A 57671-nucleotide genomic window follows, 5' to 3' on the forward strand; every position below is an offset into this window, starting at 1 on the left:
CAGAGTCTGAATCGCTGTCTGAATCCGAATCGCTGTCAGAGTCTGAATCCGAGTCCGAATCGCTGTCTGAATCCGAATCGCTATCCGAGTCTGAGTCGCTATCCGAGTCTGAATCGCTGTCTGAATCCGAATCGCTGTCAGAGTCTAAATCCGAGTCTGAATCGCTGTCTGAATCCGAGTCGCTATCCGAGTCAGAGTCTGAATCGCTGTCTGAATCCGAATCGCTATCCGAGTCTGAATCGCTATCCGAGTCTGAATCGCTGTCTGAATCCGAATCGCTGTCAGAGTCTGAATCCGAGTCCGAATCGCTGTCTGAATCCGAATCGCTATCCGAGTCTGAATCCGAGTCCGAATCGCTGTCTGAATCCGAGTCGCTATCCGAGTCAGAGTCTGAATCCGAGTCTGAATCGCTGTCTGAATCCGAGTCGCTGTCAGAGTCCGAATCGCTATCGCTGTCTGAATCCGAGTCGCTGTCTGAATCCGAATCGCTATCTGAATCAGAGTCGCTGTCCGAGTCCGAATCGCTGTCTGAATCCGAATCGCTGTCCGAATCTGAATCGCTGTCTGAATCCGAGTCGCTGTCTGAATCCGAATCGCTGTCCGAGTCTGAATCGCTGTCTGAATCCGAATCGCTGTCTGAATCAGAGTCGCTGTCCGAGTCCGAATCGCTGTCTGAATCCGAATCGCTATCCGAGTCTGAATCCGAGTCGCTATCGCTGTCTGAGTCGCTATCCGAGTCCGAATCGCTGTCCGAATCTGAATCGCTGTCTGAATCAGAGTCGCTGTCTGAATCCGAATCGCTGTCCGAATCTGAATCGCTGTCTGAGTCCGAATCGCTGTCTGAATCAGAGTCTGAGTCGCTATCGCTGTCTGAGTCTGAATCGCTATCTGAGTCTGAATCGCTGTCTGAGTCCGAGTCACTATCCGAGTCCGAGTCGCTGTCCGAGTCCCCTCTACTATTCGAATCACCTTGTACCGCTGCAATTGCCCCGCCTAAACCTGCAGCAAGGCCTGCCCCAATAAGCCATGGTGAAATAGCAAGTCCAGCTACCGACTCCTCAATGGCGAGCTGCTCCAAAGGAATGTAATTAATCGTGTCTAAAATGGCGCCGGAGGCATCAGTAAACTGCGCCCAATACAATTCACCATCATTTTCAAAAATAATTTTATTAGATTCAGCCGGGAAATCGAAGTAATTTTCCAGCGTTATTTTTTCACCATTTTTGAGTGTAATAACTGCTGCATTACCTTGACGGGTAATTGTAGCTACTTCCTCAGTATTTAGATTTATCTTAACAATAGAACTTTGTGTAAGCTTCACAATATTCGTATTTATGCTTTGAATGAGCTTGCCGTTTTCAGGCGAGATTATGTCTATATCTACCATTTGAAGTCCTTAATTTAAATACAGCGTATTAATTTCTAAAAACCAACAAAAGTTACATAGCACCAAAATCAAGAATATAGAATTACATAAATAAGTCCTGCATTTATTCATATCTTTAATAAAAAAATTGATAGAAGATTAGGATAAAAAAATCAATATAAATAATTGATTTAAAATAATAAAAAAAAGAAAATCCCCTATATTTTATAGGTGATTATTCATATGAAAACAAACTAATCTATACACAACATATTGATAAATATAATATTAAATATATTTTGTTGTATTTTTGTTACAAGAATTATATTTATTACAATAAAAAACAATAAACAGCTTGAATTAGCATAAATTAAACACAATATTTATTATTTATATCTTATTATTAAATAAATTATATTTTATATATATATATTCATTGTACATTATATCAACTAAAAGATTAATATATAGCCATTATTTATGACTGACTATAGATTTTAAAAAAGAAAAATTAATTCAAATATTTTAAAATCTATTTAAAATAATTTAACAAATCACTAAATTTTTCTATCTTATATTTTGGCAGCGCGAGCTTTAATTCTTCTTCACTACCATAACCATAATTCACAGCAATCGATTCGATCCCATTCTGACGTGCCCCCAAAATATCGTACTCACGATCACCGACCATCATGCACTGATTGGCCTGCAACTGTTGTTGCTCAAGAATATACTGGATCAGTTCTGCTTTATCGGTTCTATCGCCATTGAGCTCACTGCCATAAATTTCAATAAAGTATTCAGCCAGTTCAAAGTGCTCCAAAATCTGTTGAGCATAAACAGTGGGTTTCGCTGTTGCCACAAATAAACAATAACCACGGCGTTTCAGCTCAACCAGCGTGTTTGCCACCCCATCAAACACATGGTTTTCATACAGACCCTTAACTGCAAAACGCTCGCGATAACCCATCAGGGCTTGTTCAGCCAGAATATCATTTACTTCAATATTTAAAATTTTGGCCAGAGAGGCTTTCAAGGGTGGACCGATAATCCAGTCAATATTGATTTCATCGCCAATCGGATGGCCGACTTTCTCCAGACCATAACGGGCAGAAGCGGTAATTCCAACTTTTGGATCAGTTAAAGTCCCATCCAGATCAATCAAAATATTCCGTATCATCACTTTCCCCATGAAAACCTATATAAATTCATATCGAGAGTTTAGCCAAATTTGCCTATACTAGGATAATTTTTCATGAATAAAAGGACATCATTTTGCGCCCTACGGTACTTTGCTTTTCAGGTTTAGACCCATCTGGTGGAGCAGGTCTTCAAGCAGATATTGAAGCCATCGGTCAAAGTGGTGCTCATGCTGCAATTGCCTGTACTGCACTTACCATTCAAAACTCGCAGCAGGTATTTGGCTTCGAAGCTACCTCAAGGGACTTACTTCTGGCTCAGGCCAATGCAGTCGTGAATGATCTGCCCATACGCTGTGTGAAATCCGGCATGCTGGGGACCACCGACAATATTGCCGCGCTGGCCGAGTTTTTAATAGCACATCCTGATTATCTCTATGTGCTCGATCCGGTTCTGGTCGCCAATAGTGGCGGCTCTCTGGGCAATCAGGAGACTCTGGTCCAAGCATTTGCCCAACTCATTCCACTGGCTACAGTTTTAACGCCAAATACGGTTGAGTTACGCGCCTTGACTGGTGAACAGAATTTAGAACGCGCAGCTAAAAAGCTGTTTGAAATGGGCGCACAGGCGGTTCTGGTCAAAGGCGGTCATGAAGATACCCCAGAATATATTCAAAATAGCCTGTACATTCAGGGCGAACTGGTAAATGAAACCCGCTGCCCGCGCCTGGCAGGCGAATATCATGGCTCAGGCTGCTCTCTGGCCAGTTTTATAGCCGGACGTCTGGCAATAGGCGACCAGCTGAAAACAGCGGTACAGCATGCTGAAACCTGGTTATTTGGCGTATTAAAAAATGCCGACATCCCGGTCCCGAATGGTCAGAGAATTCCAAAGCGTTTCTAAGATCAAAAATTAAAGCCTGAGTCATTCAGGCTTTTTTTAATTGCTACTATTGTTCTGGATAGGATTGTTTTATTAAATATAGGAGGATTTGACATGAATTGCACACTTGGTCTGTACTGCTCAACTCAAAACGCCTCATATGAACTTTTTATCCAGTGTCTTCAGGCTATAAACTTTTGATCAGCTTCCTCGTATTTAAGGCCATTGCTGCTATTTTCGCGGCTTATTTTAATCCATCAGCCACAAGCCGCTTTCCATATGAATAAGCTTCTTGCTAGCAAAGAACAACACCATAGAGGACTGAATTGTCGCCTGCCCTGCCTGAATCTCGATATGAAAAATGCCGCCTAGTCGTGACCACAAAACTCCAGCTGAGATATGGCCCGATCTTCGCGCTGTAAAAAGGTCAAGATTTTCTAGGCAGAGAGCAATTTTAATGAGGAGTTCTAGTTTTGACCTTATCTGTAAACTCGCGATTTTTATAATTATGATAGACCTAAAATTATAAAAGTTTTTCTGTTTTCTTGCTGAACCGTAAAGAACGAGATTAAAAGCTCCCTATAAAAAAGCTGTAGAGCAAAGATCCCGCCAGATCTAGATCTACAGCCAAATGTTAAATGCTAAATGCTAAAGCCAGCCTTTATGCTTTCTTTACATATTCCGATTTCAGTTTGATTGCGCCCATGCCCTCAATTTTACAATCAAGATCATGCCCATCACCGGCATCAGGCAAAAGACGGATGTTCTTCACCTTAGTCCCTACTTTAACAATCGAAGAAGAACCCTTAAGTTTTAGATCCTTAATAACTGTAACCGTATCACCATCATTCAGGACATTTCCATATGCGTCTTTAATGCTAACCTCTTCTTCGCTCACTTCGCCCTCTTTCCATTCATATGCACATTCAGGACAAATCAGCAGGTCGCCATCTTCATAAGTATATTCAGATTGACATTTCGGACAGTTTGGTAGAGCCATAGTGACCTCAACGAAATAAAAAATATAGAAAAATCAAAAATAAAGAAACAGTATAGCATCTTTGACCCATAAACCCATGGCTCGGCAACAGAAGCCTTTCTGTCTCGACGAGAAACTCAAATATCTGAAATATGCGGGTTTACCAGCCAAGATAAAAGTTGTAACGATTCCTGCCAGCAGAGATGACTTACCGCCGGAGGCACCAGATCCGGATAGCCGACCTGAATAATATGCAGACCAGTGCCAACAGAGACTTTTTCAAAGATAACCGTTACCTCAATTTCTCCTTCCGATTCCGGTGTAGAAAACTGATCGCTATAACGCAGTAGCTGATTGGGAATAACCTCATGATACATGCCATAAAAATAATGCTGAGTACCGGTCGAAAAATTGGTAAAAGTAATTCGATAACGCCCGCCCGGCCTGATCTCAGCATACTCGACTGCGGCAATAAACCCATGCGGCGCCAGCCACTTCGCCATTGCACCGGGATCGACAAAAGCGCGATATACCCGTTCGGGCGGCGCACTAAATACACGATACATTTTGACGGTATAACTCATTTCGGCTCAGCCTTTTTATTTATATTTATTATAAGGAAAGGATCTTCCTGATCCTGACCATGCCATCGCTCATCTCAATCAGCTTTATATTTTATCCAAGCCATCCGGGTATATATATTATTGCTCTGTATCCAGAATCTGCCAAACGTTCCTCCAGATTGACGCTGAGGCACATTTTTCAACTCCTCTCAGGTAAGAAACAAAAATAAAGCCAATAAAAAACCCGGCAATACCGGGTTTTTTATTGGATCATTCTACAAAAGATTAACTGTTGAGCGGCGAGTTATTCTCATCCTCATCCAGATCGTCATCATACACATAGGCCATACAGCCCCAGCCATCATATTCGCCCTGAAACTCGGAAGCAATTTTACTAAACCATTGTTCCAGATCGCTAATATCCTCATAGGCCGGTTCCATATAAATATAAATGGTAATGACCCATTCCAAGGTGTCACTTTCTTCATCTTGAAACAGGCTGATTTTCTGTTCTTCTTTTAATAAATGCAGCGCACAGCGATCGGCCTGATCTTCATCACTAAAGACGATTGAAAATTCAATTTCATGCGCTTCATCCAGATCATCGCCATCCTGGTGCATTTGCCACAACACATTGCCATTTTCATCATCGGGGAATTTTTTGTAATCGCGTGACATAAACCTGTCCTTATTCTGATGGTGTTTTATTGTGCTGCTAGATTAACTGATTTTCAAACCATTATCGAGTTTCCTACAAAAAAACATGCGCTCTTAAACAAAAACAAACATATGATTTTTATACATAAAGCTTTGTATGAAGTCAGCCACATTCAATCCTGAGAAACCCGATAGCCCCAACCCTATATTTAGAAAATACGCAGCTATTGAAATCCAGCAAAAAAGGCAAAGACTGATATTCAAAGCAAATGTATTTAAATCGGCTAGAATGGAACTTGGGCATGAATATCAACCTTAATTCCACTCAAAGGCTGCTCGAACATCAGCTGACTGGCATGCAGTGCCATCCGCTTTAAAGGACTGCGCTGTGGTTTCGGATGATAAAGTTTATCTCCGGTAATCGGATGGCCAATATGTAGCATATGCACTCTGAGCTGATGTGAGCGACCTGTAATCGGTGTCAGTAAAATCCGGCTAATATCTTGTTCCGCAGAATATTCAAGCGAATGATATAAGGTCTGGGCTGCCTTCCCCAGCTCATAGTGCACCATCTGACGTGGGCGGTTTTCCCAGTCTGTAATTAAGGGCACATCTACACAACCTTCGCCTTTGAGCTGGCCTTGCACCAAGGCCACGTACCGTTTGGAAACCGTTCTTGCCTGAAACATTTTACTGACCGCAACCTCGGCCGCACGATGTTTGGCGAACATTAAAATACCTGACGTTGCCATATCCAGACGGTGAGTAATTTTTGCCTGTGGATACTGTTCGAGTATGCGTAAATAGGCACTATCCTGATGCTCGGGCAAACGCCCCGGAACTGACAATAATCCGGCCGGCTTTTCAATCACCACCAGATCTTCATCTTCATAAAGAATCTGTAGCGCGTCCTGTGGCGGAGCATAGACAAAGTCGTCGTTAATCGGCATGTGCAAGTGAAGAATCAGGTGAAAACCGGCAAAATAACAAGCCGTCTTCCGCCTGTCAATCCAGCCCCCTAAAGTACCGGCTACTCTGCCAGATAGTATTCAACTGTTGATACCACCCGGACTTTCTTCAGATAGGGCGTATTGCTGTCCCGGTCTTCAATACTAAACAACCCCTGATTGGCCAACTTGATTTTCCCCAGCCTGCTTTCTGAATAAACTGATTCATCAGCCTCCAATCAACTCCTTTGATATTTTTACACTTATTTTTTATAGTTTCGACTTCAATCTGCAACGCATAGCCTTTATAAGCTGATTTACATAAAAGCTTCCTCTCTGTTGGGGTTCTAAAGTAATCAAGAGCCTCAAAATAAGCTCATTAAAAACTACATCAATAAATCTACACCCTATAAAGCGCTACTCATACAGCGGGATTTAGATGAGCTTGTATAGAAGCGTCTGAGGCTAAAATAGCAGATTGATGCAGAAGAAATGAAGGCTTATATGTATATGCTGCAAGTCTGGAAGGATAATCAACAGCTGATTTATTTTAGTTCTTCTCTGGTTATTCTTTGAGAATTCTTTAGGGTGTTGGGAAAACTCTGAATGGTTTACTTCAACTATCACTCTTTGTAAGAAATGATCTTATAGCCTATAAACTTTTGATCTATAGCGTCCTAAGCCGAATCGAGACCTTTTGGGTACGTACTGCACTCGCGTTTTGCGCCGCTCACAGCATGCTACTCTTTTCGATCCCATCACACCCTTGAGAGATATAATAGATAAAACCCGACGGGATTAATTTCCTATGTTTTTTTAATTTTCTGGATTTTTGAAAATTTATTTCTTTAGACATCTATGAATCGAAAAATATTTCCCCTCTCCCTTATTTGATGCTATTTTCTTCTGGAAAAACCAGTTTTCACGGTATTTTTATACGTGAGTTTTTACAGCAGTCATTTTAAAAGCATGGCCTATTATTGTACTTGGATTAAATTCTACTGATGGACTGTAAAGATAACTCAGCTCTAGTCAGCCCCTGATTTAATAAGGCTAACTTTGAATTAGAATGTTTCAGATAGATCAAAAGCCATCACCACTCAATCAAGCTAATTACATTCAAATAGAATTAATGCCAGTCTGGCAGGAAAACGCTTACGGAAAATGATATTCAGGTTATATAACAATATCAGGCCAAATCCACCTGTCACTCATCTAGCCCATTGTTAAAGGCCTATAAAAGTTTTTGATTAATCAGGTTGATCACCACAATCTGAACAGGTTTAATGCACAAACAGATGACGGGTATGATGATTGATATAGGCATTCAAGCCATCGCCATATTGAGCCAGCTGCTTCATATTTTCGACATGCTGATAGCCTGCGCTACTATAGCTATAGGTATAAATTTTTGAGCTTTTCTTAAATTGAACCCGAATAAACTCTCTACCAATCTCATAATTGGCCACACCTGAATCATGATTCAGATCGAGATAATGTTGCAATTGAGCCGTTCCTAACACTATAAGTCTTATCATTTATATGGGGGTTTTTCGATCAATTTTCAAATTCTATTCCTCGCCTTAATCATAGCTTTGGTGTAGTCAGACATTCTGAGAGTCGAGGTGAAATTAAATATATAAAAATCAATATAATTCAGCATCTAGATAAGAATTAAGTAGTTTAAGCATGAGCAGATATTGAAAAACCCCACCTTAGGAGTGGAGTTTTATCAGAATTAATTTTTTAAGTTTTAGACCGGTCTTATACAGCACAGCATTTGCTACAACCTTCTACTTTTTCAGTCGGCCAATTCACTCTTGCACGCTGATAAGCCAGTGCATAATTGGCGAAATACCCCAGCACAACTTGATCGTCAAATGCGGGTAAATCCTCACAGCCGATCGTTGCATTGTGTATTAGGTGTGTACCTTGGGCTATCGGTTTTTCATCTACAATAAATTTTATCATTTTTAGTTCCCCCATGTTTTTTTAGAATTTTCAACCTTCAAAAAACCATAAAAAAAGTATGTGTTTATAAAATTAAACCGATAATGCGCAAAAATCAATCATTTTTATAAAAGATGATAGTTTTTTGAAATTGAATAAAAAAGACGGTTAATTATGAGAAAAATAGTTTAAAAAATAGATTTTGCCTGATTGAGAAATTTGTCTTGGCTTTTTAAGTGGTATGAGAGGTTTTTATAAAATTCAATGTCAAATTAATGAAAATTAGATCCGTATCACAGAACAATCTATATCTTCCTATTTCTTCTGTTATAGCCAATGCACGGCCCATATCACCTTCACAACCAGAACAACGCCCAATACTGGCACTCAAAATGACAAGACAGACAATAAGCCGATTTATTCCTCCTTGCTAGATAGCACAGGATTGCCAACTCCTTGTGGTTACAGTCGACAGGCCACGCGCATTGACTGTACTCATTTATACGGTCCCTGCCGTATCACTCCCTACAATAATCGCCTTGGCCCAACTGGCAAACTGTGACATTGCTTCATTACTGACAACCATACTGGTGAGTGTGCCCGCGAGCCTTTCTGCCGGGGTCGCTATGGTGTCTAAGAAATTATCGCCCCATGGCATATAGTAAGTTGCGATTTCACAGAAGATAGCAATACGCCAAGCGATACCGACGAATAGTTTTGCCAAATATTCAAAACTTCTCATTGGTTCAAACCATCCTATGAGAGCAGCAATACTCATCAGCAACAAGGAAACAAATACGCGCAAATCACAGGCTGCATCTAAGCTAGGCTAAGCCAAGGCATAAACCTAATACTGTTTCTATATATATGCCCATCTAGTGCTTGATGCTTTTTATAAAGTTCTAGATTTAAAGTAACAAAAAAGCCCTATGGAATAATAGGGCTTTTTTTAAAACAGGGAGTAACTGTTTTATTTATGCTGCTTAGGCATTCTTATTGTTGAATTGATTGCCAAGGCATTTGGTACACGGGGGTAAACGATCAGTACCAATTTCTAAGTAGGTGCGGTGGCCGCATTTGACACAAAAATAGAAGCCTGTTCCGGGTTTTTGACCAGCTGTAACCATCTTTGTTCTCCATAGTTTTAGAAATGGTAGATCTAGTATAACCCTCTTATGATGAATGTCTATTGTCCATTTCGACGAGTGATGTGGGCGTTTGGGCGAAGTAGTATTTCTAAAATGTATTCGCAAAATTAGACTATAATTTAGGCACTTCAATACTATTTACTGTAAATAAATTCAAAATATCATCTCTATCCATGAAAATAATTTGGCTTCTACGATTTGCATCTAGTTTATTACCTAACCAATTTCTTGCTGCTTTTGTGATTTCACCACCTGCAATGATATAAGCATGATCTACCAATACTCTTTTATTCGTTTCAGGATCGAAAATTTCATGACCCAACATCATTGTTGTTTGATTATAAATTTCAGCAATATTATGGTTGCTAGCTTTCGAAATGCCTGAAGAATCTAATTTGCCTTTCTTTACCTGAATTCCAAAATAAATTATGTGTTGTGTAGGTAGTGTAAATTTCATCCAGATATCTTTTCCATACTCCAATGCTTTATCTTTATGTCCAGCTACAGTAATTCGTTGAAAACCTAGAATTCGGAATAATGGTAATAAAATATTTTCAATAAGCTGATCCTCAGAACATTTGTCTAAATAACTTATTAACTCTGCTCTTTTTTTAATTTCTGTTTCTGAAAATATTCGATGTGGATTCTCCACAGGCTTTATCGTCTGATTATTACTTAAGCTTTTAATATATAAATTATTATCAGCTCCGTAAAAAGCTTCATACCCCTCCCGACTTAAAGGCTTATTTAATTCAAATAAAGCATTAGTCCGTTGAGGATCATCGTCAATAGCTTCAGATTTATGCATTAAAACTGTTAATACATGTACAAAGTTTGGTGGCAACATATTTGGAGTACAAGGCTCTTCCAATAACTCTGCTAATCTATCAGCCGTCCAAACCCAACGTGTTGAACCGTCGTGGCGAAATGGTAAATCACATTCCTCAAAAAACTCAGTGATATACATACTACTTCTATATTTGAAGAATTTATTGTCACCAATAATGCACTCTGCAATCGCTCTTAAGTTTCTGCTTTTAAATTTCATATTCTTATTTTTCGTAAAGGCTATTTGTGTTTAATTTAATATATGCATTGAGACCGTTTCCTTCTTTAGCTAGCTGTTTCATACGTTCTACTTTGTCAACACCTGCACTTCGATAACTATAGGTATAAATTTTAGCAGTACCATTAAATTTGACCCTAATATAGGTTTCTCCAATTTCGTAATGCGTTACGTTAGAATCATTATCGATATCTTTATAGATTTCCAAATTTATACTCCAAGAAATAAAAAACGCCCAAATTCACATTAGAGCGTTTTCCAAACAATATCAATAACTTTAATCTCCCCTAACCCCTCTTTAAAAAGGAGGGCTGGGGAGGATTTAACAAAAATTAAGCCACATTCCCTTCCAAGAAATCCTGTGCAAAGCGCTGCAATACCCCACCGGCTTCATAGACAGACACCTCTTCCTCAGTATCCAGACGACAGGTCACCGGGACTTCAATAATCTGATTCTTGCCATCCTCAGTTGCACGTTCAATCACCAAAGTCAGATCAGAACGCGGCGCAATATTCCCCATCACGCTATACAGCTCCGTCCCGTCCAGCTTCAAGGTTTTACGATCCGTGCCCGGTTTAAACTCCAGCGGCAATACTCCCATACCGACCAGATTGGTACGGTGAATACGCTCAAACCCTTCTGCTACAATCACTTCCACCCCGGCAAGACGTACCCCTTTGGCCGCCCAGTCACGGCTTGAGCCCTGACCATAGTCCTTGCCGGCAATAATGATCAGCGGCTGTTTGCGGTTCATATAGGTTTCAATCGCTTCCCACATCCGCATTACCTCACCTTCCGGCTCCACCCGTGCTTTTGAACCCTGTTTGATGCTGCCGTCAGAACGCACTACCATTTCATTAAACAGTTTCGGATTGGCAAAGGTCGCACGCTGCGCTGTCAAATGGTCACCGCGGTGCGTTGCATAAGAGTTGAAGTCTTCTTCAGGCACCCCCATTTTGTGCAGGTATTCACCCGCTGCCGAATCCAGCATGATGGCATTCGATGGTGACAGATGATCCGTGGTGATGTTATCACCCAGAATTGCCAGTGGGCGCATATTCGCGAGTGTACGTGGTGCAGCCAGTGCGCCTTCCCAGTAAGGCGGGCGGCGGATATAGGTACTTTGCGGACGCCAGTCATACAGCGGACTTGCTGCCTGCTCACGCTCCCCCAGATCAAACATCGGGATATACACCTGCTTGAACTGTTCCGGTTTAACCGATTCTTTGACCAAGGCATCAATTTCCTCATCCGACGGCCAGATGTCTTTTAAGTAAATCGGGTTACCGTCTTTGTCATGCCCTAATGCATCTGTTTCGATGTCAAAACGGATGGTTCCGGCAATGGCATAGGCCACTACCAAAGGCGGTGAAGCCAAAAATGCCTGCTTGGCATAAGGATGGATACGTCCGTCGAAGTTGCGGTTACCTGAAAGCACCGCTGTGGCATACAGGTCACGGTCAATAATTTCCTGCTGGATGTTCGGATCAAGCGCACCCGACATGCCGTTACAGGTGGTGCAGGCATAAGCGACAATACCGAAACCCAGTTTTTCCAGATCACCCAGTACTCCTGCTTCTTCCAGATATAAAGCCGCTGCTTTAGACCCCGGGGCAAACGATGATTTCACCCACGGTTTACGCACCAGGCCCAATTCATTGGCTTTACGTGCCAGCAACCCTGCTGCCACGGTATTGCGCGGATTAGAGGTATTGGTACATGAGGTAATCGCAGCGATAATCACCGCGCCATCTGGCATCAGGCCTTCTGCTTCCTGGGCACGTGCAGCCTGCAGATTCCCGGCAATGCCTTTTTCTTTCAGGTCCGCCGTTGAAACACGTGCATGCGGATTGGAAGGCCCTGCGATGTTACGGGTCACGGTAGAAAGGTCGAAACGCAGCACACGCGGATATTCCGCCTGTGTCATGTCTGAGGCCCAAAGACCAATTTGTTTGGCATAAGTTTCAACCAGCCTGACCTGCTCGGCTTCACGGCCCGTCAGCGTTAAATAATCAATGGTATTCTGGTCGATGTAGAACATTGCTGCGGTTGCACCATATTCAGGCGTCATGTTGGAAATCGTCGCACGATCCCCCACCGACATGCTGTCTGCACCTTCACCAAAGAATTCCAGATAGGCGCCCACCACACGCTCTTTACGCAGGAATTCGGTTAATGCCAAGACGATATCGGTTGCGGTAATGCCCGGCTTGCGCTGACCCACCAATTCCACACCAATAATATCCGGCAGACGCATCCACGAAGCACGGCCGAGCATTACGTTTTCAGCTTCTAAACCGCCCACCCCGATTGAAATCACGCCCAGAGCATCGGTATGCGGTGTATGCGAGTCGGTACCGACGCAAGTATCCGGGAATGCCACGCCATCACGATTTTGAATGACTGGAGACATTTTCTCCAGATTGATCTGGTGCATGATGCCATTGCCCGCCGGAATCACATCGACATTTTCAAACGCGGTTTTGGTCCACTCAATAAAATGGAAACGGTCTTCATTACGACGGTCTTCAATCGCCCGGTTTTTTTCAAAAGCATCCGGGTCAAAACCGCCATATTCCACCGCTAGAGAGTGATCAACGATCAATTGCGTTGGTACCACCGGATTGACTTTGGATGGATCGCCGCCCTGCTCGGCAATGGCATCACGCAAACCTGCAAGGTCAACCAGTGCGGTTTGACCGAGAATGTCATGACAGACCACGCGGGCTGGATACCAGGGGAAATCATGATCCTGTTTACGGTAAATCAGTTCTTTTAATGACTGTTCAAGAATCGCGGAATCACAGCGGCGCACCAGCTGCTCGGCCAGTACTTTGGAGGTATAGGGAAGTTTGGCATAGGCGCCTGGCTGAATATCTTCCACGGCCTGACGCACGTCATAATATTCCAGCGGGGTGCCTTGCAGCGGTTTACGATATTTTTTGTTCATAGCTTACCTGCCTCTTGCATCATTTTTTCCTACATCATTGTTGTTACGAATGAGCATTGCTTAAGTGGCATAGTACACTGCCGAAAAGCCACTTCCCAAATCACCTATATTTCATATACTTAGTTGCAAAAATCCGCATTTCAGCAACATTTTGTTATATATTTTTTAGAATACCCGCTCTAAATGTTCTTTTTTTAAGCAGTTTTAGCTTTTCCTTCCTATTCTTTAGTATGAGATCGATTTGCTGAAATAAAAATTAATTGAATTCTATATATTTAAACAAACCTTTTAAGTATTTATAAAAACTATGTTTTTTATATTTACCGCAGTATTTCTAGCCTTCAAAAAGTGAAAATGGCGAACTGGCGGCTTCGGATAATATAGATATTCTGTGGCAAGATAAAACCACGCTCATACTTCCAGTGAAAAAATTCTGGTGTTGAAAAAATTCAATACGCTTGTGCAGATACCACCAATACATCAACCAAGGCTAATTCAAATGGTTGTATCGGATAGAAGATTATACCGAACTGAATAATCCTAACTTCAGGGGATTAGCCACTCACACATCTCGAGCCGGCGTTCGTGATGTCTTGGGCCTAATCCTCAAAGAATGGTCCAATAAACTATTGCAGCCTGTTCACAATGTCGGACCAGAAACTGAAAAAAATGATTTCGATCAGCTTAAATTTCTTCCTGTCACGACAAGTACCTACGATGGTTTAACTATCGATCAATTACCCCATACTTTCTGTTTTGAAGCTTTTAGATCATGAAGCTCGGGGCATGATGGAAATTATGCGAATCTACGGTGACACATTTGACTATAACCGCAAACTGCCCTCACATCCTATGAGCTTGCCTATGACCGCAGATCCCAGGCCCAACCGTGTTCATTAATGAGCAGTTTTACAAGTTTTATTCAGCCTAGAGCAATATGGGCTTTTTGTTTGCCTATCTACCCTGTATGTTGCAAAATATCAGGATTAATGATTTGTGAAAATATACCCAGAGGCTAAACATGGCAACATCTACTGCTTTTATACTCTTCACTCTAAATGGTGTAGATGCGCAAAAATTCCTTCAGGGTCAAGTGACTTTAAATACTGAAGCATTAGCTGAAAACCAGACGCGTTATACTGCCATCTGTAGCTTAAAAGGGCGTATTCAGTTTGGGTTGTGGCTAAAGAAAATCAATTCAGAAAGCTTTGAAATTGTCACCACCCAAGACCAAGCCGAAGAATTTGCCAAACATATTAAAAAATTCGGGGCTTTTTCAAAAATGAAACTGGAAGAAGTCGGCACAGTTTATCCGACTTTACATGGTGAGCATACTGAATTTTCCCCAGCCGAGGCTGATATTGCCCTGTGGAAACAGCAAGCTATTCGAGCCGGACAAGCTTGGATTGAAGCAGATATTGCCGGAGAGTTTCAGCCGCAGGAATTACGTCTGCATCAGCGTGAAGGGGTCAATTACGACAAAGGGTGCTATTTAGGACAGGAAGTGGTGGCACGCCTGTGGTTTAAAGCCAAACCAAAAGCCTGGTTGCATCTCATTCAAGGTACAGGCCCTGCGCCTGCACAAGCTGAACAGTTAAATCGAGGTGTCCAGGTGGTCAACAGTACCGCATGTGAAAATAGCTATATTGCACTGGTGGTTGCCCGCCCTGAAGCTTTGACTGAACTGGATGTCACGGTTTTGGATTTACCTGAAAGCTTAAGTGGTGATGTGGCACGTCCGCAGTAAGCACTTTTATTTTAAAACTCATCCAAAAAGCCAAGCTCCTAGGCTTGGCTTTTTAGCTTCCGATTTTCGTTTAATCTTGCTTTTTGACTGCATATTCTGGGAGTATCTGCATACTTTAAAGATAAAATCGATGCATAATTGATGCTAAAAATACAGATTAATGCCTAATTTTAAATTATTTACCAGTCAAACAACTGTTTTTTATTTCGTGACAAATTCCTTATTTACAAAGTCCAAAATCCTTTTATGATGGAAGGACAATGATTAGAACCACACCATGGAATCAGGTGTAAAAAACATTAAGGTTATAGGAACCATGAAGAAAAAGTTAGTACTCGCTGCAATTCTTGCAGTTTCTGCACAATTCACGCTGGCCAATACTGCTGCTGTTCCAGTTGATCCACAATTTACTAAAATTGAAGAAATGGTTAAAGCCAATAATTTTAAGGGCGCCTATGAGGCCTTAAACAAGCTGGCGAGTCAGGGAAATGCTCAGGCCATATACAACTTAGGCTATTTAACACAATCTGGCCAAGGAACTGTCAAAGACGAGAAAAAGGCCGTTCAGCTCTATGAACAGGCTGCCAGCAAAGGCTATCCGGTTGCGAACTATGTCCTTGGAAAAAACTATGCTGCTGGCACCTTAGGCTTAAAACAGGATCTGACCAAAGCCAAACAGCATTTAGAAAAAGCATCAGCTGCAAATTTTGATGATGCGACCATTGATCTGGCTGTGCTGCTGTTTGCAGAAGGTAAACCCGCCTCTGACAAAAGTGCCCTGCAAAAATTACAGCCTCTGCTGAATAAAGGTAATTTGCAGGCAATTCATGCCAAGGCACTATATGACATCAGTCTGGGTTTTAAAAATAAAGATGAAAAGCCGGTTCAGCAAGGGCTGAGCAGTATTCAGGAGCTGGCTAAAAAAGGCTATATCCCTGCCCTGATGGCAGTGGCTAACATGTTTGCCAATGGCAGCATCGTGCCGCAAAACCTGCCTGAAGCGAAAAAAATCTTTGCGGCACTGGCAAAGGAAAATATTCCACAAGCCAAAGAGTCCTTGGCCACAGTGGATAAAATGATTGCGGAGCAGAAAAAAGCACCGGCGAAAAAAAGCTAATCCCTTTTTCTTCAGTTCTGAAAAAAGCTCCAACAGGAGCTTTTTTGATGCGGACGTTTTCTTGAATATCAGCTTTTAGCTCCACCATAAGGTAATCAGTCCACTGGCGACAATAAAACCTGCAATAGTACTCATCAATAAGGGAGTTAAAGTCCGTTCCTTTAACCCATAAGCCTGCCCCAACATGCCATACAAGGTGGGCATCGGTAGGGCTGCAATCAGGGTCCCAGCATAGATCATTTCCTGACTTAAGCTGGTCAGCTGGCTGAGCCCCAGATACATCAATAAAGGCATCAGGATATTGCTGGAAAACACCAGATAACAACTTTCTACATTTACATATTTCAGACTGGTACCCACAATTCCGCCGCCAATCACAAAGAGTGCCAGCGGTGAAGCGGTTTGTCCTATCATGGCAAAAACCTGATCAAGATAAACCGGCACCCGGATCTCGAATACGGCACAGCTGATGCCCAGTATGACTCCGACAAATAGGGGATTTTTAAAAAGCGGCAAGATGGTACTTTTCAAAATACCACCCAGATTGGATTGTTGCTGGCTACCCATTGCCGCCAGTACCAGTACCATAGGAAGCAGCAGCATACTTTCAATAATAACGACCAGAGAAGTATAGGTCAGGGCCTGTGATCCGACCAGCAAGGTCAGCATAGCCGTCCCGATCAGCCCGGTATTGGACATGGCTGCACCCAGAGACAAAATCGCGCTATGTGAAAAACTATTCTGGAAATGACGACGCATTATCCAGAAACCGGTCACATACAGCACTAAAGTAACCGTGCTATAGACCATAAAGTATTCAAAATACCAGATTTCATGCAGGTCTTTAGAAGACAGAACTTGAAAGAACAGCAAGGGCAAAGCCACTTTAATAACAAAAGCGCCGACTGTATCAACCTGTTCTTTTTTTAAGATTTGACATTTCACACTGAGGTAGCCCAACCCCACCAAGAGAAAGATGGGTACAATGACCGAAAAGATCATATGAAAAAACCTGTTGCAAATGAAGCATGATTATAGGCCCTGGTACGGGGAAACAGGCTTTAAAAAGGCTTAAATAAACCATTTAGCCCATGAGGTGCAGAACGTAAATATTGGGGTGAAATTTTAATTTCCTGTTTCAATTGGGCAGCTGCATGCCAAGGCCAGTGTGGATCATATAAAATGGCCCGGGCAATCGCGATGGCATCGGCCTGATCCTTCTGTAAAATCTCCTCAGCCTGTTCAGCATCAGTAATCAGCCCCACAGTAATCACTGGAATCTGGACTTGGGGCTTAATTGCTGCTGCAAAAGGTACCTGATAACTTGGTTTTATATCGATTTTTTGCGCTATATGCAGGCCTGCGCTGGATACATGAATATAGGCAGCTCCCAGAGCTTCCAAAGCTTTAGATAGTTCAATAGAGGCATTAATATCCCAGCTTGGCTCTTCTTCAATCCAGTCTGTTGCTGAAATACGTACACCCACCGGATAGCCTTCTGGAACGACTGCTTTCATCGCCTGGAACACTTCCAGAGTCAAACGCATACGATTTTCCAATGAACCACCATATTGATCTGTACGCTGATTCGACAGCGGAGACAGAAATTGATGCAATAAATAACCATGTGCAGCATGTAACTCAACCAGATCAAATCCAGCGTCTACGGCACGTTTGGCACTGTGTGCAAAGTCAGAAATGACCTGCTGGATTTCCAGCTCACTCAGTGCTTTAGGAGGATGCTCATCTGCCTGAAAAGGAATACTACTGGCAGATACGGTTTGCCAGCCATGCGGTTCATCGGGCTTGAACTGCCCTCGGCCTGACCAAGGCTTGTCAGTAGAGGCTTTACGGCCGGCATGCGCCAGCTGAATACCAAATGGCATAGGCGAGATTGATTTGACTTTGGTCAGCAACGTCTTGATCTGCTCTGCCTGCCGATCATTCCATAATCCCAGATCGGCATAGCTGATCCGACCCTCGGGTTGCACGGCCGTCGCTTCTACAATACATAGCCCCGCACCGGAAAGTGCATAACTCGCCCACTGCTGTTCATGCCAATAAGTAATTTCACCCTGATCCGTTGCAGAATATTGACACATGGGTGCAATGACAATTTTATTGCTGAGTCCTAATGCACCGAACTGGAGAGGCTGAAATAATAATGTCATGGGTTCTTCCTTTTTATTCATTTTCAATCAGGGTCAGGCAAAACTGATAAACAGGCCATTGAGACCTGGTTATTTATAACGTGAATGCTGCTTTTTTAAAAGATGATACGGCGACTGAGTCCCAGGACCGGCATATCATCCTTATTTTTTGTAGCACCTGGATTCACCAGCTCGTGCAGGTTCGAAGCTGATATCAGCCCCGGCGTTGCATGAATTTTAAATTCCAGTCTTTTTTATCCTTTGTGATTAAAAAGTATAAATACCTATTCAAACATCACACTATTTTAAAATGCACTAAGTCGGCAATGATCGGTCATTTTTCTCACTCCCCAACGTGATTCACTTGCAATCCCTTTCAAATCACCCAATATTAATACCATTCTCCTGTTGCTGATGTGTTATGCCTGAATTACCAGAAGTTGAAACCACCAAAACCAGTTTATTACCCTTAGTTGAGCAAAAAGTGCTACGTGTCGAAGTACGACAGCCAAGCCTACGCTGGCCGATTCCAAATGATCTGGCCAAATTGCAAGGTCAGCGTCTGATCGGACTAAACCGTCGTTCCAAATATATTCTGGCTGAGTTTGAAAACGACAGTATGCTCTGGCATCTGGGCATGTCAGGCAGTTTTCGCCTCTGTAAACCACATGAAGAATTACGTAAACATGACCATTTAATTATCCAGTTTGAAGATTTTGAATTACGTTATCACGACCCTCGCCGTTTTGGCTGTATTTTGTGGCTAGATGAGTATTCACAAACGAAGTTGATTGATACGTTAGGTCCTGAACCTTTAAGTGAAGCATTTGATGCTGCATATTTAGCGCAAAAATTAAAAAATAAAAACACTGCGATTAAAGTTGCCATCATGGATAACCATGTCGTGGTGGGCGTTGGCAATATCTACGCAACCGAGAGCCTGTTTAATCTTGGCATTCATCCGGCCCAGCCCGCCAAAGACCTAAGCCCAAGTCAAGTTGAAAAACTGGTCCTTGAAATCAAGCGCATTCTGAAGCAGGCGATTGAGCTCGGTGGCTCGACACTCAAAGACTATACCAATGCCATGGGTGAAAACGGTTATTTCCAGCAGACCTTGCTGGCCTATGGCCGTGCCGGTGAGATGTGTGTCAACTGTGAAACCCCCCTTGAAAATCTCAAACTGGGACAGCGTGCATCGGTATTCTGTCCACAATGCCAGCCGTTAAAAACAGTTAAGCTAGCTGCGAAGCCAGTGATGCAGGGGAATAAAACATGAAGTCCGCTATCGTCCGTCATATTCTGGTTAAAGATAAAGACACTGCCGAGCAACTGAAAAAGAAAATTAAAGGCGGTGTAGACTTTGCCAAAATTGCCAAACAACATTCCACTTGCCCATCCGGAAAAAAAGGCGGTGAACTCGGTGATGTAAAAAAAGGCCAACTGGTTGGGCCAATAGATAAGGCCGTGTTTAGTTTGCCAGAACGCGAATTACATGGCCCAATCAAAAGTCAGTTCGGCTGGCACTTGCTGGAAATTAAATTCCGGATGGATTTTTAAGCCCGGCTTCTTCCTCCTACTGGTGGCAGAGAAAGAGCTTTTGAGTGATAAAAATGAGCATTTGCATAAAAAACGGCGCCCCACGCGCCGTTTTTATATAGGCCCCAAGCGCTTAAGCTTCAGGACGCTTTTTCAACTCATCCCGAATTTCACGCAGTAATGCAATATCTTCCGGGGTTGCTGCAGGTGCTGGCTCCGCCTCTTGCTTACGGCGCATTTTGTTCATCACTTTAACCAGCCAGAACACCACCCAAGCCAATAAAATGAAATTAATCAGAATCGTCAAGAAGTTACCATAGGCAAAAATATTTAAACCAGCTTCTTTTGCGGCTGCCAGATTAGTAATGTTATTTGGATTATCGCCCAGTACCAGGAACCAGTTTGAATAATCAACATCTCCACCTAGAATCCAGCTGATAAAAGGCATAATTAAATCAGCAACCGCAGAATCAATAATTTTACTGAAAGCGCCGCCAATGATTACACCAACCGCCAGGTCCATCACATTGCCTTTAACAGCAAATTCCTTAAATTCCTGAAGAATACTCATAACTTATTTCAACCTACTCTTATCAAGTTTTGTCCTGAATTATACATGAGGCAGGACTTTTGATTTTTATTTAATTTACTGGGTTTTGGTAAATTACGCTTGGATGCTATCCAAAAATAAAAAACCGTAATCTCCAGGAAGATTACGGTTCATTTAATCTGATAAATCGTCTAAAGATTATTTATCACGATTACGTTTACGTTCGTTTTCAGTCAGGTAACGCTTACGAATGCGGATTGACTTCGGTGTTACTTCAACCAGTTCGTCATCTTCAATGAATTCAAGCGCTTGCTCAAGTGTGAATTCGATAGCTGGCGTCAGCGTCAAGGCTTCGTCAGTACCCGATGCACGTACGTTCGTTAACTGTTTTGCTTTGGTCGGGTTAACTGTCATATCGTCAGAACGAGAGTTAATACCAATGATCATACCTTCATAAACTTCTAATTGCGGTTTAGCAAATAGACGGCCACGATCTTGTAGGGTGAATAATGCATAGCCCAAGCAAGTGCCTTGAACCATAGAAATCAGCACACCATTTTGACGTTTCGCAACAGTACCTGCTTTCGCCGGACCATAATGCGAGAAGCTTGAAGTCATGATACCTGTACCAGAAGTCATGGTCATGAATTCAGAACGGAAACCAATCAAGCCACGTGAAGGGATCGTTGCTTCAATACGGATACGGCCTTTACCGTCAACTTCCATATTGGTTAACTCGCCTTTACGGTGACCCATTTGTTCCATTACAGCACCTTGGTGCTGATCTTCGACGTCGAAAGTCACGTTTTCGTACGGTTCTTGCATTTCACCGTCGATTTCTTTCATGATCACTTGCGGACGAGATACACCCATCTCGAAGCCTTCACGACGCATGTTTTCGATCAACACAGAAAGATGCAGCTCACCACGACCAGACACTTTAAAACGGTCCGGACTGTCAGTATCTTCAACACGTAATGCGACGTTATGAATCAATTCGCGGTCTAGACGTTCACGGATATTACGTGAAGTAACGAATTTACCTTCTTTACCAGCAAATGGTGAGTTATTGACCTGGAAGGTCATCGACACTGTAGGTTCGTCTACAGAAAGCGGAGGAAGTGCTTCAACAGCTTTCGGATCACAAATCGTGTCAGAAATATTTAATGCATCGATACCTGTGACACAAACGATATCACCCGCAGATGCTGACTCCACATCCACACGATCTAAACCATGATAACCCATGATTTTCAGGATACGGCCGTTACGCGTCTTACCTTCTTTATCAATAACAGTAACTGGCGTATTTAATTTGATCGAACCGCGCTGGATACGACCAACACCGATGACACCTACGAAACTGTTATAGTCCAGTGAAGAGACTTGCATCTGGAACGGACCATCAACGTCAACCGCTGGTGGTTCAACGATGTCTACAATCGTTTGGAACAACGGAGTCATGTCTTCAGCCAATTCATCCGGAGCAGGACCAGCAACACCACGAAGACCTGAAGCATAAACAACCGGGAAGTCTAACTGTTCGTCAGAAGCACCAAGGTTATCGAACAAATCGAATACCTGGTCGATAACCCAGTCTGGACGCGCGCTTGGCTTGTCAACCTTGTTGATGATCACGATTGGCTTTAGACCGCTCGCAAAGGCTTTTGCTGTCACAAAGCGTGTTTGCGGCATTGGACCTTCCTGAGAGTCAACCAGCAGCAATACACAGTCAACCATCGACATTACACGCTCAACTTCACCACCGAAGTCGGCGTGTCCCGGGGTGTCCACAATGTTAATACGGTATTCAGTATCAGTACGTTTGTCTAACCATTTGATTGCAGTATTTTTTGCAAGAATGGTAATACCACGTTCACTTTCGATAGCACCCGAATCCATGACACGCTCAATCTCACCCGCGCGATCACCGAGAGCACCTGATTGTTGCAAAAGTTTGTCTACAAGAGTGGTTTTACCATGATCGACGTGCGCAATAATGGCGATGTTACGGAGAGTTTTAATATCTGACATGTAAATTCAATGCGTATGTAATTTGAGGGCAGATTATACAGAAAAATACTAATTTTTTATAGTGGCTGTTTATTTACAGGACTAATTTTTTTCTCCTTATGTCCCCATTTAGTTTGTAAAGGCGTGTAACTCGATTAGAATAGCGCCACTCAGCCTTAATTTTCTTTGACACATGTCTGATTTTAATCAATCTCCCCCTTCAAAAGATCAACTTGACCTGGTGTATGGTCTGGAAGATCGTCCTAAACCTTTTATTGCTTTTTTAGCCGCTTTCCAGCATCTCCTGGCAATTATTGTCCCGATTGTGACCCCCGGCCTACTCATCTGCCTGGCACTGGGTGTGTCGAAAGAAGATACCAACATGATTTTATCCATGTCATTGGTCATTTCGGGAATCGCTACATTTCTACAATCTAAAAAAGTTGGCCCATTTGGTGCCGGCCTGCTAATTGTGCAAGGAACCAGTTTTAATTTCATTGGTCCTATTATTGGGATTGGTTCTGCCATGGTGGCGGCGGGCACACCGGTCGAATCAGTAATGGCGGCTATTTTCGGTGTGGTCATTGCAGGTGCCTTCATTGAGATGGGCGTTTCACAAATTCTGCCCTGGATTAAAAAACTGATTACCCCTTTAGTCACTGGAATTGTGGTGCTGCTGATTGGTTTGACCTTAATCAAAGAAGGTCTGATCAGTATGGGGGGCGGTTATCAGGCCATGAACGATAAAACTTTTGCCAATGCCGACAACCTCATCATGTCATGCACCGTGCTGGCCCTGATTATTATCTTGAACCGGGCACGTATTACTTGGGTAAAAAGCTCTGCCATTCTCATTGCACTGGTGGTCGGCTATATTCTGGCAGGCTTCATGGGTCACCTGGATTTTTCCGGTCTCAAAGATGCACCTCTGGTTCAAATTCCGACCCCAATGCACTTTGGTCTGGACTTCTCCTGGAGCTTGTTTATTCCCATGGCGTTTATCTACCTGGTAACCTCGCTGGAGGCGATTGGTGATATTACGGCAACTTCTAAGCTGTCAAACCAACCTGTCGATGGTCCAGAATGGATGAAACGTATTAAAGGCGGTGTTCTGGTCAATGGTGCCAACTCACTGCTTGCTGGTATCTTTAACACTTTCCCGAGTTCAGTCTTTGCGCAAAATAATGGCGTCATTCAACTGACTGGTGTGGCTAGCCGTTACGTTGGTATCTGGATTGCAGCCCTTCTGGTGATTCTGGGTTTATTGCCTGCTGTCGCTGGTGTTATTCAGGCTGTTCCACAAGCCGTATTAGGGGGCGCCGTGATGGTGATGTTCGGTGCCGTGGCTGCATCAGGGATCAATATTCTGTCTGGCGTCCATTTAGACCGTCGTGCCCTGCTGATCATTGCGATTTCTCTAGCACTTGGTCTGGGTGTTGCACAAGTACCGCAAATCCTGGAACATTTACCTGAACTATTCCGTAATATTTTTAGTTCTGGCGTAGCGACCGGCGGTATTGCTGCACTTATTTTAAATATTGTACTTCCAGAAACAAAGAAGTAATTGCATGTCCAGAAAACACTGTTTAAGCCCCACTTGGACAGTGTTTTTTCTATTGGAGAAAGATCTATGGATCCTAAAAGCGAAGTTTTATTAAGACAATACGATTATTTGTCAGGTCGGATTTTATTACTGAATGCACCGACCGATGAGCTTCTTGCTGAGTTTGGTGAGTCGATCCAGCCCTCAATCTGGACATGGAACTTTAATGATTACCAGTATTTTCAGGCACGGCAGGCAGAGGTCCATTTTGGCACTGAAATTCCTGCAGGAGAATTTGATCAAGCTGTTATCTTTGTCCCCAAATCCAAAGAATTACTCAATTATTTGCTTCATAACCTAGCCGTACAGCTTAAACAGGGAAGCAGTATCTTTCTGGTGGGTGAAAAAAAAGGCGGCGTAGAGCGGGCAGCAAAGCAATTACAAGCCTATGGTAAAGCCATTAAACTCGATAGCGCGCGTCATTGCCAACTATGGCAATTAACCTTAGACTGCGCGGTCGAAGCGAAAACTTTGGCAGACTGGGCTCAGACCTATACAGTTCCGACTCCTAAAGGAGAGTTAACGGTGTGCGCCCTTCCAGGCGTGTTTAGCCAAAATCGCCTGGATGTAGGAACTGCGGTACTTCTCCCTTACCTGAATCAGGTTAGCTCAGGCAAGATTGCTGATTTTGGCTGTGGGGCCGGTGTGATGAGCGCCTATCTGGCTAAACTGAATCCAGAAAATCGGATTTTTGCACTGGATGTAGATGCTTTTGCATTAGCCTCTACACAACTGACCTTCGAGAAAAATCAGCTAAGCCCGCAGCAGCTTGAAATCAAAGCCATTTCGGGTATTGAAGATGCACCGCTATTTTTACATGCCATTGTCAGTAATCCTCCTTTTCACCAAGGGATCCAGACACACTATGATGCCAGCGAGAACCTGTGCAAAACTGCACGTCGCCACCTCAAGTCCGGTGGTGAATTATGGATTGTGGCGAACCGCTTCTTAAATTACCCAACTTTAATTGAGCAAAGTTTTGGTCAGTGTACGGTTAAAGCGGATCAAAGCGGCTTTAAAGTGCTGTTTGCCAGCACTCAAAAAAACTTTAAGGAATCATGATGAGCGAAACTCAACACAGTCCACAGCTGCAGCGTAAGCTGAGTGCTCGTCATTTGAACATGATTGCCATCGGCGGTTCCATTGGTACCGGTTTGTTCCTGGCCTCAGGAGCAACTATTGCAAATGCCGGCCCTGGGGGTGCGCTCATGGCCTATGCCTTAATCGGCATCATGATTTACTTTCTGATGACCAGCTTAGGCGAACTTGCCACACACAACCCGACATCTGGTGCATTTTTCACCTACGGCACCAAATATGTAGAAGGCGGTTTTGGTTTTGCACTGGGCTGGAACTACTGGTACAACTGGGCAATTACTGTTGCTTTTGAACTGGTTGCAGTTCAGTTCATTATGAAATTCTGGTTTCCGGATATTCCCGGCTTCTATTGGAGCGCCATTTTCCTGGCCGTGGTCTTTGGAATTAATGCCTTGACCGTTAAAGGTTTTGGTGAATCTGAATTCCTCTTCTCGCTGGTTAAGGTTCTTGCCATTATCGTGTTCATCATCATTGGCATCTTCATGATTTTCAAAATTATGATGACGCCTGAGGTAAGCGTCTTTGGAAATTGGAGCAAGGGAGAAGCCCCCTTTGTAGGGGGATTATCGGCCCTTATTGGTGTAGCGATGATTGCCGGATTCTCTTTTCAGGGGACTGAAATGGTGGGAGTGGCAGCGGGAGAATCCAAAGATCCGAAAAAGACCATTCCAATTGCCATCAAACAAATTTTCTGGCGTATCTTGCTATTTTATATCGTCTGTATTTTCATTATCGGCACCTTGATTGCCTATGATGATCCACGTCTTTTACAGGCTGCCGCTACAGATAATATTGCGCTTTCACCCTTTACCCTTCTGTATGAGCAGGCCGGTTTTGCTTTTGCAGCCAGTGTGATGAATGCCGTGATTCTAACTGCAATTTTATCGGCAGGTAACTCTGGCATGTATTCCTCTACCCGCATGTTATTTGATATGGCACGTAAAGGCAGTGCACCAAAAATATTTGGCCTACTCGATGCTCGTGGTGTACCCATGAACGCGCTCTATGCCACCACAGCGATTGCTGCCCTATGTTTCTTGACGACTTTTATCGGTGAAGAACAAGTATTTAACTGGCTGTTAAATATGTCAGGCATGTGTGGTTTTATTGTCTGGCTAGGAATTGCAGTTTCGCATTACCGCTTCCGCAAAGGCTATATTGCACAAGGCTATAAACTGGATGAGCTGGCTTATCGTGCCAAGTTCTTCCCTTTCGCACCTTGGTTTGCATTTACGCTTTGTGCCATTGTGGTTCTCGGTCAGAACTATCAGGCGGTTCTGGAAGGGGAATGGCTGGCCGTATTGTCAACTTATATCGGCATCCTGTTATTCCTGGTCATCTGGCTGGGCTATAAATGGAAATACAATACCAAGCTGATTTCCTATCAGGAGATGGATGTGCAGCCCATGAAAGTTGATCGGAATGAATAATTTCTTGTGATCTAAAAAAGCAGCTTAAATAGCTGCTTTTTTTTATATTTTTAGATTAATTATGCCGCATGACAAAATGACGGTCATCAATCACAATGACCTGCTGACAAATCCCCTCTACCCGGCGCTGCTGTTCAAACACCTCTTTGGACATTGGCTCAAAACTATCAAAGAAGCTGATTTCATTTGCATTGATGTCATAAATTAAAGAATGATTTCCCACACCCTCTAAAGTGTCATAAAACACAATAACAAAAGTGCCCTGTTCTACATAAGCTTGAATATCCGCATAAGCAAGAGGAAACTCGTGCACAGGAAGTTTGAGTTTTTCGGCTTTCTGATAAAAGTCGACTTCTATCGGCTGTTTATCGAGATCGGGTTCTGTATAGAAATTCACATCCAATCCGAGTGTACTTAAAGCCACTGCTAATGCAATACTCGAAGCTCCCATCTCATTATCATGGCAAATCAATTGCACCAAGTCTGGAATATGTAAATCAATACCATAATGATGAAAGATCATCCAGATTGCAAAAATTCCGCTATTGGCCTCCAGCTTTTGCAAATCCTCAGGAATTTCCACACTCATGTCTTTACTCAATTCAATTTCAGAAAGACAAGTGTAGGCAAAAAATCAATATAAAAAAAGGCGGCTCATATGAGCCGCCTTTTAACATTCAATAATAAATTATTGAGCTGTTTGCTGTTCGCCTTCCACTAGTACAGTACGGCTACCAGTGATTGTCGCGAATACGCGACGGTTCATAGCACGACCTTCTTTAGTGTTGTTGTCAGCAATCGGTTGATCCCAAGCGAAACCTTGAGTAGACAAACGGGCTGCATCAACATTGTATTCATTTACAAGTGCAGACTTCACAGAGTTAGCACGAGCTAGAGATAAACGTTCGTTCAATGCACGTGGACCAGTGTTGTCAGTGTGACCTTCGATACGTGCAGTTGCGTTTGGATATTCAACCAGTTTCTCAGCAACTTTAGCGATTTCTGGCTTGTACTGGTCTTTGATGTTTGACTTGTTAGTATCAAAGAATACGCGAAGTTCCATGTTCAGGTCTTCAGTCAACTCTTGTGGAGCTGGAGCTACTGGAGCTACTGGCTCAACTGGAGCAACTTCTACAACTGGAGCAGCTGGTTTCAGACGGCCACCTAGAACTACGTTAAGACCAGCAAGCGCTGTATAGTTCCAGAATTTTTCGTCAAAGTGGTAAGTACCACGAGCTTCAGTACGTAGTGCCAATGCATCGTTGATGTGCCAGAACGCACCGATACCCGCGTTACCTAGAGTACCTTCTTCTTTAAAACCACGACCTTCACGACCTAATTGATCTTCAGTAGCACCATCGAATTCATATTTGTAGTGACCAGCACCTAAAAGCATGTATGGCTTAACTTTGCTGTCGTAGTTACCAGTGAATACATCAGAAGTTGCATAGAAGTTACCTGCAATGTTCTGACCTTTGTATTCCGCACCAGGTAGATCTGTCATATCGCCTTTTACTTGGCTATATTCAGCTTCAAAACCTAACCATGGAGTTAATTCAACACCAAGTGCAGCACCCACAAATAAATCATCTTCCATTTGACCAGAAGTTGTCAGTTCACCATCATCACCACCGTTGTTGTGCTGGGTGTCTTGGAATGTGTAACCTAACATTAGTGGAGTAACAGTTACGCCTGCGTTTGCAGCAGCAAAAGGAGCTGCTACAAGCATTGCTAAAGCAATACGACTCATTTTCATGGATTTATCCTCCAGAGATAACAATTGTTGTTCAAGCTCAGGCCCTGATATTAGGCCACCCTGAGATAGGCTTTTTTACCCCAGTTTTATTTTTAAGCTATTCACATGGCATCATACAAACACTTTATTATTTTTCCAAGTGCTTGATTAATTTAATCAAGTAAATTATTGACAAAATTACTTACAATTTCCGTTGTAATTCGGTAATTTTTTACTCAATTTCACAGCGCAAATCACCTATTTTAAGTACCAATTTATTTTTTGACGGCTTATTTGAACTCTTTAAAAATATTCAATACAGCCTAAAAACGCATAATTAATAACATATTTCTTATAAAAAAATATATAATTCAGGTAACTCTATGTATATAAAAATAACAAGAGCATTTACGCTTGTAGAACTGATTATCTGTATTGCGCTGATCGCAATTATGGTGACAATCGCACTACCTTACGCTCATGGCTACTTTTCCAGACAAGAAGCCAAAGCTATTCCGGCTAAATTATTTTCCATAAATCGCTTTGCACGTAGCCAGGCAGCTGTACTGCACCAAAATGTAGTGATCTGTCCTAGTCAGGATGCCTTAACTTGTCATCCAACGCAATGGAATAAAAGCTTGATTGTATTTATAGATAGAAATAGGAACCGTCAAGTAGATCCAGGCGAACATATTTTACATATTGATCAATTAAACCTTAAATACGGTAACTTAAGCTGGCGGGGTACTCTACGTACACCTAGTATTACTTATCAATCCAATACAGGCTTACCGATTGGATCAAATGGCAGCTTTTATTACTGTTCTACTTATCAAGCCGCTCAGCAACGCATTGTATTGAGCAAAATGGGGCATCTACGGATTGAACATCTGTCTAGCTGCTAAGGAAACCCTACAGTCTATATTTCGTGATGATTAAAGCTTTAATCCTGTTTTTTTTATCCTATACTGCTTGAGTTGGAAAAAAATTGATTAAAACACATACGGAGATATAACAATGACTGACATCGTAATTGTCAATGGTGCACGTACCGCAATGGGCGGTTTTCAAGGCAGCCTAGCCAGTGTTACTGCACCTGAACTCGGGGCGGTAACCATTAAGGAAGCCATTGCACGTGCCGGCTTGCAGCCAGGCGATATTGAAGAAGTCATCATGGGTTGTGTACTCCCGGCTGGATTAAAACAGGGACCTGCTCGTCAGGCTATGCGTCAAGCGGGTCTTCCTGATTCAACAGGTGCCGTCACCATTAACAAGCTGTGCGGTTCAGGCATGAAGGCTGTTATGCAGGCAGCCGATATGATTAAAGCCGGCTCTGCTGACATTGTGGTTGCGGGTGGTATGGAATCCATGACCAATGCACCGTATGTCTTGGCCAAAGCTCGTGGCGGCTTCCGTATGGGGCATGGCGAAATTAAAGACCATATGTTCCTGGACGGTCTGGAAGATGCTGAAACAGGTCGCCTGATGGGTTCTTTTGCTCAGGATATGGCCAATACAAAGGGCTATACACGTGAACAGATGGATGACTTTGCAATCCGTTCCTTGAAGCGCGCGCAGAACGCTGTCAATGCAGGCTACTTTAGTGATGAAATCGTACCCGTAACAGTGTCTACCCGTAAAGGCGATGTGGTGGTTGATAAAGATGAACAGCCATTTAATGCCAATATCGATAAAATTCCAACGCTCCGCCCTGCTTTTGCCAAAGACGGTACGATTACTGCAGCCAATGCCAGCTCGATTTCAGATGGTGCATCAGCTCTAGTAATTACCTCGGCTGACAATGCAGCAGCAAAAGGTTTAAAGCCTTTAGCCAAAATTGTTGCCTATGCATCGAATTCTCAACATCCATCTGAGTTTACCATTGCGCCAGTCGGGGCAATTCAAAAAGTACTGGATAAAACTGGCTGGACTACTGAAGATGTAGATCTTTGGGAAATTAATGAAGCTTTTGCCATGGTCACTATGTGCCCAATGGATGAGTTCAAGCTGGATCCAGAAAAAGTCAACATCAACGGTGGCGCGTGTGCACTTGGTCATCCGGTTGGTTCTACAGGCTCCCGTATTATCTTGACTTTGATTCATGCGCTAAAACGTACAGGTGGCAAGAAAGGCATTGCTGCACTCTGTATCGGTGGCGGTGAAGCAACTGCGGTGGCGATTGAATTACTTTAACCTCTACCCTTACCCCATCCATCCCTCTCCCATGGAGAGGGAGTTAAAAATCCTCCTAATCTGGAGGATTTTTTCGCTTACATTTTTAGTAGTTTTCCTTATGCAAGATGAGTCAAAGCTGCTTAGACTAAAAGAGCACAATACAAAAGGAGTCCTGTCATGCGACTCCATCACTATCCCAATTTTCAAGCTAACACCGAAGCAGCCTTTCGCTTCTACCGTTCCGTGTTTGGCGGTGAGTTTTCAACGCTGATCGTTATGGAGATATTTCTGCTGAAGAAGGGATGAACCTTTCTGATGGCGATAAAAATCTGATTCTGCATATTGCTGTACCTATGAATGAGGATACAGAATTGATGGCATCCGATGCGAATGATAAATTTTGCGCGCAAACCAATACCGTGTTCACGCCAGGGAATAGTCACTACATTTCTATTCATCTGGAGGCAGATGCCTTATCGGCATAGGGTGAAATGAAATGCCGCTGGAAAAAACCTTTCTGGGGTGCGCTCTATGGCGCCTTTAGCGATCAGTTTGGAATTCACTGGATGATCAATTGTCAACTGGAAATAGACCCAACACCTTGAGCAGAATAAAAAAAGCCTCCGTATGGAGGCTTTTTAAGTCAGTGCCGATTAAGCACCTGTTTGATAGCGCGCTTCTGATACCGCAGTGGAGGCCTGATATGGGTTAGTAAAATCACCTAAGCCAGCAGCCGCTTCCTGAATATCCTTACCTTCTTTAATCACGAAAGTATCAAAACCAGAACGCTTCATGTAGTTCAAAACGTCTTTGAACACATCACCAGTCGCACGCAGCTCGCCCTGGAAACCTTGACGGCGCAGCAATGCAGCAAATGAATAACCACGGCCATCATTGAAACCTGCAAACTCAATAAAAATAGCATCAAGTTGGTCAAGCGGAAATTCATGGGTTTCAGGCGAAGCATCAACCGTTAGGTACAATGCTTTTTTACCAGAAACATTGGCAATCTGGTCTAACTGTTCGACAGTCAGCACCACATCACCCTGTGGCAATGCACCATCTTCACCAATGAGTCGATATGTGTTGTCGGCAATCGTGCCATCTTTAGAGAGCACAGGTAGTGCGGTATTAAGCATATGCACGCTCCTTGAATGGTTTGATGCCGATACGGCGATACGTATCAATAAACTCCTCGCCTTCTTGACGTAAATCCAGATAGGTATTCAGAATTTCTTCTACAATATCCGGTACGACGTCGGCAGCGAATGATGGCCCCAAGATGTCACCGATCGAAGCATCGTGGTCTGCATTTCCACCAAGCGTAATCTGGTAGAACTCAACACCTTTTTTGTCGACCCCTAAAATACCGATATTACCCACATGGTGATGACCACAGGCATTCATACAGCCTGAGATATTCAGATCGAGTTTACCCAAGTTATAAATGGTATCTAAATCATCAAAACGGCGTGAAATCGCTTCAGAAATCGGAATCGATTTGGCATTCGCCAATGAACAGAAATCGCCACCTGGACAGCAGATGATGTCAGTCAAGAAACCGATATGCGCACGCGCCAAATTATGCTGATCCAGAGTCTGCCATAACTCGAACAGGTCTTTTTGCGGTACATCTACCAATGCAATATTTTGCTCATGCGTGGTACGCAGTTCACCGAAGGTATACTTGTCTGCAAGATCTGCAATCAGCTGCATTTCTTCAGTCGAAACATCACCCGGCGCAATGCCCGCACGTTTCAGGGAAATCGTGACTATACGATAGCCGGTGACTTTGTGTGCATTGGTATTGATGTTGAACCATTGCTTGAACTTTGGATGTTGTGCAAACAGCTCAGTGAAGTCTTCATCTGCATAGTCTTGATAGTCAAATGGCGTGAAATTCTCATCCATTTTCGCCAAGGTGTCTGCATCAATTTTCAGGGTTTTCACTGTATGTGTAAATTCAGCTTCAACTTTCTCGGCAAATACTTGCGGTGTTAATGCTTTCACCAAAATCTTGATACGCGCTTTGTATTTATTGTCACGGCGGCCATGCAGATTATACACGCGCAGGACAGCTTCAAGATAGGCTATTAAATCTTCACGTGGCAAGAACTCACGAATAAAGCTGCCAATCACTGGCGTACGGCCCAAGCCACCACCGACTTTAATTTTATAGCCGATTTCACCTGCTGCATTTTTTACGATATAGACTCCAATATCATGGAATGCAGTGGCTGCGCGGTCAATTTCTTCAAGTGCAGATACGGCAATCTTGAATTTACGTGGCAAAAAGGCGAATTCCGGATGGAAAGTTGACCACTGGCGGATCAGTTCACAGGTCGGACGCGGATCAGCAATTTCACCCGCCACCACACCGGCATACTGGTCCGTTGTAGTATTTCGGATACAGTTGCCTGAGGTCTGAATCGCGTGCATCTGTACCGTCGCGAGTTCCGCCAGCATGTCTGGTACATTTTCCAGCGCTGGCCAGTTAAACTGGATATTCTGACGGGTGGTGATATGCGCATAGCCACGGTCATATTCTTGAGCCAGATCAGCCACTTTACGCAGCTGCTTAGAATTCATCAGGCCGTACGGTACCGCGATACGCAGCATCGGTGCATAACGTTGGACATAAAGACCATTTTGGAGGCGGAGCGGACGGTATTCTTCTTCCGTCAATTTGCCCGCTAAATAACGTTCCGTCTGGTCACGGAACTGTGCAACACGTTCATTAATCAGTTGCTGATCGAAATCAGTATATAAATACATGGCGTACAGCTAGTAGTTTCTATTATATCGCTGGCAAGGATAGCGAGATTAAAACTATCAATAAAATGCTTTTTATACATATTTCATAGCGATTTTATTGATAAGCCTACCGTAGATTCAATGATATAAAGCTTTAGCGTCACTTCTGCTGTTTTTTTAGCTAAATGATTTATTTATGAGATCTTTAGCATTTATTTTCATAAAGAAGTTAACTTGGGTTTAAATTACCAGTTCTGCTTTTCTCCCAGAGTCTGACCGATAAAATCATAACGCATGGCTGAGCGCGAAAATTTGATTGGACAAGCCAGCTGGGCTTGGCTTTGTTCAGAATCATTCATTTTCAGAGGTACCTGTACGACCCATCCCCGTTGCTGCGCCAGTTCGGAGTGCAAGGCTTCCTCCAGTTTTAATACCGGCTCGACACACACATCCGCCTGAGCAAACAGCATTTGCCAGTGGGCTAAAGGCTGGGAGCGGATTTTGTCTTGAATGGCCTGCTTGACCTGAGCATGATCTTCAGGAGCAAAAGAGGTTCCTTTTTCCAAAATGATCGGCAGCTCCAGCAACTGTGCCAGCCCTTGCATGAACTGCGGTTCCAGACTGCCAATCGACAGATAACGTCCATCCTGCGTCTGATAATAGTCATACAATGTGCCGCCATTTAAATAGCCCGATTCGGCCTGCTGATGCTGGTTAGCTGCCAGACTGGCTGAAGCTGCCATATTATTTAAGGTCGCAGCGCAATCGGTCATGGAAATATCAATATATTGCCCCTGGCCACTGCTCTGCCGTTCAATCACGGCGGCCAGAATTGCAACTAGCGCATGCATGGACCCACCCGCAACATCGGCAATCTGGATACCCATTGCCGGTGGTCCACTTTCCATCCGGCCACTATGCCCGGCAATTCCTGATAGAGCCAGATAGTTAATATCATGTCCCGCCCGGTTTTTATAAGAGCCAGTCTGGCCATAACCGGTAATCGAACAATAGATCAGACGAGGATTGAGAGCACTGAGACTTGGATAATCCAGGCCAAGCCGCTGCATCACGCCTGGACGAAATTGTTCAACCACAATGTCATAATCTGCAATTCTCATCCGGACCTGCTCAAGATGCTCCGGATTCTTCAAATCCAGTGCCACAGAATGCTTGTTTCGGTTCAGATAACTATGGGTAGTCGCCTGCCCATGTGCAAAAGGCGGCATCAAACGGACCAGATCAGGCCGGGTCGGTGATTCAATATGCACAACCTCTGCACCTAGATCTGCAAGATATAAAGTGGCAAACGGGCCCGGTAGTAATGTAGAAAAATCGAGGACTTTCAATCCTTTTAGCGCATAGGACATTGGAGTTTTTACTCTACTTATATTGCTTTTTGCCTTATCATAAAACATAAAAACCAGAAAACAATGTCATGTTCAGCCATTTACCTTGATAGTTTCGGCAATTTACCATGTAAGAAAATGGTAATTGCTTTCTTGTAAATTGCCATTGATTTATTATTTTTTGTCATTTAGGTCAAATATTAGTGAACATTAAAGAGACTGAAGGATTAAACATGAGTCGTGATACGATCAGCATCCATTTCGTCAATGCAGCTTTATCTGGTGTTAAACGCCTCGGCATGGATGTCGATACTTTATTGTCTCACGTTGGGATTGAAGCAGAATTGCTGCATCAGCCCAAGGCCCGTATTTCGCCTGAACAATATACCCGTTTTATTAAAATGCTCTGGATGGTGACTCAAGATGAACACGTCGGCTTTGACAAACAGCCACGTCGTTTGGGTACTTTTGCGATCATGTGCCAGCTGATTATCCATGCCAAAACGCTGGGTGATGCACTGGAGCTTTCTTCTCAGTTCTATAAGCTCTTCGGTGATGACTGGTCCGTGACGCTGGAACGTGACAAACACGAAGCCCGTCTGGTTCCTTTAATTCCCAATTCGATGGATCCGGATCACTTCATTACCGAAAGTATGCTGATGATCTGGCATGGCTTGGCTTCCTGGTTAATTGAGCGTCGTCTGCCACTGGAGCGCGTCCACTTCAGCTATCCACGTCCGGCCCACGCCGATGAGTATGACGCCCTGTTTTTTGCCCCAGTGATGCAGTTCGATATGCCGCGTACTGAAATTACTTTTGCAGCCGACTATCTGGATTTGCCAATTCGCCAGAATGAAGAAACGCTGGAAGAATTCCTGAAAGCCGCTCCAGCACAACTGCTGGTGAAGTTCAAAAACACCAATTCACTGACTTCACGTATCCGTGATGTATTGAAGAGCCAGATTGGCGAAGAAATGCCCACCCTGAACGATGTAGCCTCCATGCTATATCTGTCTCCGCAGACCTTGCGCCGTCGTCTGGCAGCTGAAGGCAAGAGTTATCAGGGGGTAAAAGATGCGCTGCGTCGTGATGCTGCAATTCATCTCTTACTCAACCCGGATCTGACTCTTGAAGATGTCGCGCAGCAGGTCGGCTTTAGTGAAACCAGCACCTTCCACCGTGCTTTCAAGAAATGGACGGGTGTTACGCCAGGTCTGTATCGCCAGTTACATGGTTACCATTAACATCGGTTTAATAAACCTTTATTGTAAAAGCTAATCACCTGCTGGGTGATTAGCTAGCCAAGCCCAAGCTCCAGACTTGGGCTTTTTTTTAGATCTATTTTTTCTGTCCATCCCTATTGACCAAACTGCTCAAATGATCTGGTTCGTTCTCGTCATTGCACTTCAAAATTTAATCATTACACTCGAAATATTAGAATAATTTTAGTAAAGCAAAAAGGATATTGTATGAGCGAGGCCTATATTATTGATGCCATTCGCACGCCACGCGGAAAGGGAAAAAAAGACGGCGCATTGCATGAAGTCAAACCGATTAGCCTATTAACCACATTGTTAAATGAACTCCAGCAACGTCATCATCTGGATACTGCGCAGGTCGATGATATTGTTTTGGGCTGCGTGACACCGGTTGGGGATCAGGGTGCGGATATTGCCAAAACTGCTGCGATTGCGGCGGGCTGGGACAATGACGTGGCCGGTGTACAGATCAACCGTTTTTGTGCCTCGGGGCTGGAGGCTGTTAATCTGGCCGCACAGAAAGTCCGTTCTGGCTGGGAAGATCTGGTCGTTGCAGGTGGCGTTGAGTCTATGTCTCGTGTAGCGATGGGTTCAGATGGTGGGCCTTGGGCCTTGGACCCGGAAACCAATATAGCCTGTGATTTTATTCCGCAGGGGATCGGCGCTGATCTGATTGCCAGTATGGATGGCTATAGCCGTGCGGATGTGGATCAGTTTGCTGAGCAATCCCAGAAAAAGGCAGCAGCTGCACAGGCGCAGGGTTATTTCAATAAATCTATTATTCCTGTCAAAGATAAAGCCGGTGTCGTGATTCTGGAGCAAGACGAGTTTATTAAACCCAATACCACAGCAGAGGCGTTGAGCAAACTCAACCCTAGTTTTGCCATGATGGGACAGATGGGCTTTGATGCCATCGCCCTACAAAAATATCCGGAAGTAGGCAGTATCCAGCATGTGCATCATGCCGGCAACTCTTCCGGAATTGTAGATGGTGCCGCTGTGGTGCTAGTGGCTTCTGAACAGGCCGTTCAACAGCACAATCTCAAACCCCGTGCCAAAGTACTGGCAACTGCACTGGTGGGGGCTGATCCGACCATTATGCTAACTGGCCCTGCTCCGGCTGCGCGCAAAGCCTTGGCCAAAGCCAGACTGACAGTGGATGACATTGATCTGTTTGAAGTCAATGAAGCTTTTGCTGCCGTTGTGCTGCGTTTTATCCATGAAATGAAGGTTGATCCTGCCAAAGTCAATGTGAATGGTGGTGCGATTGCTATGGGACATCCCCTAGGGGCGACTGGTGCAATGATTTTGGGCACCTTGTTGGATGAACTGGAACGTCAGGGCAAAAAACATGGTCTGGCCACCTTATGTGTTGGAGGCGGCATGGGCATCGCCACCATTATTGAACTGGTTTAATTTAAATACCCGAAGGCATTTAAGGCCCGTTAACGTCATAGGCACGCTACCGATCATCATATGAGTCCTGTGTCTGCGGGCTAGTCAGCTAAATGACACAATTAAACAGGTGGTGTGTATGACCAGGGCTTCACCTACTTTTGCCAAATGAGAAGTGCATTTTGTATTAGTAGCCTGAACTTTAGGGTTAGACCCAGAATTCAGATGAATTTGGATCGCCTCCACAATCATGGAAGTTTCTAAACTTGAGTAAGGACAATAATTCTAAATTCATCAATTATTATTTGGATAAAAATGTATGAGCGCAATTCAATATCAAAAAACTGCAGATAATATTGTCATTTTAACCCTTGATTCTCCGAATCAGTCTGCCAATACCATGAATGCCGACTTTCGTCAGGCCCTAGATGAAACCGTTGCCCAGCTCCAGACAGATGAGCATATTAGCGGGATTATTTTTCGATCCGCCAAAAAAACTTTTTTTGCTGGCGGTGACCTGGATGAACTCATTCAGGCCACTCCTGAACAGGCCACTGATTTTTTCCATATGATTGAAGGAATGAAAGCCAAACTGCGTTATATCGAAACGCGCGGCATTCCTGTGGTCGCTGCCTTGAATGGCACGGCCTTAGGTGGGGGCTGGGAGCTGGCGCTGTGCTGCCATCGACGGATTGCACTCAATGATCCCAAGAGCAAGTTTGGCTTGCCTGAGGTGACACTGGGATTACTGCCGGGTGGCGGCGGGATTGTACGCATGGTTCGTCTGCTGGGTCTGCAAAGTGCACTTCCCTTGCTAATGGAAGGTAAACAGTTGAGTGTCGAGAAGGCAAAAACTTTGGGCCTGATCCATGAGACGGCGGACTCGGCAGAGGAATTGCTGGAAAAATCTGTGGCCTGGATTAAGGCTCACCCGCAATCTCAACAACCCTTTGATGTAAAAGGATACAGGATTCCGGGTGGCACGCCGACCTCTCCGGCTGTGGCACAAATGCTGGCTATTGCACCAGCCATGCTACGCGACAAAACCAAGGGCTGTTATCCGGCACCTGAGGCCATTCTCTCTGCTGCTGTTGAAGGTGCACAGGTCGATGTCGATACGGCGCTTAGAATTGAGTCACGTTATTTTACCTTTCTTGCCACCGGTCAGGTGGCCAAGAATATGATTGGCACTTTCTGGCATGGCATGAATGCCATCAAGTCTGGTGCCAGTCGTCCAAAAGGCTGGGCACCCTGGCAGGCAAACAAGGTGGGTATTCTGGGGGCAGGCATGATGGGCGCCGGAATTAGCTATGCCACCGCCAGCAAAGGTATTCAAGTGGTACTCAAAGATGTATCGCTTGAAGCCGCTGAACAAGGCAAAGCCTACAGTCAGAAACTACTAGATAAAAAAGTATCCCAAGGCCGATTAACTGCGGACAAACGTGAGCAGATTTTAGCTTTGATTCAGGCCACGGCAAGTTCTGAAGATTTGGCGGGTTGTGATCTCATCATTGAAGCTGTTTTTGAAAATCAGGAACTCAAAACTCGTGTGATTCAGGAAGCTGAAGCCTTTTTAGCTGAAAATGGCGTGATGGCATCTAATACCTCGACCTTGCCAATTAGTGACCTGGCTCAGGCATCGCAAAATCAGGCGAATTTTATCGGTCTGCATTTTTTTAGTCCGGTGGATAAAATGCAGCTAGTAGAAATTATTAAAGGACACAACACCTCGCCTGAAACTTTGGCCAAAGCTTTTGACTTTGTGCAGCAGATTGGTAAATTACCGATTGTGGTGAATGATAGCCGTGGCTTCTTTACCAGCCGTGTCTTTGGCACCTTCGTTCAGGAAGGTTTACGTCTGCTGGCAGAAGGGGTTCATCCCGCGCGTATTGAAATGGCGGCACTTAAAGCTGGTATGCCTGTCGGACCGCTAGCAATTCAGGATGAAGTTTCTCTGACGCTTTCAGAGCATGTAGCCACAGAAACCTATAAGGCAATGGCGGCTCAAGGTAAGGAGCGACCAAGCTCGGCAGCGGATGAAGTGATTCATCGGATGATTCATGAATTTAACCGTAAAGGTAAAGCAGCCGGTGCCGGTTTCTATGACTATCCTGAAGGCGGTAAAAAGCAGCTTTGGTCGGGCCTCAGTCACTGGCAAAAAGATACTCAGATCACCGAACAGGAAATGATTGACCGTTTTCTGTTTGTACAAGCGCTGGATACCGTGCGCTGTCTGGAAGAAGGTGTGCTTGAATCGGTGGTGGATGCCAATATCGGTTCGATCTTTGGTATTGGCTTTGCAGCCTGGACAGGAGGCGCTGTACAGTTCCTGAACCAATATGGACTAGATAAGGCCATTGCTCGTGCTGAAGTGCTGGAGCAGCAATATGGTGAACGCTTTAAAGTGCCACAGTTATTAAAGCAACATGCCAGTCAGGCAAAAGCATTTGCATAGGCAGCCAGTAAAAGGGAAGTTTTGAACTTCTCTTTTTTTGACAGGTTAAAATCATACAAGTCAGCTGAAATCATCTCTTTCACAGAGATTTTGATTCGTTTTTATTCAATTTATGTTATAAAGTTACACAAGTTAAACATCCACTACAGGGACTTGCACATGACTGATCACAGTTCACCTGAAAAATCACCTTGGGGCTGGAAAGCATTAATTATTTTCTGCATCTTGAGTGGATTCTTCATGCTCTTTTTCTGGCTTGCAGTCAGTAATGAACCAGATTACATGCCAAGCCAGCAAAACAAGCAGAATACTCAGCAACATGCTTTTAAGAATGCACCGGTGATGTCGCAAGAAGCTCTGGCCAAAGCTCAGGCAGACCGTGAAGCGCGCCAGGCAGCTGGAGCCAACGTCCTACAGGACCCATCAGTGCAAGAAAATGTTCAGCAGGAACATGACGCAGGGCATGGGCAGTAAAATCAAGATATTCAAAAAAAAGCAAGGTTCTTCCTTGCTTTTTTATTTGAGTTTTAATCACTTAGTTTTAAATACATATCGATATGCGGAATTCCACAATCCAGATATTCTTCCCCTTGTACGACAAAACCTAAGCCTTGATAAAATCCCAGCGCATGTACTTGGGAAGAAAGCTTGACATATTCACGCTGTTCAGCTTTGGCCTGAGCAATTATGGCTTGCATGATCTGTTGCCCGATGCCTAATCCACGTGCGGACTGCATGACGGCCACCCGACCAATACTATGATTTGCCAGTAAACGTGCCGTTGCAACGGGCTGTTCCTGTAAATAAGCAATAAAATGCACCGCTAGTGGATCTTCTGCATCCCATTCATCTTCCGGGGCAATGTGCTGCTCCTGAATAAACACAGCTTCACGAATTGCCTTGGCATCGGGGGCTAAATCGTCCCAGATACCAGAGGCAATACGAAGCTTATGATTGTCTAGCATTTCGAGCCAATCCCTTGCTGATCCCACTGATTATTTAACAACAATTCCAGTGAATGTTTCTGAATACCGTACATCTCTTTTAAGGCCTGTATTTGAGCCAGCACAGCCTGATCCGGTTGCGTATAATCTTTGCGTTTGGTAGCCAGAATCATTTTATTTTTACTGGTATGTTCCAGCGCCACAAATTCAAAGACTTTGGTCTCATAACCATAGGCTTTTAGCAAAAGCGCACGAATGGTATCCGTCAACATTTCCGCCTGCTGTCCGGCATGAATCCCGAATTGCAGCATTGGGCTCAAGACCTGCGGCGCCTGCAGCTGGGGCCTTAATTCTTTATGACAGCAAGGTGCACACATAATGATCTGGGCATTCAGGCGAATGCCACTATGAATAGCAAAATCCGTCGCCACATCACAAGCATGCAGGGCAATCATGACATCCAGATGTTCTGGTGCATACGTTCTCACATCGCCCTGAAAGAAATCCAGCTGATTAAAACCAGACTGCTGCGCAACACTTTGGCAGAACTCGACCATTTTCGGATTAAGTTCTACTCCAGTCACGTACGGGGTCTGGCCATATTTTTGCATATAGGCATATAACGCACAGGTTAAATAGCCTTTGCCAGAACCAAAGTCCACCACCCTCAAGCCATGCTCGGACACCTTGATTTGCGCCAATGCACCGGAAAAAATTTCGACAAATTTATTAATCTGTTTCCATTTGCGCGCCATACTTGGAATGATCTGTTCATTCTGATCAGTAATCCCCAAATACTGCAAAAATGGACTGTCCTGATCAACATAGCGCTGCTTAATCCGGTCATGGCCTTGCCCGTGGTTGACTTTTGCAGGGCCTGACTGGGTTTTGCTGCGGGTCAGCATGGCTTTTTTCTTGTTTTTTTTCAGCTGTAACTCTTCCTGATCGGTTAATAAATTCGCCTGCTTGCAACTGGCCAGTGCATCTGTTACCTGAGCCAAGGCATCAGTCAAAGGATAGTTTTTGGTGATATCCTGAGTTTGATAGCGATACAGACAGCTCAACACCTTCTGCTCATTCAGTGCAATCACCCTGAACATCATTTTCTCTAACTGTTCCAGCTCACCTTTATACTGGCTCAAAATCAGACGATCAAAATGATCAGTTTCAACAGCTTGCTGGAAAGCCTCCAGAAATTGCTGTTCCTGAACCGAAAGAGAAGTCGATGTCGACATAAGAAAAACCTGATATAAATTACTGTTCAAGTTTAATTCTTCTTAACCTAAAAGCAAAATTGAATTACTATACAAATGTATATTTAAATTAGAATGATGACCATGCAAAAAGCGCCCCTCATTTCAGAAGACTATGATCAGGCTGAAGAAAGGATTAATTATATCAGTCACGGCCTGGGTGCACTGCTGGCTATTATTGCTGGTATTCTTTTGATTGTTAAAGGGTCTTATTTAAGTACAGGCCCCTGGATCGGACTATGGGTCTATGCACTCAGTATGGTGTTATTATTTTCCGCTTCCATGCTCTACCATATGTCGACCTCGGCAGACCGTCGTTATTTTTATAAAAAAGTCGACCATACAGCAATTTACTATCTGATAGCCGGTACCTACACCCCTTTTCTGTCGATTGCCATTCCCACGGCCAAAGCCCAATATTTATTGATTGCCTTATGGATCATTGCTGCACTCGGTACACTGTTCAAGTTTATTTTTATTCATCGTTTCCAGAAGCTTTCTCTGATCGCCTACTTGCTCATGGGCTGGCTGGCCATTCTGGTTATTGATGATATGCAGCAGTATCTGAGTGCTCAATCTTTAACCCTCCTGATCATTGGGGGATTGGCTTATACCGTAGGTGCATTGTTTTATGCTCTAAAAAGGGTAAGATATGCTCACGCTATCTGGCATATTTTTGTATTGATAGGGGCAGGATCACACTTTCTGTCTATCTATCTGTACGTGATTTAATCTTCTTCTTTCTCCATTTCAGTGACCCTGAGCGAGCAGAAACGAGAAGATTGCAGTTGTTTTTTTAAAAAATTACGCCTTTTTTAAAAAGATTACGCTTTTAAAACTAATTTTTTATTTTTAGTAAGTGTAAGGTTATTCATGGCGTCTCCAGAAACTATCGCTGCCATAGAAACGACAGCGACCAATTCAAAATTTCGTGTTTTAACGGCAAGCTTGGTGGGCACCACAATCGAGTTCTTCGATTTTTATATTTATGCCACAGCTGCTGTTATTATTTTCCCCTATCTGTTTTTCCCGGCAAGTACAGATCCAATGACTGCCACGATTCAATCGCTGGCGACTTTTGCAATTGCCTTTATTGCCCGCCCGATTGGGGCAGCACTTTTTGGCCATCTGGGCGACCGGATTGGACGTAAGGCTACCCTGGTTGCAGCACTGCTGACCATGGGGATCTCTACCGTTGCCATCGGTTTACTCCCGACCTATGCCCAAATCGGAATTGCCGCGCCTCTGCTTCTGGCACTCTGCCGTTTGGGACAAGGCTTAGGTCTGGGGGGTGAATGGTCTGGGGCGGTTCTTCTTGCGACCGAAAACGCACCCGAAGGCAAACGTGCCTGGTATGGCATGTTCCCGCAGCTTGGCGCACCGATTGGCTTCATTCTGGCAACCGGCTCATTCCTGACGCTGGGCGCATTTATGAGCGAACAGGCCTTTATGACCTGGGGCTGGCGTATTCCCTTTATTTCTAGCGCCCTGCTGGTCATTATCGGTTTATGGATTCGTTTAAAACTGCATGAAACTCCGGCCTTCCAGAAAGTGCTGGATAAACAAAAAGAAGTCAACATTCCTTTCTTTCAGGTATTTAAGAATCATTCGAAAATGCTGGTGCTCGGCACAATTGCCGCGATCTGTACCTTTGTGGTGTTCTATTTGACCACAGTATTTGCACTGCAATGGGGCACCAAACAATTGGGTTATTCGCGTGAAGAATTCCTAAAATTACAGCTGGTGGCGACGCTGTGTTTTGCAGCTTTTATTCCTTTATCTGCAGTATTGGCAGAGAAATTTGGCCGTAAAACCACCTCAATTGGGGTATGTGTAACTTCTGCTATTTTCGGGATTTTCTTTGCCGATATGTTGGAATCTGGTAATACGCTGATTGTTTTCCTGTTCCTGTGTATTGGTCTGGCGATTATGGGGCTGACCTATGGGCCAATTGGTACGGTACTGTCAGAAATTTTCCCGACCTCGGTACGTTATACCGGTTCTGCGCTCACCTTTAACCTAGCCGGGATTTTCGGTGCCTCTTTTGCTCCCCTCATTGCGACCAAACTGGCGACTGAATATGGTCTGTCCGCAGTAGGCTATTACCTGACTGCAGCCTCCCTCCTGTCTTTGGTGGCCTTCCTGCTGATTCGTGAAACCAAAAACGACGATGTCAACAATCAGATTTAATGGCTGCTCAAGCTTAAATCCTGATCAAAGCCAGCATAAAGATGCTGGCTTTTTTTATGATTTCACAACAAAAAACGGCTGTTTCTCTCGGCCTACTTCAGGAACAATCAAATGACTAGAATCTCAATATGAGGCAGACAGATGCAGGAGCTTATTGAACAAATTTCTCAGCAGCAGCTGGTCGAAATTATTATTCTGCTGGAAGATGATAAAAAGCTGGAAGCGATTCATTATATTCGGTCCCACACCCCTTTAGATGAAATACAGGCTCGACAGCTGATTGATGAGATTGTACGTGAGCATGATCTGGCCCTGCAACGTGATCCGAATGACACAATTGGCCCACGCTTTACTGAAGATGAAGATATGCAGCTGCTGACTCCGCCACTAGAATTACCGAAGCATCCTCAGCTGAGTATTTCCAAAGAGCAGGAAGTGGCCGCACAGCGTGTCCCGGAGACGACTCCTACCCAGCAGATTAAAAAGAAAATCTGGATGACGGCGGCAGCCATCGTACTGCTAATTATTCTGGTCTGGATTATCCTTTAAAAACCACGCCAATCCAGCTCTATTTAAACAAGCTAGATCAATTCAATAATATCAATCGTTGGGGGCACTCGGAAACGAAACGGCACCCCGACCATACCTGTTCCCACCGTCACAAATACATCGGCATGTTCATGATGGTACAGACCTTTTTTATGTCCCAGAATGGAGACTTTCTTCATCACATAATCGGTCAGCCAGGGCAGTTCCACCTGCCCGCCATGTGTGTGTCCAGACAACATCAAGGGCCGGATGGGCAATTTCGGAATCATGTCCACCGTATCCGGATTATGCGACAGGATCACCCATGGCTTGTCTTGGGGTAAGTCTGGCATTGAACGCATATCGGTTTTGCCCGCCCACAGATCACCCACTCCAATCAGACGAAACTCGTCAAATTCAACCATCTTTCCTTCAATATCCATGACCTGATTGACTTCCAGTGCATAGCGCAACAACGCCTGAATCGGAGGACCTGGATACTGCTCATCATGATTGCCATTCACCGAATAGACCGGCGCATGAATTTCCTTTAAAATTGCCAGTTCTTCCGCCAGCTTATTTTCAGGTTCGTAGGTCCAGTCTCCCGCTACCACCACCAAATCTGGCTGTAGGTGATTCAGCTTGTGTACAATCTGTCTTAACTGACGCTCATGGCCTGAAAATAGACCGATATGCAAATCGGCAATCAGGGCAATTCGCACAGGCTGTTTCAGCGGCTTGTCTGGATTAATCTGATAGCGCATGGTTTTCACGCGAATGATATGCGGCTCGATAAAACGCGCATAACTCAGCACACTAGTAATCAGGAAAATAAAAATCGCTTCATGTGGCGAGTAATAGCCCGTCCAGCCAGCATAGATACTAAAGAACACCAGAGGAATCAGCAGATAGGCCAGATAAAAAGCCAGCAGATGGGCAAATGCTTTAAAAGGATGTATAGTTTCCGTACGCGACTGGCTGGACCATGCCTGATACACTGCCCAGAAGGCGAGAAGCGCCATCCCTATATAAAAATAAAAAAATACGGAACTGCTATCCCACATACAATCGCCTTATCAAGTTCACCAGTATATGACTGGCTTTATATTTATCTTTTCATAGCTGGCCATTATACTCAATTCAAATTTTTCAAACTTTAATGTCTATGACCTCTGCTTTCCGCACTCAAGCCACATCTACTGCTTTTACTGCCCGTCGCCGCTTGAGTACCGGAATGTTGCTCAGTGCAACACTGGTGCTCGGCTTGCCCGCATGCAGCACTTTGCCTAAACAGGCTGAGCAGCCAAGTCAGATGGCCTTTGAGACAGATACCAGCCAAACCAGTCTGGCACAGATCATTACCCCCCTACGCGACAAGAACCTGGGCCTGACCGGTTACCACCTACTGTATGACCCCCTGGAAGCCTTGGCTGCACGGATGCAGCTGATTCACAAAGCAGAGCGTAGCCTGGATTTGCAATATTATATCTGGGATAACGACCGGATTGGTGCCCTGGCCTTGCATGGCCTGATTCAGGCCGCAGATCGCGGCGTTCAGGTGCGTCTGCTGATTGATGACAATAATGCCAAGAAAATGGAAGGTATTTACCTGGCACTGGACCAGCACCAGAATATTGATGTGAAGTTGTATAACCCTTACCGCTTCCGTAAATACCGAGCCATGGATATGGTGCTGGACTTAAAACGCATCAACCGCCGCATGCACAATAAAAGCTTTATTGCCGACAACCAGATTGCGCTGATTGGCGGTCGCAACATGAGCAACCAATATTATAATGTAAGTGACAGCTATCAATTTTCTGATGTAGACGTGATGCTGGTCGGGGCAGCTTCAGATGAAATCATTCATTCCTTTGATGAATACTGGAATGATGAATATGCTTATCCGGTTCGTCAAATCGTTAAGCCCGGACATCACACCTTGCGTTTTCCCAGCCTGAAACAGCAGCTGGAAGCCCATGGTCAGGATATCTATACCCAAAACTACCTGAATCTAGCCAATCGTTCCCAGGCCTTTGATAAATGGCTGGAACATAACATCCAGCTGGACTGGGTAGAAGCAGAAGTAGTCAAAGATTCTCCAGCCAAAATTAAAGCAGAAGCAGAGACTGAGGATCATCTGAATTTTCAGTTATTACAACGTCTGGAAAAACCTGAACACAGTGTGGATATTGTCTCCGCTTATTTTGTGCCTGAAAAACTGGGGGCAGAACGATTAAAAAAACTGGCGGCCAATGATATTAAAGTCCGTGTTTTAACCAACTCTTATAAAGCCAATGACGTCTCGATTGTGCATGCCTTCTATGCCAAATACCGTCAGGACCTGCTGGAAAATGATGTACAGCTATATGAATTTCTGGCTGCACCCGATGCAGATCACCTGAATGCCAATACTGAAGAACTCGCCAAGAAAGCCAAAGTCAGTCTCAAGGGCCTAAGCCGTTCCAGTCTGCATGCCAAAATGATGGCCCTGGACCAGAAACAGGTCTTTATTGGTTCCTTTAATTTTGACCCGCGTTCTGCCTATTTAAATACTGAAATCGGGGTTGTGTTAAACAGCCCTGCTCTGGCCCGTGCGGTACATAGCACCATGGATCAGAATTTAAGTAAATATGCGTATAAGCTGGTAATGGATGCCAATCAGAAGATTAACTGGAAAATCAGCAAGGCAAATGGAGAGACCAAAACTTTTACCAAAGAACCTGGGATGAAATGGTATCAGCGGGCGTCCTTAAAATTCCTGTCCTGGCTACCGATTGAAGGCTTTATGTAAACGATATGGAACTCAAAAACTGCTGAATCAATATGGCAAGTCGCTACCCCGGCTGACTGGCTTTTTTAATTCAGCACCATGACCTTAATGCGATTCTTTCAGCACTCTGGAGTGTAATTCTTTTAAGCCCTGCAACATCTGGTCTTGCACTATCGGGGTCAAAGTATCAACGGTCAGTCCTGCTGTCGGAATAGCTGGCAAAGCCATCAGATGCGCAGTCACTTTCGGCATTTCCAGTACATTTTGCACATGGGCCGCAAAGCTGATGTTATCAATAAATGGCGCTACCATATCCAGTTGACCTTGCTGATTGACATAACACAGCAGGCAGATTTGAACCGGACGCTGCGCTTCAATTGCAGCTCCTAGAATACGGCCATGCACCTTCTTGATTGAACGGCCATCCGAAGTTGTGGCTTCCGGGAAAAACAAGACCGGAATATCCTGCTTTAAAAACTCGCTAATCTGCTCACGGATTCTTACCGAATCTCCCGAACCTCGTTTAATAAATAAGGTTCCGCCACTTTTGGCCAACTTCCCCAATACCGGCCAGTTTTCAATCTCGGCTTTGGCCAGAAAAAACACCCGGGCAGCCGAGCCTAAAACCGCCACATCCAGCCAGGAAATATGGTTGCTTACCCACAGGGCAGGCTCACGTGGAATGGTGCCATGCACTTTGACTTCAATATTAAAGACCTTGCACAACTGACGGCAAAAATACTGCACATAACGTGTATTGTTTGGATTATTCGGATGTTTATGCAGGCTATACCGGTATACCAGATAAAACCCTTCACTGATTGTGGTGACGGATGCAAAGATTTTTCTGGAATAGAGAAAGAATTTTGCAAAGCCGCTTATCTCAGCTGTTTGATTGTGTACAGTAGGGTGCATAAAAAGATCACTAAATCCTAAACAAGATACAGGGAATATCCACGAATTAAACTTATTCTATACTTTTCAATCTTAACTTGCATTGATAATAAAAAGCCTCTCATGCCATTTCTCGCATTAATTTAAATATGATTTTTAAATCAAATAAAAAAAAGTCATCGAAATATCAGAGCAAAAAAGGATGAAACTATGCAAAAAACCCAGCAGTCCTGCCATGAAATGATTCCACCGGCACAAGCACTTAAATTTATCCTCGGCATAACTCTGTTCTATACCTGTGCTCTGGTAACACTTGTACAACTGTTTGTCACGGTGCTTTAAAAGAAAGCCTTATATGCCCGTATCTGTTCTGTTCATTTTCCACTAAAATGAAATTTTACAATGGAGCATGTGCTGAGTGGAATATGTAGAGCAACATCGGGGAAAAGAACAGGTCATACTGGTCAGTGTGAGCGTACAAATACTGGAAGACCTGGATGCTGATGAGTTTCACTTGCTGGCACAATCTGCTGATGCTGAAATTCTGCAACATATTCATACACAGCGCCTCCGTCCGGACCCGAAGCTGTTTATCGGTTCAGGTAAGGTCGAAGAAATTGCCGAACAGGTCAAACTGCTGGATGCCAATCTGGTCATTTTTGATCATGCACTTTCTCCGGCTCAGGCCCGTAACCTTGAATACATGTTGAAATGCAGGGTTGTGGACCGGACTGAGCTGATTCTGGATATCTTTGCCCAACGCGCTCGGACGTATGAAGGGAAATTACAAGTTGAACTGGCGCAGTTACAGCATTTATCTTCACGTCTGATTCGCAGCCGTGGCAATCTTGACAGTCAAAAAGGTGGGATTGGCTTACGTGGCCCCGGGGAAACCCTCCTTGAAACTGACCGCCGCCTGCTGCGGATTCGTATGGGTCAGCTTAAAGCCAAACTGGATAAAGTCCGTCAAACCCGCACCCAAGGACGTGTTGCCCGCCAGAAAGCGGCTGTGCCGACAGTTTCTCTGGTGGGTTATACCAATGCCGGCAAATCCACCCTGTTTAATATTCTAGCCGGCAGCGATGTCTATGCCGCCGACCAGCTCTTTGCCACCCTCGATCCAACCCTGCGCCGTCTGGAATGGGACGGCATTGGCAATCTGGTTCTGGCCGATACTGTAGGTTTTGTCCGCAATCTTTCCCACTCGCTGGTGGAGTCTTTTAAAGCAACGCTCGAAGAAACCCTGGAAGCTACGCTGCTGTTACATGTGATCGATTCCAGCAGTCCAGATATGCTGGAACAGATTGAAGCGGTCGAAAAAGTCCTGCAAGAAATCGGGGCAGATGTACCGATGCTGCGTGTCTACAACAAGATTGATTGTAGTGGTGAAGAGCCAAAAATCATTTACCGACAACCGGGTCTACCTGAGCGGGTGTATATTTCAGCCCATAGTGGCGCGGGTATTGATTTATTGCGTAAGGCTGTACATGAAGCTCTGATGGGGCAACTTCAGTCGTTTGAGCTGGTTCTGCAGCATGCACATGGCAAGTTGCGTAATCAGTTATATAGCCTGAACGTCATTCAGTCTGAACATTATGATGAGGAAGGCCACCTGCATCTCAATATCCGGATTGCGCCACAGAAACTGGAACAACTGATTAAACAGGCGCATTTACCCCTCGAAGACATTCTTGGCAAACAGGCGCAACAATTCAAGCGCCCACTGGAAGAATTTGAAATCAACACCAAGATCGAGTAAAACTTGATTATTAAACTTTTTATTAAATGACTACAATTGATGAACTGGATAAAAAATATCGACTGGCCAGCATGGATCGCCACTCTACTGCTGATTGTGGTTTTTCGTGAAGGCTCAGTATGGATCATGACTCAGCTCAATCATCCTGAACTGGGAAATCTGGTCGGGCTGATCAGTCTGCTGATTGTACTGTTTGCATGGCGTTATTTTTCCAAACTGCCTCCACGTCTGATTGATACCAATAACAAACTGATGAAAGAAAGTGCCTTTGCCTTTTTGCCGATTAGTGCCGGTTCTTTGATCATGCTGATCCAATTGGGACAAAAGATTCCAGCCTTTATGCTGGTGCTGTGCCTGAGCACGCTTCTTCCTCTTTGGATCTACGCCAAAATGGCAAAACGCTGGTTATAGGAATCCCCCATGCTCTCTATTCTGTATAGTTTTTTGATTACCCTGATCGCTTATCTGCTGGCCAAGCCGCTTAACCGTTTCATTCCACAAATTCCAGTCATTGTTTTTGCCATGTTTCTGGTACTGCTCATCCTGTTCGGATTCGGTGTTCCTTATGAGCATTATATGGATGAGGTCAATCCGATCTTTAACCATCTACTCGGTTACGTAACAGTTGCCCTGGCGATTCCACTTGCTGCCATGCGCTATGATGACCTGCCTTTAAAAGCCATTATCGGGATTTTGATCTTTGCCAGTATCAGTGCCGTGGCTTTACCGATGGGACTGGCTTATCTGCTGCACATGTCTTCTACCGATATTATGGCTTTTGCCACTCGTGCAGTCACCACACCGATTGCCATCAATATTGCCACCTTACTTGAAGCCCCTATCAGCCTGACTATTTTAATTGTGATCCTGTCTGGTGTGATCGGTGCTGCTTTTTCACCGTTTATTTTAAGGCATATCAATGATGAACGCGCCTCCGGCCTGGCATTGGGACTGGCAGCACATGCGATTGGCACGGCACAGGCATGGCAGCGCGGCAGTGTTGCAGGACGCTATGCTGCATTCGGTATGGCGGTCAATGCGGTTTTCACTGCAATATGGCTACCATCATTTATCTTTTTTCTGCAAAAAATGTGACTAAACAATCATTTTTAAATGATTGTTTAGTCTATTAATTAAGCTTATTATCAATTTGTATTTTGTCATAAAGTAAAGGATGATTTTAATGAAAAAGATTAAATTGGTTTCCGCCCTTCTCTTGAGCAGCTTTTCAGGCATGATTTGGGCCAATGATATTACAGGGCTGTGGAAAAACATCGATGACAAAACAGGCTCTTCAAAAGCTGTTTTAGAAATCCGCCAAGAATCAAATGGCAGCTATACTGCTAAAATTATAAAAGTTACCCCGCGTCCAGGTTATACCCCGAAAGAAACCTGTGTTTCCTGCCCTGCCCCTTATACCAATAAACCAATCTTGGGCCTAGACGTACTGACCGGTCTTAAAGCAGACGGCGAGAACAACTACGTGGGAGGTAAAATCCTGGATCCGCTTTCAGGAAAAATCTACAGCACCAAAGCCAGACTGAGCCCGAATGGCAAGCGTATTACTTTACGCGGCTATGTGGGTGTCTCTGCACTCGGCCGCAGTCAAACATGGATTCGCCACGACTAGTTTAAGGCCTGCGCCAGAAGCATAAAACTGAATAAAAAACGTTTCAAATCCAAAAAAATAACCAGTATTCAACTGCAGAATCTAGGCCAATATCGCATATAAAAAATTAGATTCGGCACTTGAATGACAAGTGGTCAAGGGGGAAATAAAGATGCAGAAAAGTATAATATGGGCATCACTCGCAGGTTTACTTTCATTCAGCTCAGCACTTTTTGCTCAAGGTCTGAGCGGTATTTGGCAGCAAATTGACGATAAAACGGGATCACCTAAAGCACTGATTGAAATTCGCCAGGAACACAACGGCACATATACGGGGAAAATCACAAAAATTACCCCGCGTCCAGGCTATACACCCCGGGAAAAATGCGTAGACTGCCCTGCGCCTTATACCAATCAGCCTATTCTCGGTTTAGATATCTTTCAGAACTTAAAAGCTGATGGTCAAAACATGTACTCCTCAGGTAAAATCCTTGATCCGCTTTCAGGCAAAGTCTATAACCTGAAAGTGAAGCAGTCTGCCAATGGCAAACGTCTGCTTTTACGAGGATATATCGGCATCTCAGCGATTGGTCGTACACAAACCTGGATACGTCTGGAATAAAACACCTATATCAATACATGCGTTTAGCGCAATTCATTTAAAGATGTTAATGAACTAAAACTTAAAATCGGGGGAGAGCTCGTATTGTATGCAGAGCTTTTATAGGGGTATAGGATATAACAGCGGCTGGGCAATCCACCTTGACCAGATCTGACTTCGTTACCCACTCAAGCTATAAATGATAAAAAAGCCACGTTTAAGTGGCTTTTTTATGTGGGGCGTCATGCGACCGGATTATCAATGGCAAACATCTGCTGATCTTCAAGACGAAAAGCCATTAACTGATGGCCCCAGACACAACCACCATCTACGTTTTGAATTTTTTCAGTAATTGTTTGGCCTTGCAGGGCAGCCCAATGACCAAAAAGAATCTGATGGGTCTGTGCCGCAGGCGACTCAAACTCGAACCAGGGTTTAAAGCCTTCCGGCATCGGATCATCCAACGCGTCTTTAAAACTATAATCCAGACGTCCTGCTGCATCGGTTAAACGCATACGGGTCAAATAGTTAACGATACAGCGGATCCGTTCATGCCCTTCAAGCTGATCCGACCATAAAGATGGCTCTTTACCAAACATCTCATTCAGGAAAGCATCCACAATTTCAAAGTCATCATCAGCAATGACTGTTCCGACTTCCTGGGCCAGCTCAGCCGTTTTAGCCGCATCCCATAGTTTTGGAATACCGGCATGAGTCAGAATGGTCTGTGGATTTGGAAACAGGCAGAGTGGCTGTTTGCGCAACCAGTCAATCAGATCATCACTGTCGATGGCATCAATCACATCACGGACATTGTCCTGATCTTTAATCGGTTTAATCCCACGTGCATAAGCCAGTAAGGTCAGATCATGATTGCCCAACACCGTTGCAGCAGCCTCATAATCAGCCAGCTTTTTAACAAAACGCAGTGTTCCCAGCGAATCTTCTCCGCGCGCCACCAAGTCGCCAGCAAACCAGATAAAGTCCTGATCAGGATCAAACCGAATTTCTTTCAGTAAGGCTTTCAAGGCTGCAAAACAGCCCTGCACATCACCAATCACGTAATTGTATCGAACCATGCGTGCCATAAGATTAATTTACCATTTGATCTGATAATGCAACAAATTGAGCCAGTGTCAGGGTTTCTGGCCGCGCCATCGGATCGACCCCCGCCTTTTCAAAGCCTTCTTCTGCCAGCATTCCTTTCAAGCTGTTACGTAAGGTTTTACGACGCTGGGTAAATACATGCGCGACCAGACGTGCCAAGGCTTTTTCATTTTTCGCCACAATCGGTTTAGTTACATAAGGTTCTAAACGGAATACTGCAGAAGTGACTTTTGGCGGGGGATTGAAGGAGCCTGGTGGGACTTCAAACAGGAAAGTCGGCTTGCAGTAATATTGAATCATCACCGACAAACGGCCATATTCTTTGCTATTCGGCACGGCCGTAATACGATCTACCACTTCCTTTTGCAGCATAAAATGCATGTCTTTGACTTTTTCACCAAATTCCAAGAGATGAAACAGTAGAGGTGTTGAAATATTATAAGGTAAATTACCCACGACACGTAACGGGCGACCTTCCTGAAAAAGTTCAGTAAAGTCATATTTCAACGCATCGGTTTCTACAATGGTTAAGCGTTCAGGATAAGGCACACGACCCGGTAAGCCTGCTGCCAGGTCACGATCCAGTTCCACCACCGTCAAGGCATCACATTCACCAATTAACGGAGAGGTTAAAGCAGCCAGACCTGGTCCAATTTCCACAATATTGTCACCAGGACGCGGGTTCACAGAACGGACAATTTTAGCAATGACACGTTGGTCATGTAAGAAGTTTTGACCAAAACGCTTGCGCGTATGATGCCCTTCATCTTTCGGGTTTAAGGCATTAATTTGATACATAGACATTTCCAACGTGTAAAAAAGACAAGATCACTGACGCGCCAGATCCAGCGCTAAATCCACAGCTACATGCAAGCTTGAGCTTTTTGCAAGACCACTACCTGCGAGGGAGAGAGCTGTGCCATGATCGACCGAAGTACGGATGAACGGTAAGCCCAAAGTAATATTGATGGCTTCACCAAAGCCCTGAGATTTTAACACAGGTAAGCCCTGATCGTGATACATCGCCAGAACTGCATGGGCATCTTTTAAATTTTCCGGCGTAAATAAAGTATCGGCAGGCAGGCTCAGACTGAGGTTAATACCCTGAGCACGATAACTTTCCAGCACCGGATTAATCACTTCGATTTCTTCCATACCCAAATAACCACCCTCACCTGCATGCGGATTCAGGCCACACACTAAAATATGCGGATGCTGGATTTTAAATTTGGATTTCAAGTCATGAATCAGAATATCAATTACCTGATGCAAGCGCTCAGGTGTAATAGCCTCTGCCACTGCACGTAAAGGTAAATGTGTGGTGGCTAAAGCAACACGCAAGGTTTTGGTGGCCAGCATCATTACCACGCGCGGCACGCCCGCAAATTCCTGGTAATATTCGGTATGTCCACTAAAATGAATCCCGGCTTCATTCATCACGGACTTCTGTACGGGAGCCGTTGCCACGCCCACACTTTTGCCCGTCATGGCATAATCAGCCGAGCGACGTAATTGCTCCAGCACATAGGCGGAGTTATACGGATTCAGCTCTCCTAAAATAACCTCCTGTTCTAAAGCTACATGCTCCACATAAAGCTGGCCTTTTTCTGACGAACAGCTTTGTCCTGTATATTCAACCAGCTTCACCTGCTGGTTCAAACAGTGTGCCCGGGCTTCTAACAGGTTCATATCTGCCAGCACCACCACCGGCCGTTCATCCACACGTTCTGCAAGGCTTAAACAGATATCCGGACCTATACCCGCAGGTTCACCACTTGTCACATATAAAGGCAGCATGATTGACTCAAATTAAAGCATATGCCTCAAGTATACCGCCTGCAGATTCCATATTCATGCCTATTAAAAAGCTATCTGATATCAATAAGAGCTGGAATATGTCCCAATTCAGACACAATGCTGACACAAAGTTGTAAGACAAAAAGAATCAGATAAATGAATCATGACTAAGCAGATAGCAACATAACCCTGAGCATTCAGCAACAGCATACTGATACTGACTGCACTCTACATTAGCACCGGTAGCAGTGGTAAATATGAATTAAGATATATCCACAATCTTGGTAAATGCATCCATTCCAGAAGCAATGCCATAATCAATTCCAGTGCCTGCAGAGATAAAAAACGGAATACGCCGCCAAAGCTGAATTTTGCAAATTTAGAAATCGTAAAGTCGGCTGGCTAATCTATTTTAGCCACCTTCTCAGCCTTATTTTCGAGGGAAAGGTCCATTCTTTTTATCCTGATTGTTATTTTGATCGTGGTTGAAGGCTTAGAAAAGCGGAAGTTTCATTACTTCCTTTTCTTTATGCTCTACTATATAATGCAGCGCTTGGAATTCTTAATTTTCATTTGTGATTCTTCACGTATTCGTTTAGAATCTCGTCTCCTTTTTGTTTGGACAGCTTCCGTAGTCCAAACCAACTATAATAGGTAGTGGTTTAATGAAAACTCTCAGCGCTAAGCCAGCTGAAGTTCAACACGACTGGTACGTTGTTGATGCTTCTGGCAAAACTCTAGGTCGCCTTGCGACGGAAATCGCTCGTCGTTTACGCGGTAAGCACAAGACTTGTTATACTCCTCACGTTGACACTGGCGACTACATCGTTATTATCAATGCTGAGCAAGTTCAAGTGACTGGTAACAAGGCACTTGATAAGAAATACTATCGCCACACTGGTTTCCCTGGTGGTATCCGTGAAACTAATTTTGAAAAACTAGTTGCTCACAAACCAGAAGAAATCTTCCAACGCGCTGTAAAAGGCATGTTGCCAAAAGGTCCTCTTGGTTATGCAATGATCAAGAAAATGAAAGTGTACGCTGGTGCTGAGCATCCTCACACAGCTCAACAGCCACAAGTTTTGGACATCTAAGGGATACAGCACATGGCTACTAATTATGGTACAGGTCGCCGTAAGACCGCAACTGCACGTGTTTTCTTATCTGCTGGTACTGGTAAACTCGTAATCAACAACCGTTCACTTGAACAATACTTCGGCCGTGAAACAGCTCGTATGATCGTTCGTCAACCTCTAGAGCTTCTTGAAGCAACTGAGAAATACGACCTTTACATCACTGTTGCTGGTGGCGGTATTGGTGGTCAAGCAGGCGCTATCCGTCACGGTATTACTCGTGCCCTGATCGCTTCTGACGACACACTGAAGTCTGCTCTTCGTCAAGCTGGTTTCGTTACTCGTGATGCTCGTGAAGTTGAACGTAAGAAACTTGGTTTACGTAAAGCACGTAAACGTCCTCAATTCTCTAAACGTTAATTCGTTTACCGGATTGGACAAAAAGCCCTGGATTATCCAGGGTTTTTTTATGGCTTATTTATTTTCATCCAGTTTGATTTCTTAGTGCTTATTGCTCATGTATATCCCCTCCCCAAATCCCTTCATGACACCAAAAAGATTTACTGAAATAATAATGCGCTACACCAAGCAAAACAAACAGCGATACTACCCCCCTTTAATTTAAAGAAGCTGATTGAGCATTTTTTAGCATATTTTCCTTTAATTATTTTCTTATAATTTAAAGAGACAAATATCAATTCATCTTTGATGCTTGGTGCTTTTTGGGGCGAATTTTAGTATCCTAGTCCATCCATTAGAATTTGCTCAGGATTTATGACAGTCGAAAGTGCGCCTCTTCAAGGAATTACCTTATATAGTCATGCCGATGACTTTCGCTCCCATTGGATCCGCTACGTACTTGCCGAAAAACAAATAAAATACAACCTGATTTTAGTCGATCATGACGATGCAGATCTGGCCAGCCTAAATCCGTATAACCAGCTTCCCATGCTGATTGAAAATGAGCTCAAGCTGTTTAATAGCAATATTATTTCTGAATATCTGGATGACCGTTATCGCCAGAACAAGCTCTATGCCGATGCACCCATGCCGCGTGCAGAACAGAGACAGTATCTGTGGCGTTTTGAGCATGACTGGCTAAAACTGGCAGATATTATGTTGTGTCAT

The 57671-nt window shown here is 44.1% G+C and carries 56 protein-coding genes and 2 pseudogenes (1 of these 58 running past the window's edge); 28 read left to right on the plus strand and 30 right to left on the minus strand.

The genetic code is table 11. The features are described from left to right. Together NI461_RS08085 and NI461_RS08090 are read right to left on the minus strand one after the other, a co-directional pair. Window positions 1-1387 (minus strand): BapA prefix-like domain-containing protein (locus NI461_RS08085; protein ID WP_253156934.1); only part of this gene is annotated, 1387 nt, incomplete at its 3' end. Between the two features lie 511 nt (window positions 1388-1898). After that, a complete protein-coding gene (locus NI461_RS08090; RefSeq protein ID WP_253156939.1) occupies window positions 1899-2546 on the minus strand; it encodes an HAD-IA family hydrolase in 648 nt (215 codons plus the stop codon). 95 nt (window positions 2547-2641) lie between these two features. Between NI461_RS08090 and NI461_RS08095 the strand changes: the two genes are divergently transcribed. After that, window positions 2642-3409 (plus strand): hydroxymethylpyrimidine/phosphomethylpyrimidine kinase, encoded by a 768-nt coding sequence (locus NI461_RS08095; protein ID WP_253156941.1) that lies wholly within the window; start codon window positions 2642-2644, stop codon window positions 3407-3409. A 640-nt stretch (window positions 3410-4049) separates the two neighbouring features. Here the strand turns inward: NI461_RS08095 and NI461_RS08100 are convergent. The 12 genes and pseudogenes from NI461_RS08100 to acnD all read right to left on the minus strand — a co-directional run bounded on the left by NI461_RS08100 (window position 4050) and on the right by acnD (window position 13649). Continuing rightward, window positions 4050-4388 carry a zinc ribbon domain-containing protein YjdM gene (locus NI461_RS08100; protein WP_253156952.1) on the minus strand — a complete coding sequence of 113 codons (339 nt, stop codon included), beginning with the start codon at window positions 4386-4388 and terminating at the stop codon, window positions 4050-4052. A 116-nt stretch (window positions 4389-4504) separates the two neighbouring features. Further along, the gene (locus NI461_RS08105; protein ID WP_151205106.1) at window positions 4505-4951 is read right to left on the minus strand and encodes an SRPBCC domain-containing protein; all 447 of its coding nucleotides are present in this window, start codon (window positions 4949-4951) and stop codon (window positions 4505-4507) included. A 264-nt stretch (window positions 4952-5215) separates the two neighbouring features. Next, window positions 5216-5608, minus strand: a complete 393-nt coding sequence (locus NI461_RS08110) for a ribonuclease E inhibitor RraB (protein ID WP_253156954.1) — start codon at window positions 5606-5608, stop codon at window positions 5216-5218. Between the two features lie 263 nt (window positions 5609-5871). Then, on the minus strand, window positions 5872-6537 hold the full coding sequence (locus NI461_RS08115; protein WP_253156964.1) for a pseudouridine synthase: 666 nt from the start codon (window positions 6535-6537) through the stop codon (window positions 5872-5874). Window positions 6538-6617: 80 nt separating this feature from the next. Beyond that, window positions 6618-6773, minus strand: coding sequence for a hypothetical protein (locus NI461_RS08120; protein WP_253157015.1), 156 nt, complete (start codon window positions 6771-6773; stop codon window positions 6618-6620). A gap of 1044 nt (window positions 6774-7817) precedes the next feature. Next, window positions 7818-8039 carry a hypothetical protein gene (locus tag NI461_RS08125; RefSeq protein ID WP_253156967.1) on the minus strand — a complete coding sequence of 74 codons (222 nt, stop codon included), beginning with the start codon at window positions 8037-8039 and terminating at the stop codon, window positions 7818-7820. A gap of 259 nt (window positions 8040-8298) precedes the next feature. Next, window positions 8299-8505 carry a hypothetical protein gene (locus NI461_RS08130; RefSeq protein WP_253156969.1) on the minus strand — a complete coding sequence of 69 codons (207 nt, stop codon included), beginning with the start codon at window positions 8503-8505 and terminating at the stop codon, window positions 8299-8301. Window positions 8506-8811: 306 nt separating this feature from the next. Next, a pseudogene (locus NI461_RS08135) lies at window positions 8812-9347 on the minus strand (DUF4126 domain-containing protein). A gap of 120 nt (window positions 9348-9467) precedes the next feature. Next, the gene (locus NI461_RS08140; protein ID WP_086322766.1) at window positions 9468-9611 is read right to left on the minus strand and encodes a hypothetical protein; all 144 of its coding nucleotides are present in this window, start codon (window positions 9609-9611) and stop codon (window positions 9468-9470) included. Window positions 9612-9744: 133 nt separating this feature from the next. Continuing rightward, window positions 9745-10680, minus strand: coding sequence for a hypothetical protein (locus NI461_RS08145; protein WP_253156971.1), 936 nt, complete (start codon window positions 10678-10680; stop codon window positions 9745-9747). 4 nt (window positions 10681-10684) lie between these two features. Continuing rightward, the gene (locus NI461_RS08150) at window positions 10685-10906 is read right to left on the minus strand and encodes a hypothetical protein (protein WP_253156973.1); all 222 of its coding nucleotides are present in this window, start codon (window positions 10904-10906) and stop codon (window positions 10685-10687) included. A 124-nt stretch (window positions 10907-11030) separates the two neighbouring features. Then, on the minus strand, window positions 11031-13649 hold the full coding sequence (gene acnD, locus NI461_RS08155) for a Fe/S-dependent 2-methylisocitrate dehydratase AcnD (RefSeq protein ID WP_253156974.1): 2619 nt from the start codon (window positions 13647-13649) through the stop codon (window positions 11031-11033). A 1021-nt stretch (window positions 13650-14670) separates the two neighbouring features. On the opposite strand from acnD, the gene NI461_RS08160 reads away from it, so the two are divergent. Both NI461_RS08160 and NI461_RS08165 read left to right on the plus strand, forming a co-directional pair. Beyond that, window positions 14671-15396 (plus strand): folate-binding protein YgfZ, encoded by a 726-nt coding sequence (locus tag NI461_RS08160; protein WP_174660219.1) that lies wholly within the window; start codon window positions 14671-14673, stop codon window positions 15394-15396. A 316-nt stretch (window positions 15397-15712) separates the two neighbouring features. Then, window positions 15713-16513, plus strand: coding sequence for a tetratricopeptide repeat protein (locus NI461_RS08165; protein WP_253156975.1), 801 nt, complete (start codon window positions 15713-15715; stop codon window positions 16511-16513). A 75-nt stretch (window positions 16514-16588) separates the two neighbouring features. Here NI461_RS08165 and NI461_RS08170 read toward each other — a convergent pair whose 3' ends face one another. Both NI461_RS08170 and NI461_RS08175 read right to left on the minus strand, forming a co-directional pair. Beyond that, window positions 16589-17515, minus strand: coding sequence for an AEC family transporter (locus NI461_RS08170; RefSeq protein WP_253156977.1), 927 nt, complete (start codon window positions 17513-17515; stop codon window positions 16589-16591). Window positions 17516-17574: 59 nt separating this feature from the next. After that, entirely contained in the window at window positions 17575-18684 is a 1110-nt protein-coding gene (locus tag NI461_RS08175; RefSeq protein ID WP_253156979.1) for an NADH:flavin oxidoreductase/NADH oxidase, read from the minus strand. A gap of 400 nt (window positions 18685-19084) precedes the next feature. Here NI461_RS08175 and mutM point away from each other — a divergent pair, with 400 nt between their 5' ends. Together mutM and NI461_RS08185 are read left to right on the plus strand one after the other, a co-directional pair. After that, complete coding sequence (gene mutM / locus NI461_RS08180) at window positions 19085-19939, plus strand: bifunctional DNA-formamidopyrimidine glycosylase/DNA-(apurinic or apyrimidinic site) lyase (RefSeq protein ID WP_253156981.1); 855 nt, start codon at window positions 19085-19087, stop codon at window positions 19937-19939. Continuing rightward, window positions 19936-20220 carry a peptidylprolyl isomerase gene (locus NI461_RS08185; RefSeq protein ID WP_253152867.1) on the plus strand — a complete coding sequence of 95 codons (285 nt, stop codon included), beginning with the start codon at window positions 19936-19938 and terminating at the stop codon, window positions 20218-20220. Before mutM ends, NI461_RS08185 begins: the two co-directional genes overlap by 4 nt. A 112-nt stretch (window positions 20221-20332) precedes the next feature. On the opposite strand, the gene mscL is transcribed toward NI461_RS08185, so the two are convergent. Both mscL and typA read right to left on the minus strand, forming a co-directional pair. After that, window positions 20333-20770: a large conductance mechanosensitive channel protein MscL gene (mscL, locus tag NI461_RS08190; RefSeq protein WP_253156983.1), complete on the minus strand. Its 438-nt coding sequence runs from the start codon at window positions 20768-20770 to the stop codon at window positions 20333-20335. A 177-nt stretch (window positions 20771-20947) separates the two neighbouring features. Beyond that, entirely contained in the window at window positions 20948-22783 is a 1836-nt protein-coding gene (gene typA, locus NI461_RS08195) for a translational GTPase TypA (RefSeq protein WP_151204517.1), read from the minus strand. A gap of 172 nt (window positions 22784-22955) precedes the next feature. On the opposite strand from typA, the gene NI461_RS08200 reads away from it, so the two are divergent. From NI461_RS08200 to NI461_RS08210, 3 genes are all read left to right on the plus strand, one after another. After that, window positions 22956-24326 (plus strand): uracil-xanthine permease family protein, encoded by a 1371-nt coding sequence (locus tag NI461_RS08200; protein ID WP_253156985.1) that lies wholly within the window; start codon window positions 22956-22958, stop codon window positions 24324-24326. Window positions 24327-24392: 66 nt separating this feature from the next. Further along, entirely contained in the window at window positions 24393-25427 is a 1035-nt protein-coding gene (locus NI461_RS08205; RefSeq protein WP_253156987.1) for a methyltransferase, read from the plus strand. After that, window positions 25427-26893, plus strand: coding sequence for an amino acid permease (locus NI461_RS08210; RefSeq protein ID WP_253152869.1), 1467 nt, complete (start codon window positions 25427-25429; stop codon window positions 26891-26893). Before NI461_RS08205 ends, NI461_RS08210 begins: the two co-directional genes overlap by 1 nt. Before the next feature lie 55 nt (window positions 26894-26948). Here NI461_RS08210 and NI461_RS08215 read toward each other — a convergent pair whose 3' ends face one another. Further along, window positions 26949-27482 (minus strand): peptidase C39, encoded by a 534-nt coding sequence (locus NI461_RS08215; RefSeq protein ID WP_253156989.1) that lies wholly within the window; start codon window positions 27480-27482, stop codon window positions 26949-26951. 99 nt (window positions 27483-27581) lie between these two features. Further along, entirely contained in the window at window positions 27582-28649 is a 1068-nt protein-coding gene (gene omp38 / locus NI461_RS08220) for an outer membrane protein Omp38 (RefSeq protein ID WP_253156991.1), read from the minus strand. 362 nt (window positions 28650-29011) lie between these two features. Between omp38 and NI461_RS08225 the strand changes: the two genes are divergently transcribed. From NI461_RS08225 to NI461_RS08235, 3 genes and pseudogenes are all read left to right on the plus strand, one after another. Then, entirely contained in the window at window positions 29012-29533 is a 522-nt protein-coding gene (locus tag NI461_RS08225; RefSeq protein ID WP_174660227.1) for a GspH/FimT family protein, read from the plus strand. A 112-nt stretch (window positions 29534-29645) separates the two neighbouring features. Next, on the plus strand, window positions 29646-30821 hold the full coding sequence (locus NI461_RS08230) for a thiolase family protein (RefSeq protein ID WP_253156993.1): 1176 nt from the start codon (window positions 29646-29648) through the stop codon (window positions 30819-30821). A 159-nt stretch (window positions 30822-30980) separates the two neighbouring features. Continuing rightward, window positions 30981-31408 (plus strand): annotated as a pseudogene (locus tag NI461_RS08235) (VOC family protein). A gap of 48 nt (window positions 31409-31456) precedes the next feature. On the opposite strand, the gene NI461_RS08240 reads toward NI461_RS08235, so the two are convergent. The 3 genes from NI461_RS08240 to NI461_RS08250 form a co-directional block, all read right to left on the minus strand. Then, window positions 31457-31942 (minus strand): DUF934 domain-containing protein, encoded by a 486-nt coding sequence (locus NI461_RS08240; protein WP_151204509.1) that lies wholly within the window; start codon window positions 31940-31942, stop codon window positions 31457-31459. Continuing rightward, window positions 31935-33578, minus strand: a complete 1644-nt coding sequence (locus NI461_RS08245) for a nitrite/sulfite reductase (protein WP_253156995.1) — start codon at window positions 33576-33578, stop codon at window positions 31935-31937. The genes NI461_RS08240 and NI461_RS08245 overlap by 8 nt, the downstream gene beginning before the upstream one ends. A gap of 224 nt (window positions 33579-33802) precedes the next feature. Next, complete coding sequence (locus NI461_RS08250; RefSeq protein ID WP_253156997.1) at window positions 33803-34927, minus strand: CaiB/BaiF CoA-transferase family protein; 1125 nt, start codon at window positions 34925-34927, stop codon at window positions 33803-33805. 212 nt (window positions 34928-35139) lie between these two features. On the opposite strand from NI461_RS08250, the gene NI461_RS08255 reads away from it, so the two are divergent. From NI461_RS08255 to NI461_RS08270, 4 genes are all read left to right on the plus strand, one after another. Next, entirely contained in the window at window positions 35140-36150 is a 1011-nt protein-coding gene (locus NI461_RS08255) for an AraC family transcriptional regulator (RefSeq protein WP_151207976.1), read from the plus strand. A 225-nt stretch (window positions 36151-36375) separates the two neighbouring features. Further along, window positions 36376-37581, plus strand: a complete 1206-nt coding sequence (locus NI461_RS08260) for an acetyl-CoA C-acetyltransferase (RefSeq protein WP_253156998.1) — start codon at window positions 36376-36378, stop codon at window positions 37579-37581. Window positions 37582-37879: 298 nt separating this feature from the next. Beyond that, window positions 37880-40015 carry a 3-hydroxyacyl-CoA dehydrogenase NAD-binding domain-containing protein gene (locus tag NI461_RS08265; RefSeq protein WP_253157001.1) on the plus strand — a complete coding sequence of 712 codons (2136 nt, stop codon included), beginning with the start codon at window positions 37880-37882 and terminating at the stop codon, window positions 40013-40015. A gap of 159 nt (window positions 40016-40174) precedes the next feature. Beyond that, on the plus strand, window positions 40175-40489 hold the full coding sequence (locus tag NI461_RS08270) for a hypothetical protein (protein ID WP_227548036.1): 315 nt from the start codon (window positions 40175-40177) through the stop codon (window positions 40487-40489). Window positions 40490-40542: 53 nt separating this feature from the next. On the opposite strand, the gene NI461_RS08275 is transcribed toward NI461_RS08270, so the two are convergent. Both NI461_RS08275 and NI461_RS08280 read right to left on the minus strand, forming a co-directional pair. Further along, a complete protein-coding gene (locus NI461_RS08275; protein ID WP_151205553.1) occupies window positions 40543-40980 on the minus strand; it encodes a GNAT family N-acetyltransferase in 438 nt (145 codons plus the stop codon). After that, on the minus strand, window positions 40974-42194 hold the full coding sequence (locus NI461_RS08280; protein WP_174660232.1) for an SAM-dependent methyltransferase: 1221 nt from the start codon (window positions 42192-42194) through the stop codon (window positions 40974-40976). Before NI461_RS08280 ends, NI461_RS08275 begins: the two co-directional genes overlap by 7 nt. Window positions 42195-42296: 102 nt before the next feature. On the opposite strand from NI461_RS08280, the gene NI461_RS08285 reads away from it, so the two are divergent. From NI461_RS08285 to NI461_RS08295, 3 genes are all read left to right on the plus strand, one after another. After that, window positions 42297-42944, plus strand: a complete 648-nt coding sequence (locus tag NI461_RS08285; RefSeq protein WP_253157002.1) for a hemolysin III family protein — start codon at window positions 42297-42299, stop codon at window positions 42942-42944. 141 nt (window positions 42945-43085) lie between these two features. Next, window positions 43086-44402 carry an MFS transporter gene (locus NI461_RS08290; protein ID WP_174660233.1) on the plus strand — a complete coding sequence of 439 codons (1317 nt, stop codon included), beginning with the start codon at window positions 43086-43088 and terminating at the stop codon, window positions 44400-44402. 141 nt (window positions 44403-44543) lie between these two features. After that, on the plus strand, window positions 44544-44951 hold the full coding sequence (locus tag NI461_RS08295) for a hypothetical protein (RefSeq protein ID WP_253157003.1): 408 nt from the start codon (window positions 44544-44546) through the stop codon (window positions 44949-44951). 32 nt (window positions 44952-44983) lie between these two features. On the opposite strand, the gene NI461_RS08300 is transcribed toward NI461_RS08295, so the two are convergent. Beyond that, on the minus strand, window positions 44984-45994 hold the full coding sequence (locus NI461_RS08300; protein WP_253157004.1) for a metallophosphoesterase: 1011 nt from the start codon (window positions 45992-45994) through the stop codon (window positions 44984-44986). Window positions 45995-46095: 101 nt separating this feature from the next. On the opposite strand from NI461_RS08300, the gene NI461_RS08305 reads away from it, so the two are divergent. Next, complete coding sequence (locus NI461_RS08305; RefSeq protein WP_253157013.1) at window positions 46096-47724, plus strand: phospholipase D family protein; 1629 nt, start codon at window positions 46096-46098, stop codon at window positions 47722-47724. An 84-nt stretch (window positions 47725-47808) separates the two neighbouring features. On the opposite strand, the gene NI461_RS08310 is transcribed toward NI461_RS08305, so the two are convergent. Then, on the minus strand, window positions 47809-48618 hold the full coding sequence (locus NI461_RS08310) for a 1-acyl-sn-glycerol-3-phosphate acyltransferase (RefSeq protein ID WP_253157006.1): 810 nt from the start codon (window positions 48616-48618) through the stop codon (window positions 47809-47811). A 189-nt stretch (window positions 48619-48807) separates the two neighbouring features. Here NI461_RS08310 and NI461_RS14205 point away from each other — a divergent pair, with 189 nt between their 5' ends. The 6 genes from NI461_RS14205 to NI461_RS08335 all read left to right on the plus strand — a co-directional run bounded on the left by NI461_RS14205 (window position 48808) and on the right by NI461_RS08335 (window position 52587). Next, complete coding sequence (locus NI461_RS14205) at window positions 48808-48939, plus strand: hypothetical protein (protein WP_262934080.1); 132 nt, start codon at window positions 48808-48810, stop codon at window positions 48937-48939. A 76-nt stretch (window positions 48940-49015) separates the two neighbouring features. Then, window positions 49016-50356: a ribosome rescue GTPase HflX gene (gene hflX / locus NI461_RS08315; RefSeq protein ID WP_253157008.1), complete on the plus strand. Its 1341-nt coding sequence runs from the start codon at window positions 49016-49018 to the stop codon at window positions 50354-50356. 39 nt (window positions 50357-50395) lie between these two features. Beyond that, the gene (locus NI461_RS08320; RefSeq protein WP_151205287.1) at window positions 50396-50767 is read left to right on the plus strand and encodes a hypothetical protein; all 372 of its coding nucleotides are present in this window, start codon (window positions 50396-50398) and stop codon (window positions 50765-50767) included. Window positions 50768-50776: 9 nt separating this feature from the next. Further along, window positions 50777-51451 carry an LrgB family protein gene (locus NI461_RS08325; RefSeq protein WP_151205288.1) on the plus strand — a complete coding sequence of 225 codons (675 nt, stop codon included), beginning with the start codon at window positions 50777-50779 and terminating at the stop codon, window positions 51449-51451. An 88-nt stretch (window positions 51452-51539) separates the two neighbouring features. Further along, the gene (locus tag NI461_RS08330) at window positions 51540-51986 is read left to right on the plus strand and encodes a DUF2147 domain-containing protein (RefSeq protein ID WP_151205289.1); all 447 of its coding nucleotides are present in this window, start codon (window positions 51540-51542) and stop codon (window positions 51984-51986) included. A gap of 151 nt (window positions 51987-52137) precedes the next feature. Next, window positions 52138-52587 carry a DUF2147 domain-containing protein gene (locus tag NI461_RS08335; RefSeq protein ID WP_174660237.1) on the plus strand — a complete coding sequence of 150 codons (450 nt, stop codon included), beginning with the start codon at window positions 52138-52140 and terminating at the stop codon, window positions 52585-52587. A 221-nt stretch (window positions 52588-52808) separates the two neighbouring features. Here NI461_RS08335 and NI461_RS08340 read toward each other — a convergent pair whose 3' ends face one another. From NI461_RS08340 to pdxA, 3 genes are read right to left on the minus strand one after another with little or no spacing between them, the layout of a single operon-like run. Then, window positions 52809-53654: a symmetrical bis(5'-nucleosyl)-tetraphosphatase gene (locus NI461_RS08340; RefSeq protein ID WP_253157009.1), complete on the minus strand. Its 846-nt coding sequence runs from the start codon at window positions 53652-53654 to the stop codon at window positions 52809-52811. 4 nt (window positions 53655-53658) lie between these two features. Next, window positions 53659-54471 carry a 16S rRNA (adenine(1518)-N(6)/adenine(1519)-N(6))-dimethyltransferase RsmA gene (gene rsmA, locus NI461_RS08345; protein WP_151205292.1) on the minus strand — a complete coding sequence of 271 codons (813 nt, stop codon included), beginning with the start codon at window positions 54469-54471 and terminating at the stop codon, window positions 53659-53661. Between the two features lie 30 nt (window positions 54472-54501). Then, window positions 54502-55470 carry a 4-hydroxythreonine-4-phosphate dehydrogenase PdxA gene (gene pdxA / locus NI461_RS08350; protein ID WP_253157011.1) on the minus strand — a complete coding sequence of 323 codons (969 nt, stop codon included), beginning with the start codon at window positions 55468-55470 and terminating at the stop codon, window positions 54502-54504. Window positions 55471-56135: 665 nt separating this feature from the next. Here pdxA and rplM point away from each other — a divergent pair. The 3 genes from rplM to NI461_RS08365 form a co-directional block, all read left to right on the plus strand. Then, window positions 56136-56564: a 50S ribosomal protein L13 gene (rplM, locus tag NI461_RS08355; protein ID WP_151205294.1), complete on the plus strand. Its 429-nt coding sequence runs from the start codon at window positions 56136-56138 to the stop codon at window positions 56562-56564. Between the two features lie 12 nt (window positions 56565-56576). Continuing rightward, window positions 56577-56963, plus strand: coding sequence for a 30S ribosomal protein S9 (gene rpsI, locus NI461_RS08360; protein WP_151205295.1), 387 nt, complete (start codon window positions 56577-56579; stop codon window positions 56961-56963). A 354-nt stretch (window positions 56964-57317) separates the two neighbouring features. Further along, a protein-coding gene (locus NI461_RS08365; protein ID WP_151205296.1) for a glutathione S-transferase N-terminal domain-containing protein crosses the window boundary here: on the plus strand, window positions 57318-57671 show its 5' portion. Its footprint extends 300 nt past the window's final position; the window shows 354 of its 654 coding nt (coding positions 1-354); its start codon is at window positions 57318-57320; its stop codon lies off the right edge, out of view.

It is taken from the genome of Acinetobacter sp. S4400-12, from assembly GCF_024129495.1.
GTDB classification, from domain to species: domain Bacteria; phylum Pseudomonadota; class Gammaproteobacteria; order Pseudomonadales; family Moraxellaceae; genus Acinetobacter; species Acinetobacter lwoffii_C.

Coding starts and splice junctions, on each gene's coding strand:
- NI461_RS08320 (WP_151205287.1), top strand. CDS start 50,396: ATGAACTGGATAAAAAATATCGACTGGCCAGCATGGATCGCCACTCTA.
- mutM (WP_253156981.1), top strand. CDS start 19,085: ATGCCTGAATTACCAGAAGTTGAAACCACCAAAACCAGTTTATTACCC.
- typA (WP_151204517.1), bottom strand. CDS start 22,783: ATGTCAGATATTAAAACTCTCCGTAACATCGCCATTATTGCGCACGTC.
- NI461_RS08185 (WP_253152867.1), top strand. CDS start 19,936: ATGAAGTCCGCTATCGTCCGTCATATTCTGGTTAAAGATAAAGACACT.
- NI461_RS08335 (WP_174660237.1), top strand. CDS start 52,138: ATGCAGAAAAGTATAATATGGGCATCACTCGCAGGTTTACTTTCATTC.
- NI461_RS08175 (WP_253156979.1), bottom strand. CDS start 18,684: ATGACATTATTATTTCAGCCTCTCCAGTTCGGTGCATTAGGACTCAGC.
- NI461_RS08260 (WP_253156998.1), top strand. CDS start 36,376: ATGAGCGAGGCCTATATTATTGATGCCATTCGCACGCCACGCGGAAAG.
- NI461_RS08145 (WP_253156971.1), bottom strand. CDS start 10,680: ATGAAATTTAAAAGCAGAAACTTAAGAGCGATTGCAGAGTGCATTATT.
- NI461_RS08170 (WP_253156977.1), bottom strand. CDS start 17,515: ATGATCTTTTCGGTCATTGTACCCATCTTTCTCTTGGTGGGGTTGGGC.
- NI461_RS08110 (WP_253156954.1), bottom strand. CDS start 5,608: ATGTCACGCGATTACAAAAAATTCCCCGATGATGAAAATGGCAATGTG.
- pdxA (WP_253157011.1), bottom strand. CDS start 55,470: ATGCTGCCTTTATATGTGACAAGTGGTGAACCTGCGGGTATAGGTCCG.
- NI461_RS08280 (WP_174660232.1), bottom strand. CDS start 42,194: ATGTCGACATCGACTTCTCTTTCGGTTCAGGAACAGCAATTTCTGGAG.
- NI461_RS08300 (WP_253157004.1), bottom strand. CDS start 45,994: ATGTGGGATAGCAGTTCCGTATTTTTTTATTTTTATATAGGGATGGCG.
- NI461_RS08265 (WP_253157001.1), top strand. CDS start 37,880: ATGAGCGCAATTCAATATCAAAAAACTGCAGATAATATTGTCATTTTA.
- rplM (WP_151205294.1), top strand. CDS start 56,136: ATGAAAACTCTCAGCGCTAAGCCAGCTGAAGTTCAACACGACTGGTAC.
- acnD (WP_253156974.1), bottom strand. CDS start 13,649: ATGAACAAAAAATATCGTAAACCGCTGCAAGGCACCCCGCTGGAATAT.
- rsmA (WP_151205292.1), bottom strand. CDS start 54,471: ATGTATCAAATTAATGCCTTAAACCCGAAAGATGAAGGGCATCATACG.
- NI461_RS08115 (WP_253156964.1), bottom strand. CDS start 6,537: ATGCCGATTAACGACGACTTTGTCTATGCTCCGCCACAGGACGCGCTA.
- NI461_RS08340 (WP_253157009.1), bottom strand. CDS start 53,654: ATGGCACGCATGGTTCGATACAATTACGTGATTGGTGATGTGCAGGGC.
- NI461_RS08245 (WP_253156995.1), bottom strand. CDS start 33,578: ATGTATTTATATACTGATTTCGATCAGCAACTGATTAATGAACGTGTT.
- NI461_RS08210 (WP_253152869.1), top strand. CDS start 25,427: ATGAGCGAAACTCAACACAGTCCACAGCTGCAGCGTAAGCTGAGTGCT.
- NI461_RS08250 (WP_253156997.1), bottom strand. CDS start 34,927: ATGTCCTATGCGCTAAAAGGATTGAAAGTCCTCGATTTTTCTACATTA.
- NI461_RS08200 (WP_253156985.1), top strand. CDS start 22,956: ATGTCTGATTTTAATCAATCTCCCCCTTCAAAAGATCAACTTGACCTG.
- NI461_RS08100 (WP_253156952.1), bottom strand. CDS start 4,388: ATGGCTCTACCAAACTGTCCGAAATGTCAATCTGAATATACTTATGAA.
- NI461_RS08215 (WP_253156989.1), bottom strand. CDS start 27,482: ATGAGTGTGGAAATTCCTGAGGATTTGCAAAAGCTGGAGGCCAATAGC.
- NI461_RS08105 (WP_151205106.1), bottom strand. CDS start 4,951: ATGAGTTATACCGTCAAAATGTATCGTGTATTTAGTGCGCCGCCCGAA.
- NI461_RS08160 (WP_174660219.1), top strand. CDS start 14,671: ATGGCAACATCTACTGCTTTTATACTCTTCACTCTAAATGGTGTAGAT.
- NI461_RS08275 (WP_151205553.1), bottom strand. CDS start 40,980: ATGCTAGACAATCATAAGCTTCGTATTGCCTCTGGTATCTGGGACGAT.
- NI461_RS08290 (WP_174660233.1), top strand. CDS start 43,086: ATGGCGTCTCCAGAAACTATCGCTGCCATAGAAACGACAGCGACCAAT.
- NI461_RS08330 (WP_151205289.1), top strand. CDS start 51,540: ATGAAAAAGATTAAATTGGTTTCCGCCCTTCTCTTGAGCAGCTTTTCA.
- NI461_RS08270 (WP_227548036.1), top strand. CDS start 40,175: ATGACTGATCACAGTTCACCTGAAAAATCACCTTGGGGCTGGAAAGCA.
- NI461_RS08090 (WP_253156939.1), bottom strand. CDS start 2,546: ATGATACGGAATATTTTGATTGATCTGGATGGGACTTTAACTGATCCA.
- NI461_RS08225 (WP_174660227.1), top strand. CDS start 29,012: ATGTATATAAAAATAACAAGAGCATTTACGCTTGTAGAACTGATTATC.
- NI461_RS08325 (WP_151205288.1), top strand. CDS start 50,777: ATGCTCTCTATTCTGTATAGTTTTTTGATTACCCTGATCGCTTATCTG.
- omp38 (WP_253156991.1), bottom strand. CDS start 28,649: ATGAAAATGAGTCGTATTGCTTTAGCAATGCTTGTAGCAGCTCCTTTT.
- NI461_RS08310 (WP_253157006.1), bottom strand. CDS start 48,618: ATGCACCCTACTGTACACAATCAAACAGCTGAGATAAGCGGCTTTGCA.
- NI461_RS14205 (WP_262934080.1), top strand. CDS start 48,808: ATGCAAAAAACCCAGCAGTCCTGCCATGAAATGATTCCACCGGCACAA.
- NI461_RS08285 (WP_253157002.1), top strand. CDS start 42,297: ATGCAAAAAGCGCCCCTCATTTCAGAAGACTATGATCAGGCTGAAGAA.
- NI461_RS08230 (WP_253156993.1), top strand. CDS start 29,646: ATGACTGACATCGTAATTGTCAATGGTGCACGTACCGCAATGGGCGGT.
- NI461_RS08295 (WP_253157003.1), top strand. CDS start 44,544: ATGCAGGAGCTTATTGAACAAATTTCTCAGCAGCAGCTGGTCGAAATT.
- NI461_RS08240 (WP_151204509.1), bottom strand. CDS start 31,942: ATGCTTAATACCGCACTACCTGTGCTCTCTAAAGATGGCACGATTGCC.
- NI461_RS08140 (WP_086322766.1), bottom strand. CDS start 9,611: ATGGTTACAGCTGGTCAAAAACCCGGAACAGGCTTCTATTTTTGTGTC.
- NI461_RS08130 (WP_253156969.1), bottom strand. CDS start 8,505: ATGATAAAATTTATTGTAGATGAAAAACCGATAGCCCAAGGTACACAC.
- NI461_RS08305 (WP_253157013.1), top strand. CDS start 46,096: ATGACCTCTGCTTTCCGCACTCAAGCCACATCTACTGCTTTTACTGCC.
- NI461_RS08255 (WP_151207976.1), top strand. CDS start 35,140: ATGAGTCGTGATACGATCAGCATCCATTTCGTCAATGCAGCTTTATCT.
- mscL (WP_253156983.1), bottom strand. CDS start 20,770: ATGAGTATTCTTCAGGAATTTAAGGAATTTGCTGTTAAAGGCAATGTG.
- NI461_RS08205 (WP_253156987.1), top strand. CDS start 24,393: ATGGATCCTAAAAGCGAAGTTTTATTAAGACAATACGATTATTTGTCA.
- rpsI (WP_151205295.1), top strand. CDS start 56,577: ATGGCTACTAATTATGGTACAGGTCGCCGTAAGACCGCAACTGCACGT.
- NI461_RS08165 (WP_253156975.1), top strand. CDS start 15,713: ATGAAGAAAAAGTTAGTACTCGCTGCAATTCTTGCAGTTTCTGCACAA.